This is a genomic window from [Flexibacter] sp. ATCC 35103, from assembly GCF_001975985.1.
Taxonomy (GTDB): domain Bacteria; phylum Bacteroidota; class Bacteroidia; order Flavobacteriales; family Flavobacteriaceae; genus Flavobacterium.
This window is the reverse complement of sequence record NZ_MTQF01000006.1, coordinates 115,343-159,469: the sequence shown is the minus strand read 5'-3', so window position 1 is coordinate 159,469 and position 44,127 is coordinate 115,343. Positions and strand designations below refer to the sequence as shown.

Annotated in this window: 24 protein-coding genes (1 of these 24 running past the window's edge); 22 read left to right on the top strand and 2 right to left on the bottom strand. The window is 35.1% G+C overall.

Annotated elements, in window-relative coordinates; all coding sequences use genetic code 11:
* Window positions 1-134 precede the first annotated feature (134 nt).
* The gene (locus tag BXU01_RS14000; RefSeq protein WP_083693776.1) at window positions 135-1,823 is read right to left on the bottom strand and encodes a glycoside hydrolase family 28 protein; all 1,689 of its coding nucleotides are present in this window, start codon (window positions 1,821-1,823) and stop codon (window positions 135-137) included.
* Between the two features lie 392 nt (window positions 1,824-2,215).
* Between BXU01_RS14000 and BXU01_RS13995 the strand changes: the two genes are divergently transcribed.
* The 5 genes from BXU01_RS13995 (at window position 2,216) to BXU01_RS13975 (ending at window position 8,605) form a co-directional block, all read left to right on the top strand.
* Window positions 2,216-4,732 carry a right-handed parallel beta-helix repeat-containing protein gene (locus BXU01_RS13995; protein WP_083693775.1) on the top strand — a complete coding sequence of 839 codons (2,517 nt, stop codon included), beginning with the start codon at window positions 2,216-2,218 and terminating at the stop codon, window positions 4,730-4,732.
* Between the two features lie 122 nt (window positions 4,733-4,854).
* A complete protein-coding gene (locus BXU01_RS13990) occupies window positions 4,855-5,919 on the top strand; it encodes a Gfo/Idh/MocA family protein (RefSeq protein ID WP_083693774.1) in 1,065 nt (354 codons plus the stop codon).
* The gene (locus BXU01_RS13985) at window positions 5,916-7,496 is read left to right on the top strand and encodes a sodium:solute symporter (protein ID WP_083693773.1); all 1,581 of its coding nucleotides are present in this window, start codon (window positions 5,916-5,918) and stop codon (window positions 7,494-7,496) included. Before BXU01_RS13990 ends, BXU01_RS13985 begins: the two co-directional genes overlap by 4 nt.
* A 207-nt stretch (window positions 7,497-7,703) precedes the next feature.
* Window positions 7,704-8,045, top strand: coding sequence for a type II toxin-antitoxin system HigB family toxin (locus BXU01_RS13980; protein ID WP_083693772.1), 342 nt, complete (start codon window positions 7,704-7,706; stop codon window positions 8,043-8,045).
* Window positions 8,045-8,605: a helix-turn-helix domain-containing protein gene (locus BXU01_RS13975; protein WP_083693978.1), complete on the top strand. Its 561-nt coding sequence runs from the start codon at window positions 8,045-8,047 to the stop codon at window positions 8,603-8,605. The genes BXU01_RS13980 and BXU01_RS13975 overlap by 1 nt, the downstream gene beginning before the upstream one ends.
* 202 nt (window positions 8,606-8,807) lie before the next feature.
* Here BXU01_RS13975 and BXU01_RS13970 read toward each other — a convergent pair whose 3' ends face one another.
* The gene (locus BXU01_RS13970; RefSeq protein ID WP_083693771.1) at window positions 8,808-9,020 is read right to left on the bottom strand and encodes a helix-turn-helix transcriptional regulator; all 213 of its coding nucleotides are present in this window, start codon (window positions 9,018-9,020) and stop codon (window positions 8,808-8,810) included.
* Window positions 9,021-9,135: 115 nt separating this feature from the next.
* On the opposite strand from BXU01_RS13970, the gene BXU01_RS23985 reads away from it, so the two are divergent.
* The 17 genes from BXU01_RS23985 to BXU01_RS13885 form a co-directional block, all read left to right on the top strand.
* Window positions 9,136-9,414 carry a SymE family type I addiction module toxin gene (locus tag BXU01_RS23985; RefSeq protein WP_369819552.1) on the top strand — a complete coding sequence of 93 codons (279 nt, stop codon included), beginning with the start codon at window positions 9,136-9,138 and terminating at the stop codon, window positions 9,412-9,414.
* A gap of 225 nt (window positions 9,415-9,639) precedes the next feature.
* Window positions 9,640-11,826: a family 78 glycoside hydrolase catalytic domain gene (locus BXU01_RS13960; protein ID WP_083693769.1), complete on the top strand. Its 2,187-nt coding sequence runs from the start codon at window positions 9,640-9,642 to the stop codon at window positions 11,824-11,826.
* A 135-nt stretch (window positions 11,827-11,961) separates the two neighbouring features.
* Window positions 11,962-13,638 (top strand): hypothetical protein, encoded by a 1,677-nt coding sequence (locus tag BXU01_RS13955; protein WP_083693977.1) that lies wholly within the window; start codon window positions 11,962-11,964, stop codon window positions 13,636-13,638.
* Window positions 13,639-13,780: 142 nt separating this feature from the next.
* Complete coding sequence (locus tag BXU01_RS13950) at window positions 13,781-14,902, top strand: glycosylase (protein WP_083693768.1); 1,122 nt, start codon at window positions 13,781-13,783, stop codon at window positions 14,900-14,902.
* Window positions 14,903-15,117: 215 nt separating this feature from the next.
* Window positions 15,118-18,453 carry a glycoside hydrolase family 2 TIM barrel-domain containing protein gene (locus BXU01_RS13945; RefSeq protein WP_083693767.1) on the top strand — a complete coding sequence of 1,112 codons (3,336 nt, stop codon included), beginning with the start codon at window positions 15,118-15,120 and terminating at the stop codon, window positions 18,451-18,453.
* A 71-nt stretch (window positions 18,454-18,524) separates the two neighbouring features.
* Window positions 18,525-21,992: a glycosyl hydrolase gene (locus BXU01_RS13940; protein WP_083693766.1), complete on the top strand. Its 3,468-nt coding sequence runs from the start codon at window positions 18,525-18,527 to the stop codon at window positions 21,990-21,992.
* A 107-nt stretch (window positions 21,993-22,099) separates the two neighbouring features.
* The gene (locus BXU01_RS13935; RefSeq protein WP_255373771.1) at window positions 22,100-23,533 is read left to right on the top strand and encodes a sialate O-acetylesterase; all 1,434 of its coding nucleotides are present in this window, start codon (window positions 22,100-22,102) and stop codon (window positions 23,531-23,533) included.
* A 281-nt stretch (window positions 23,534-23,814) separates the two neighbouring features.
* Window positions 23,815-26,145 (top strand): DUF5703 domain-containing protein, encoded by a 2,331-nt coding sequence (locus tag BXU01_RS13930; RefSeq protein WP_083693765.1) that lies wholly within the window; start codon window positions 23,815-23,817, stop codon window positions 26,143-26,145.
* Window positions 26,146-26,152: 7 nt separating this feature from the next.
* Window positions 26,153-28,606 (top strand): polysaccharide lyase family 1 protein, encoded by a 2,454-nt coding sequence (locus BXU01_RS13925; RefSeq protein WP_083693764.1) that lies wholly within the window; start codon window positions 26,153-26,155, stop codon window positions 28,604-28,606.
* A gap of 227 nt (window positions 28,607-28,833) precedes the next feature.
* Window positions 28,834-30,855: a glycoside hydrolase family 127 protein gene (locus BXU01_RS13920; RefSeq protein ID WP_083693975.1), complete on the top strand. Its 2,022-nt coding sequence runs from the start codon at window positions 28,834-28,836 to the stop codon at window positions 30,853-30,855.
* Window positions 30,856-31,027: 172 nt separating this feature from the next.
* Window positions 31,028-32,014, top strand: a complete 987-nt coding sequence (locus tag BXU01_RS13915; protein ID WP_083693763.1) for a pectinesterase family protein — start codon at window positions 31,028-31,030, stop codon at window positions 32,012-32,014.
* Window positions 32,015-32,679: 665 nt separating this feature from the next.
* Window positions 32,680-36,066: a SusC/RagA family TonB-linked outer membrane protein gene (locus tag BXU01_RS13910; protein ID WP_083693762.1), complete on the top strand. Its 3,387-nt coding sequence runs from the start codon at window positions 32,680-32,682 to the stop codon at window positions 36,064-36,066.
* Window positions 36,067-36,085: 19 nt separating this feature from the next.
* Entirely contained in the window at window positions 36,086-38,059 is a 1,974-nt protein-coding gene (locus BXU01_RS13905) for a RagB/SusD family nutrient uptake outer membrane protein (RefSeq protein ID WP_083693974.1), read from the top strand.
* Window positions 38,060-38,162: 103 nt separating this feature from the next.
* On the top strand, window positions 38,163-39,866 hold the full coding sequence (locus BXU01_RS13900; RefSeq protein ID WP_083693761.1) for a polysaccharide lyase: 1,704 nt from the start codon (window positions 38,163-38,165) through the stop codon (window positions 39,864-39,866).
* A gap of 126 nt (window positions 39,867-39,992) precedes the next feature.
* Window positions 39,993-40,664: a DUF3826 domain-containing protein gene (locus BXU01_RS13895; RefSeq protein ID WP_083693760.1), complete on the top strand. Its 672-nt coding sequence runs from the start codon at window positions 39,993-39,995 to the stop codon at window positions 40,662-40,664.
* Between the two features lie 121 nt (window positions 40,665-40,785).
* A complete protein-coding gene (locus BXU01_RS13890) occupies window positions 40,786-42,495 on the top strand; it encodes a polysaccharide lyase (RefSeq protein WP_083693759.1) in 1,710 nt (569 codons plus the stop codon).
* 124 nt (window positions 42,496-42,619) lie between these two features.
* On the top strand, window positions 42,620-44,127 hold the 5' end (the start) of the coding sequence (locus tag BXU01_RS13885; RefSeq protein WP_255373770.1) for a DUF6298 domain-containing protein. It continues 1,651 nt past the right edge of the window; 1,508 of the gene's 3,159 nt are visible here — the first part of the coding sequence; it begins with the start codon at window positions 42,620-42,622; its stop codon lies off the right edge, out of view.

Sequence of the window (44,127 nt, the reverse complement as noted above, 5' to 3'; positions counted from 1 at the left end):
GACAGCCTGTTTTTTTATTATCTAATTATCTAATTATCTAATTATCTAATTATCTAATTATCTAATTATCTAATTATCTAATTATCTAATTATCTAATTATCTAATTATCTAATTATCTAATTATCTAAGTTATCTAAAACTTCACAGCACCTTTAGGAACCGTTTCGCCAACAGTTGTTCTCTTAGAAAAATCTACTCCTGTAGAAGAAACAAATTCGATATTTTGAGAAGCTTCTCCGTTTACAGAAACTGCTTTTGCAGAAGTAGAATTAAATACTACATTTTTTAAAGAAAGATTTTTGGCATTATAAATTTCGAATACATTACTTGCTTCAATATCCAGTTTTGCATTGCTTATTTTGATTCCGTTAGCATCAATGATTGAGAATCCTTTATCGGCTTTAACCGTTAAGTTGGAGATTTCGATATTCTCTAAATTCATTTCAGGCAAACCTTGTAAAAATACCGCTTGTTGTGCGCCATTAATAGTAATATTTTTGATCGAAATGTTTTTAAACTGTGGCGTTTCTACCGTTACAGGCATTGCTTTATTGATGATTTTATCTCCGCCTTCTTCCAGGGTTTCGGCGATAGATTTTCCTCCGTAATACAAATTAAAAGATATTGCCTGAGAAGGAATGTCGGTCATAAAAATATCAGAGATATAAATGTTCTCTACCACACCGCCACGTCCGCGGTTACTTTTAAAACGAAGACCAACATCAGTTCCCATAAAAGTACAGTTCGATACATGTAGGTTTTTTACTCCGCCTGACATCTCACTTCCAACCGTAACACCGCCATGTCCGTGATAAACGATATTGTTTTTTACGATAATATTTTCGCAGGGAACACCTCTTTCGCGACCGTCTTTATCTTTTCCTGATTTAATACAGATAGCATCGTCTCCAACATCAAAACTGGAGTTTTCGATGATTACATTTTTACAGGATTCTACATCAAGTCCATCGCCATTTTGGGAATACCAGGGATTACGAACCGTAACATTGCGAACAATTAAATCCTCAACCATTAACGGATGTATGTTCCACGCTGGTGAATTCTGAAAAACAGGCCCGTCAAACAATACTCTTTTACTGTTTTGAATACTCACTAATACAGGACGTAAAAAGTCATGAATTTTTTCGAATTCTTCTTTCGTTTTTAAATCCGGACGCACGTTTTGGTCTGCACCTTTAGAAGCATTCATAAAAGTTTCTGATGGATACCAACTGTCTTTTTTATCGTTTAAAACACCTCCGGAAGAAACGAATTTTTTCCATTGGCTATCTGTCAATTTACTCTTTTTTACTTGTCTCCAAACTTCGCCTGAACCGTCCCAGACACCATTTCCTGTAAAAGCGATATTCTCAAGGTTTTTACCATAAATAGGAGAGATGCAACGCCAGGTATTCAAGCCCTCAAAACTCGTTTCTATGATTGGATGCAAACTTTTGTCTGGTGAAAATTTGATTAAAGCTCCGGTTTCAGCATGAAGTTCAAGATTGCTTTTTAGAATAATTGGTCCCGTAAGCCAGATTCCGGGCGGGATAATTACTTTTCCACCGCCTTTTTTCGAAACCGCATCTATAGCATCGGCGAAAGCCTTTGTATTTAAAACGTATCCGCCATTTACGGCACCAAAATCTTTAATGTTTACACTATTTTTTGGAATTACCGGCTCTTTGACTTTTGCCATTTTAAATTCAATGTTTTTATAAGTGTCATAAGACTTTGAATTTTGGGCCATACTATTTTGCGAACAACTTGCAATTAGGATTGCCACAGCAAAGCGTAAAAGGTGAATAGGATTCGTTTTCATTCTTGTTGAATTATGGTTAATAGTTTAGTAGTAATAGAAAACTTTATTTGTCAAATTTATTTATTGATGCTTGTTTTTTTATTGATAAAGAAAAAAAGAAAGCAGTTAAACAAATAAATATAAATGTAATCGATTACACAAATCTATAAAAAAATATTATAAAAACTTAATTAAGTTGATTGTTTGCAACAAAAGAAACGTTAAAAGTTATGAATCTGTATTTTTTCATCCACATTTCTTGAATTGCAGGAGGGTACAGGATGCTTTTATTTTTGGGTTCTTTTAAATTGTGCCATATATTTAAGATAAATGTTAAAATGGTTTAGTATGTAATTTTTTTATTACTTTAAATTACATCTTAGATAATTTTACTACCAAAAAAGTTAAAAATAATGCGTTTAAATTCTTTTACTAAATTACTGACCGTTTTTGTGCTCATTTGTACCATTTTTTCTGCAAATGCAGCTGAAATTTGGGTTTCTCCAAATGGAAATGACACTAATATTGGGACAAAATCAAATCCTCTGGCTACGATACAAATGGCAATGCGAAAAGCCAGAGAATTGCGCAGGCTAAAAGATCCTTCTATAAAAGACGGAATTCAGATTATAGTAATGAATGGAACATACTATCTAAACGAACCTTTATTTGTAAGACCGGAAGATTCAGGAACTCCTGAAAGTCCCACTACAATACAGTCAGATATAAATGCAAAACCAATAATTAGCGCAGGAATCGAAATAAAAAACTGGAAAAAATCGACCATTGTAAACGGAATCAAAAGGTCTAACATGTGGGTTGCTGATGCTCCAAAAATAGCCGGTGAACTTATTAATTACAGACAATTATGGGTCAATGATAAAAAAGCTGTTCGTGCAAAAAGTACTGCCGGAAACACTATGGATCGAATTTTATCCTGGGATGCTGCGACAGAAACCTGTTGGATTCCGTTCAAGGATAAATCGATTAAGTACGAACCCGGAATGGAAATGTTTATCGTACAATGGTGGTCGATTGCCAATCTTCGTATCAAAAATATCGAAATAAAAAAAGACAGCGCCAGACTTTCGTTCGAGCAGCCTGAAAGCCGTATTCAAAGCGAACATCCCTGGCCAGCGCCTTGGATTTCTAAAAACAACGGAAACTCAGCCTTTTATTTAAACAACGGAATTTCGATGCTCAATGAACCCGGAGAATGGTATTTGGATAAAAAAAATGCTAAAATCTATTATATTCCAAGAGCTGGTGAAGACATGAATTCGGCAAAAGTAACAGTTCCGGTTTTAGAAAATTTACTGGAAATTAAAGGAACTATAGATTCTCCTGTTCACGATTTTAGATTTAAAGGAATTTCGTTTCAATACAGCAATTGGCTTCGTCCTTCACAGCAAGGTCACGTTCCGCTGCAATCAGGATTATATCTATTAGATGCTTATAAACTAAAAGTTCCGGGAACTCCAAATCAGGCCAGTTTAGAAAATCAGGCTTGGGTAGGAAGACCTCGCGCAGCCGTTGAAGTAAATTATTCGAATAATCTTCAGTTCGAATCTTGTCGTTTTGAGCATTTATCTTCTACAGGATTAGATTTAAATAAAGGAACACATCACAATATCATCAAAGGGAATTTATTTAAGGACATTGGCGGAAGCGCTATAAATGTTGGTGTTTTCTCTGAAGAAGCTTTTGAAGCCCATTTACCATTAGTCGTAAAAGATGAAAGAGAAGTTTGTTCGAATGAAACAATCTCAGATAATTTAATTACCAATGTAACCAATGAAGATTGGGGAACATTGGGAATCAGCGCTGGTTTTGTAAAAAACATTACGATAGAACATAACGAAATCTCAGATGTTTCATATTCCGGAATTGCGATGGGCTGGGGTTGGACACACACTAAAAATGTGATGGAAAACAACAAAATCCTGGCAAATAAAATTCATCATTATGCAAAGCATTTACACGATGTTTCCGGGATTTACACCCTTTCATCTCAGCCAAATAGTCAGATAGAAGAAAATTATATCGATAAAGTATATAATAGTCCGTATGCGCACGATCCGTTTTTATGGTTGTATTTGTATACGGATGAAGGAAGTCAGGGCTTTACGATAAAAAATAACTGGATTGCAACGGAGAAAATCCTAAAAAACAATAACGGTCCGGAAGGAAATATTTGGCAGAATAATGATCCTTATGTGAGTACTAAAATTAAAGATGCTGCGGGAATCAGAGCGCCGTATCTTGATTTAGTAAAAGAAGTTGTAATCGAAGAATCATGGGGATTACAAGAATTGCCAAAACCTGTTGCGATCGAATTAATAGGTGCTGATTTTGATATCGAAAAAATCAAATCGACAATAAAAGGATTCAGAATTGTGGGTGAATCATTGTACCAATGGAAAAATCATTTGGTGATTTACGGCAAAATGAATCAGCCGGAAAGAACGAAACGAAAGTTGGCTTTGGCTTTTCCGTCGATCCAAATTAAGATTTATGAAAACCCAATTTATGATTTCCAGAATTTTGAAAGATGTAAGGATTCAAAACCGGCATCAGAATGGGAAAATGTTGTTTTGACAGCGAATCTGATCGATGATCTTAAACTGCAAAAAGAATATGTAGATTATCATACGACACAATTCGAAAAATGGCCGGAAATAGCAAAAGGTTTCTGCAATGCCGATTTCCAGCAACTACAAGTTTTTAAAAACGAGAAACAATTGATGCTGATTATCAGTATTCCAAAAGGAGAAAATCTGGATAAATTAAACCCAAAAACAACACAAAATAATCCGCGTGTAGACGAGTGGAACGCTTTAATGAAAAAATACCAAACCGGAATTGAAGGCACAAAACCAGACGAAACCTGGATTTTCTTAAATAAAGTGAGTGTAGAGGAGAAAAAATAGAAGAAAGAGCCAAGAAGAAAGAATATCTGCTCGATCTGCCTAATCTGCGTGAAAAATAAAACTAATCTCAAAGAAGATTTCGGAAATAATCTAAAATCAACAATCTAAAATAACCACACCTCATGTTAAAAATAGCCATTTTAGGACTCGGAGAAGGACGAAGTACGATGTCTGCTGCTATCGAAAGTTCAAAATTAGAACTTGTAAAAGTATGCGACCGCAATGAAGAATTGTGTAAACAAAGAGCAAAAGAGTTTGATTTTCATTCGTATACTACAAATTACGATGATTTATTAAATGATAAAAATATAGATATCATAGCAATTTATACACCGGACCATCTTCACGCAGAACATATAAAGCAAGCTTTACTGCACGGAAAACATGTAGTTTGCACCAAACCATTTATTGATAATCTTTCTGATGCTGCTGAACTTTTAGAACTCAGCAAAAAGACAGGAAAGAAAGTTTTTATAGGTCAGAGTTCCCGATTTTTTGAACCTGCAAAAAGACAAAGGGCTGATTTTGAAGAAGGATTGATAGGAGATTTAATTACAATTGAAGCACAATATCATGCAGATCACAGATGGTTTTTAAAGAAAGAATGGTCATTGTTGCAATCTTTTAAATGGTTATACGGAGGATTAAGTCATCCTGTCGATTTTATCAGATGGTATTTGCCCAATATTCAGGAAGTAATGGGTTACGGAATGATTAGCAGTAACGGAAGTGCAGCAGGGTTAAAAAATGAAGATACGATGCATTTTATTTTTAAAGCCACTGACGGACGAATCGCCAGAGTAAGCGGCGTTTATACTTCGCCAACGCAACCTGCACAACGTGACAGCGGAATGAGTACAATTTTGCGTGCAACCGAAGGCGCAAGTCAGGCAGATTATCACGAATTGCGTTATGCTATTACAGACAAAACAGGCGAAGAAAAAGTAATAACGTGGGGAGATTCTACCTTGAAACACTATTTCCGTTTTGAAGGGCAAAGCCATCACGCTGGAGAATATCAAAACTATTTAGAATATTTTGTAGACAGTATCGAGCTGAATTTTGAAGCGTATCCCAACATGGAAGAAGGAATTGGATCCGTTGCTTTATTGCAGGCAATGGATAAATCATTGCAAACCGGAATGCCAGTAAAAATTGCTGATATTCTTAACGAATATGGGCTATGAACAGCATTTATGATAAATTAACGACACTTGATTTTATAATTGTTGCCGTTTATTTGGTGGCTTTATTAATCATTGGTTGGGTAGTAAGTGTCAAGCAAAGCAAGAAAAACGAAACACTTTTTCTAGCTGGAAATTCACTAAACTGGTATAGTATTGGGTTTAATATGTGGGGAACAAATGTTGGTCCGTCATCGTTATTGGCGTTTGCGAGTATTGGTTACGCAACCGGAATTGTAGCCGGAAATTTCGAGTGGTACGCTTTTGTTTTCTTATTGCTTTTGGCGATGGTTTTTGCTCCGCGTTATATTGCAAGCAAAGTAAGCACGATGCCAGAATATATGGGAAAACGCTACGGAGACAGCACACAAAATATTCTGGCTTGGTATGCTTTAGTCAAAATTTTGGTAAGCTGGTTATCTTTAGGATTGTTTAGTGGAGGCGTTTTAGTACGTCAGATTCTGGGAATCCCAATGTGGCAAAGTGTTACGGTTTTAGTGATTTTTTCGGGAATTTTTACTTTCGCCGGAGGATTAAAAGCGATTGCTAAAGTCAATGTTTTTCAGATGATTTTACTAATTGTGGTTTCACTTACATTGTCTTATTTAGGTTTACAAAAATTAGGCGGAATTGATGTTTTAATCGCAAAAACACCTTCTAACTTCTGGAATTTAGTGCAGCCTGCAAACGATGCACATTATCCGTGGCCGGCTATTTTGTTAGGATATCCCGTTGCTGCGGTTGCTTTTTTCTGTACAGATCAATCGATGGTTCAGAGTGTTTTGGGTGCAAAGAATTTAGAACAAGGACAATTGGGCGTAAACTTTATTGGCTGGCTAAAAGTCATGGCTTTACCTTTGTTTATTTTACCCGGAATTTTGTGTTATGCATTATATCCTGAATTAGGCAAAAACTCTGATTTGGCTTATATGACAATGGTTACGAATTTATTCCCAAGCGGAATGAACGGTTTGGTTATTTGTGTGATGATTGCGGTTTTGGTAGGAACTATTGGTTCGTCGCTAAATGCATTAAGTACTGTTTTTACGAATGATATTTATGTAAAAAAAATTAATCCGACGGCAACGATTAAAGAGCAAATCAAAATTGGAAGAATCACAATTGCAGCCGGATGTTTGTTTGCAATTCTTATTGCAGTTGCGATTGATAATATTAAGGGACAAAATTTATTCAATATTTTTCAGGCAGTTTTGGGTTTCCTTGCGCCTTCATTATCGGTTGTTTTTCTTTTAAGTATTTTCTGGAAACGTACGACAAAAAAAGCAGTAAATGCAACTTTGTCTTGGGGTTCAGGATTTAGTTTATTTGTTGGGGTTTTGTATTTATGGATATTTCCTGCAGATAAATATCCGGTTTGGCCTCACTTTTTATTAATCTCATTTTACATTTTTGCTACATTATTAGTGTCAGCAATTATTATTTCTTTAGTAGATAAAAATCCTGAGATTAATTTTTCTGATGAAGCTGATATTCCTAAAACTAGTAAGAAAGTGAAGATTTTATTCGCTTTATTGGGATTGGTGATTTTGAGTTTGTATTTGTTTTTTAATGGGAATTAGAAGTTTTTCTAAATAATATAATGACAAACGCTTTCTTTTTTAGGGAAGCGTTTTTTATTTGATATTAAATTATAAAAATAAATGACTTAAAAAATGTAAGTAAAATTTTATAAATTTGACAGATTAACTTTTGGGTTGACCAGAAACGTTAATAATAAAGTTCGGTTTATATCAGAACTTTTTTTTACATTTGCAAAGTCATCATTTATGAGAATTATAGGGAAAAGGACAATTTTAAAGATTCAAAAGAAAAATATAGGTAATAAAAAGCTATGTATTGAAATAGATAAGTTAATATCAGATTTAGAAAAGTTTAATCCTGACAAAGAAAGTATTATCGATATGAGAAATGATGCAGATTGTGTTCATAATAATGGATTTTATTTTTTTAATATTAATATTCATCGAACACTTATAATGATCGAATTTGATGATGATGGTGAAGCGACAATTGTATGGGCAGGAACTCATCAGGAATATGAATCTACATTTAAAAATAATAAACTGACTATTGAAAAATGGTTAAGAAAAAACGGTTATATAGAATAATGAAAACACATTTCGACATAGATAAAATTGTAGAAAAAGGGATAATCACAAATGAATTAGACTATGAAAGAGCTCTTATTTCTGATAGGAAACTAAGACTTCTTGCAAAGGAAGATCTTCATTTTAAAAGTTTAAGATCCAAACTACGCGATATAATTGAAAAATATGAAAATTCTGAATGGAGTAATATTGACAAAATTGATGATAATAAACTTTTAGAAAGTGACAAGGCTGAACGTATTGCTGAATTAGAAAGATTATTTCTGGAAAACAGAAAACAAGCGATTAGAAAAAAACTCAAAGAATTTGAATTAACTCAGGAAAATTTGGCCTTAATTTTAGGTCATAAAAGTAAAACTCATATGTCAGAACTTATGAATGGTATTAAACCATTTACTTTAAAAAATTTAATTATTATACATAGGTTACTAAAAATAGAAATAGCAGTATTGATACCTGTATTTCTTTCTAAAGAAGATCAAATTAAGGTTAAAGAAGCTGTGAAAAAATTGGATAAACCCAAAATAAAACTAACAAGTGATGATTTGGTCTTATATTAATTGAATAATTATGAAAGCTAAAAAACAGATTTAGAAATTGATACTATTGGAGGATTGAGTTCTCTAACATTAGCTGAAGAAAAAGCTTTGAGTGATTTTTTTCAAAAGAAAAAAGCATCAAAAAAGAATACTGAAAAAAAAGAAGCTAAATGCTTAAAAATATATAAATTATTAAAACGCTTTCTTATAGAGAAAGCGTTTTTTATTTGTTTCCAGTAGAAACCAACAACTCCCTAATATCAACTTTCAGATATTTAGAAATTTCATAAAGCGTTTCAATAGAAGGTTGAATTTCATTAGTAGACCAGCGAGAAACAGTTGTTTCTGTTTTTCCTAAATGGCTTGCTAAATCTTTACCATTTCTATTTTTTTCTGCCAAAACAGCTTTTATTCTATTCAAGTTTACTTTAGACACATTTTTAGTTTATGAATTCCTGCAAATATCGCAAAATTTTAAAGACTTGAGAATCAAAGTGTAATAAATTAAAATCAACATAATTTGTTGATTTATTTTCTTTTTAATATAATTTATGGTATTTTTGTGTAAATTAATGATAATCATGAAGCAAGAAAATATAATTCAACGAGTAGGAAAACGACAGTTAAAAATACATCGAAAGTCTTTTGCAAGGTCAACCAGAAAGAATGTTGTGTTCCCTGAAATCCGACTTTGTGGGAAATGGCTCAAAAATATTGGTTTCGAATGCGGAGGATTTGTAACAGTTCGACACGAGAAAAATATAATTATAATCACAGTCAATAAAGAAATTGAAAAGGTAATAAATAAAACAAAAAAAGCCTCCAAATAAGGAGGCTTCAATTTATACTGTAATTTATCTTTCAATGAATGATAAATCCCACAACCCATTTATCTATTTCAGAAATATTAAAACAAAATTTAATGAATTAGATAAAAATATATGCTTAAAATTACAGCCAATGTATTTTATAAGTTAAATAATCCAAACAAACAGGACACTACAGGTTGTGAAATGTAAAAATAACACTTATCTTTAGCTCCAAAAAAAAGATATATGCATAACCGATTTTCCATTTTAAGATTCCTGTTTATTTGTATGGTTTTATATCCTTCTGTTTTTTTGTTTGCACAAGAAAAACCAAAAGAAGCGACATGGATCTGGTACCCAGGTGATTTTGAAGTTTGGTTAAGCAATAAAATGCAAGTCCGACGCACAGAACGCGAAGCAGTATTCCCTCCGCTTTGGCAATATTACAGTCCTTATTCCTTAGTAACTTTTCAAACAGAAGTAGATATTCCCGAACCGGACGAGATAAAAATATACTCAGAAGGCTCTTTTCAATTGCTTTTAGATGGCGTTCAGGTTTACGGTCAGCCAAAATCATTAAAAATTACTGTCGGGAAACACAAAATTTCCTTTAAAGTCTATAATCAGGAAGTGTTGCCAGCTATTTATATTGATGGTAAGTATGTTAAATCGGATCCATCCTGGAAGGTGACCAATGAAGATAAGCTTTGGATAGATGAAGCAGGAAAAGCACAACAATCAGGCACACCATGGGTTCCTGTTGGTTCCTGGAATTTTTATTCCCCAGAGAATAAGCCTTCTGGATTTAAACTAACAACCAAACCTTTGCGTGCAAAGAAAACCGAAAAAATTGGAGCTGGTGAGTTAGTAGATTTTGGTAAAGAAACGTTTGGTTATATTAAAATTCACGGTTTAAAAGGAAAAGGTAAAGTAGCACTTTATTATGGTGAATCTCGTGAGGAAGCGCTGGATTCTGCCAAATGCGAAACTTTAGATCACTTATCTTTTGATGGAAAACAGCCTCAAACTTATACACATAACGGATCCAAAGCATTCCGTTATGTTCAGGTACAAGCAGATGCATCGGTAAAATATGATTCTATTTCGATGCTTTATGAATATTTGCCATTAGACTATCGTGGAGCATTCAAATCTTCGGATGAACAATTGAATAAAATTTGGGATGTGTCGGCTTACACGATGCATTTAACAACTCGCGAATTTTTTATAGACGGCATTAAACGCGACCGTTGGGTTTGGTCTGGCGACGCTTATCAAAGTTATTTAATGAATTATTATTTATTCTTTGATTCGGCTTCTGTAGAACGAACGCTGTTGGCTCTTCGTGGTAAAGAACCCGTGACGGCTCATATTAACATCATAATGGATTATTCGTTGTATTGGTTTGTAGGTGTTTATGATTACTATTTACACACGGGCGATACAAAATTTATCAAAACTTTTTATCCAAGAATGAAATCACTTATGGAATTCTGCTTAAAAAGAAGAAACACAAACGGATTCCTTGAACCATTAGAAGGCGATTGGGTTTTTATTGATTGGGCAAACGGATTACCAAAAACCGGTGAGGTTAGTTTTGAGCAAATGCTTTTAGCAAGAAGTTTAGAAGCCATGGCAGTTAGTGCTAAAATTGCAGGTGAAAATGAAGACCAAAAACAGTATCAAAAATTAGCGGATGATTTAAAAATAAAATTATTTGATGTGTTTTGGGATAAAAAAGAAAACGTCATGAAGCACCAGCGTATCGACGGTAAAATGCAGGATATTGTAACCAGATACCCTAATATGTTCGGTATTTTTTTCAATTATTTTAATGAAGAACAAAAGCAAAGTATAAAAAAGAAGGTGTTGCTCAATGATAATATCCTTAAAATCACAACACCATACATGCGTTTTTACGAGTTAGAAGCATTGTGTGCTATGGGCGAACAGAATTATGTTCTTAAAGAAATGAAAAATTATTGGGGCGGAATGCTGAATGAGGGCGCGACTTCTTTCTGGGAAGAGTACAATCCAACCAAAAAAGGAACCGAACATTTAGCGATGTATGGACGCCCTTACGGGAAAAGTCTTTGCCATGCTTGGGGCTCAAGTCCGATTTACTTATTGGGAAAATATTATTTAGGCGTAAAACCAACTGCTCCGGGATATTCAGAATATGAAATTAAGCCAAATCTTGGCGGTTTACAATGGATGCAGGGAAAAGTTCCAACACCAAATGGTGAAGTTGAATTGTATTGTAGCACCAAAGAAATCAAAATAAAAGCCGCTGAAGGTGAAGGAAAATTGATTTTCGAAAGTTCAAGCAAACCAAAAACTAATTCAGGAACGATTACAACATTAGCCAAAAATAAATATCAATTAATCGTTCAGCCGAATGTGGAATATAAAGTAAGTTATAAAGCGATATAGATTATTCATCCAGCATGTCATTGCGAGGAACGAAGCAACCTCACTAACAATTACACAAAACTTGACTTTGCAAATGTGATTGCTTCGTTCCTCGCAATGACAAAATTGAACTTAAGTTTTAAAAATAAAAAAATAATGTTTTCAAAAAAATCAAAATACAATTTCAAATTAATATTAGCTTTCCTAATGCTATTTGCAATCAGCAGTCAAGTCTCAGCGCAAAATACTACATGGAAATCCGTTTCTTTTGAAACTCTCAATAACTACAAAACCTTCAAAACAACACAATACGCTCATGTATTTTCAGGAAGCAAACATAATATTGTTCGATTAGCTCCAGAATTAGAAGGATTATCAGGCATAGGACTTCCTTTAGATCAATATAAAAACGGAACAAATTCTCCTTTAAAATTAAAATTTAAAGAGAATGTTCAGGTATTAATTGGAGTTTTTCAGGAAAAAGAAAATCCAGAATATTTTCAATTTAATACTTCGGCGAAAGCTAAATTAATTCTCGAAAATGGATTGACTATAACAGGTTTGCCGCCGGTAAATGTATATGCAATTTCATATTCAAAAGGAACACAAATTATTAATCCCGATGGCAAAGGTCTATTTGCCATTTTGGGAGTTGTAAAAGATAATCAGCAATTGGCATTTAGAAACGCAGAATTTCCGGATGGAAAACTTTGGAATCCAACTTTTATTGTTGAAGGATTTTCAGATGAGAAACCACTATTCGAAATTATCGGTGGAGAAAATAAAGCCGTTGTAGATGAAGGAATGTCTGGAACAGAAGGAATTCAGGGAGGTTTTGAAGGCGGACGTGTAGTGAAAGTTGGCGATACATATCACATGTTTCCAACCGAAAGAGCCGGCGAAAAAGGAGTTGATTATTATTATGATCGTGTAAAAACCAGAATTGGGCATTGGACAAGTAAAGATGCGATTCACTGGAAAAGAGAATCCACAATTTACCAGGCAAGCGGAACATATGCCATAACCGAAGACGATAACCCAATGAATGATCGCCGTGCCGCAATTTGGTCGTATATGCCGGTTTTTAACGAAAAGGCAAACAAATGGTACGGCTATTATTTGGCTTACACAGTGAGTAAAACTATAGAACCAAATCATTCTTTTGGAAGAATCTGGCGTTGCGAATCAACTGTTGACGGAATTGAGGGAATTGGTGGTCCGTATAAAGATATAGGAATTATTATGGAACCGGGATTAGACTCAGAACCGTGGGAAGGACGCCAAGGAGTTGCATCATTTTTCCCGTATAAAGTAGGCGATAAATATTTTGGATTTTACAGTGGCGCATATCCGTTTAATTCATGGGCAGATTATCCAAAGAAAACAGGAAAAGGCTGGTTTGTTGGCTTAGCCGAATCAAAAAGTTTAGAAGGCCCGTGGAGTAGAATTAAAGATGGAAGTAATCCGATAAAAACAATGCATCCGTTTTTTGTGGAAAATCCAATTGTGAGCCAGCTTCCAAACGGTTTATATATTGCTGTTTTTGATGGAGGTCCGGATGGTTGGGGACATCATTTACCAAATATGATGGCGTATTCATTATCTAAAGATGGAAAAAACTGGGGTGAAGCAAGATATCTTCCAATAGAAACAAAAGTCGATAAATGGTGGGATATTATGCGAACGCCACTTTGTTTAATCCCGGAAGGAAATGATGTTTACACAATAGTCTACGCTGCCATAGATTTGAAAAAAAGATTTCATCCAATGGGAATGGTAAAAGTAAAACTGAATAAAGACGTAATGGAATCTAGATTGAAAGAGTTAAAATAGAGTCAAGAAGAAAGAACCAAGATTATAGAGAATAGATATAGATAAAACTTTGCGACTCTGCGACTCTGCGAGATTATTTTACTAGTATAGTTTTGCAAAGAAAATAAAAAACTTAGCGCCTTTGTGGCTAAAACGAAAAGAAATGAAAGTTAAATATCTAATTATTGCAATTACAGCTTTATTTATTACAAGTTGCGCGACAACAAAATACAAGAAAAGAGAAATCAACGAAACCGTAATGCAAGAGATTTACAACGAAATCAAAACCCCTTATAAATACGGTCTGGTAATGGTTCCCACAGACAATTCATACAAAATGGATTGTCCAAGCGTGTTTAGAAAAGACGGAAAATGGTTCATGACGTATTTAATTTATGGCGGAAGAGGTTACGAAACGTGGCTTGCCGAAAGTGACGATTTATTGCATTGGAAACATTTAGGAAAAGTAATGTCTTTCTCAGAAAATGAACAACATTGGGATGTCAACCAAAAAGCAGGATATATTTCACTGCAAGATCCAACCTGGGGTGGAAGCTACGAATGGCAAAAATACGATGAAAAATATTGGATGAGTTATTTTGGAGGAGACAGCAAAGGTTACGAAGCGGGAATTTTATCAATCGGAATGGCATATACCAAAGAATCTCCAACAAAAGCACATGAATTTGAGCGTTTAGAAAAACCGGTTTTATCTCCAAAAGACAAAGACGCCAGATGGTGGGATAATAGTACAATGTATAAAAATAGTGTTATTCGCGATAAGGACAAAGTTACAGGACACAATTTTATCATGTATTATAATGCGCGAGGTGATAGTTTAAATCCTGCTAAAGGCGCAGAGCGTATCGCTATGGCAGTATCAGATGATATGAAACAATGGAAACGTTATGGCAATAAACCCTTAATCAATCATCATAAAGGAATCTCAGGAGATGCCTATATTCAGCGTATTAATGATACTTGGGTAATGTTCTATTTTGGAGCTTTTTGGACGGGTTGGAATCAAGGTGCATTTAACCGTTTCGCCGTTTCGAACGATTTAATTCACTGGAACGACTGGAAAGGCGAAGATCTTATCAAATCATCTGAACCTTATGACGATATGTTTGCACATAAATCGTTTGTTGTGAAACATAACGGAGTAGTGTATCACTTTTATTGTGCCGTAAATAAAGCAGAACAAAGAGGAATTGCAATTGCAACGTCTAAAGATTTGGGCAAAAGTGAAATGAATTTTGTGGCGCCGCCGGAGAAGAAGAAATAGTTTTCAGTTTTCAGTGACAGTGATCAGTGTCAAAAACATAGTTTCTACGGGACATTAGAACACCTGACAGGTTTTTAAAACCTGTCAGGTATAAACAACAAGATAATTAAAGCACAGTTTGTCATTTTGACAAAGGAAAGCCGAGCAATAGCGAACATACGAAGTAAATCGTCGTTGCTAAATCGACAAAAACAAAGAATAAAAAAATAAAATCAATGTTTAAATCAAGTCATATTAATTGCTTTTTCAGGTTTCGATTTTCGATTGCTAAATCGGTATTCACAACTTACATTTTACTTTTAACAATTAGCAGCCACGCACAATCCGTTACCGGAGAACCTGCGGGAATTCCTGAAATACCAAAAAAATACGAATTTGCGCCGTGGGAAGATCCAACGGTAACAAGCATTAACAGACAACCATCACGAGCAACGGCATATTCGTATGCAAATATTGAAGATGCACTAAAAGGCGACAGAACAAAAAGCCGACTAAAAATGCTTACCGGCGATTGGGATTTTAAATACGCATCTAATCTAAAAGAAGCTTCAAAAGATTTCTATAAAGGAAAAGTTACGGGTTGGGATAAAATCGAAGTGCCTTCAAACTGGGAATTAAAAGGCTATGATATTCCAATTTATAAAAGTGCCGTTTATCCTTTCAGACCCATAAATCCGCCTTTTATTCCTAAAGATTATAACGGAGTTGGCTCTTACCAACGCACTTTTACCGTTCCCGAAAATTGGAAAGACATGACTGTAACGTTGCATTTTGGTGCCGTAAGTTCAGGATTTCAGGTTTGGCTTAACGGAGAATTTCTGGGTTATGGCGAAGACAGTTTTCTACCGTCGGAATTTGATATTACACCATATTTAAAAGAAGGCGAAAATGTGGTTTCGGTTCAGGTAATTCGCTGGACAGATGGTTCGTATCTTGAAGATCAGGATCATTGGCGCGTAAGCGGAATTCAGCGGGAAGTTTTTATTATGGCCGAGCCAAAATTGCGCATTCAGGATTTCTTTTATCAAACCAAATTAGATAAGGAATACAAAGATGCTTCTTTTCAATTAAGACCGAAAGTTGAAAATTTAACAGGCGAAAAAATCAAAGATTATACATTTCAGGCACAATTATACGATGCTAATAATGTGGCATTATTCAAAGAACCGCTTCAAAAACCCGTTATCGATATGATTAACGAAAGTTATCCCCGTTTGGATAATGTGCGTTTTGGAATGTTCAAAGAAAACATCACTAATCCAAAGAAATGGAGTTCAGAAGATCCGAATTTGTACACTTTAGTGATGTCAATAAAAGACGCCAACGGAAATATTACAGAAGCGAAAAGCTGTAAAGTTGGTTTCCGTTCGATCGAATTCTCCAAGGAGAATGGTAAAATGCTTATCAACGGAAAAGAAACCTATGTCTATGGTGTAAATCGCCACGATCAGCATCCTACAAAAGGGAAAGCCGTAAATCGAGATGACATCAAACAAGATATTACCACGATTAAAAAGTTCAATTTCAATTTTATCAGAACCAGTCATTATCCAAACGATCCTTATTTTTATGATTTATGTGATCAATACGGAATCATGGTTATGGATGAAGCCAATCAGGAAACTCACGGAATTGGCGGTAAATTAAGCAACGATCCAAAATGGACAAATGCATATTTAGAGCGTATGACGAGAATGGTTGAACGAGATAAAAATCATCCATCGGTAGTATTTTGGAGTTTAGGAAACGAAGGGGGAAAAGGACCAAATCACGCAGCAATGGCGGGTTGGGTTCACGATTTTGATATTACGCGTCCTGTACATTACGAACCGGCACAGGGAAATCCGAGATTAGACGGATATATTGATCCGCTTGATCCCAGATATCCTAAAACAATCGATCACGCTTACAGATTCGAAAACCCGCAGGATGAACCATATGTAGATATGGTAAGCCGTTTTTATCCGGGCGTTTTTACACCTAAATTTTTGGTAGATCAAAAGAAAGATACACGACCAATTATTTTTGTTGAATATTCTCATGCGATGGGAAATTCAGTTGGAAATCTTAAAGAATTATGGGATGAATTCCGTTCGCTTCCAAGAGTTATTGGCGGTTGTATTTGGGAATTTAAAGATCAGGGATTATTGAAAAAAGATCCTGCAACGGGTCAGGAATTTTTTGCTCATGGCGGAGATTTCGGAGAAAAATACCATGATGGAAATTTCAATACAAAAGGAATTGTAGATTCTAACGGAAAACCAAAAGGTTCGATTTATGAAAACAAATGGATATATCAGCCAGCAACAAGTACTTTAAAAGATGGTTTTCAATTAGAAATTAAAAATCGTCAGGCAGTAAAATCTTTGGCAGATTATATTCCGGTTTTGAAAATATTAGAAAACGGAAATGTGATAAAAACTCAAATTCTAAAACCTTTCAATTTAGAAGCCGGAAATTCTACGGTTTTAGATGTAAAACAGTATTTGCCTAAACTGAAAAAAGAGGCAGAATATTTTCTGAATATCGAATTCCAGCTTTCAGAAGATAAACCTTGGGCTTCTAAAGGTTACGCTGTCGCGGAAGATCAATTCTTGCTAAAAAAATCGGAAGCTGTTTTAGATTTTGGAAAAGAAAGTAATCTTCAAATGAAAGGAACTGAGACAGATTCAGATTTTATAATAAAAGGAAAAACTTTTCAGGTTAGAATCAATCAGCAAAATGGCGCTTTAAGTTCCTATATATTTAATGGAGAACAACAAGTTTTTGCTCCGTTACTTCCTAATTTTGTAAGACCGTTAACCGATAATGATAAAAGAGGTTGGAAATCACATAAGGTTTTGAAACCGTGGTATCAGGCAAAACCAAAATTGGTAAATACTAAAATGGCAACTGCAATTGACGGAATATTTGTAACGAGTAATTATGAAGTTATAAAAGACAGCGCACAAGTAGAAGTTGTTTACAAAATCAATCCAAACGGAGTAATCAAAGTCGATTACAGTCTGAAAGCCACAAACAAATTACCAAACATTCCAAAAATCGGAATGCAAATGGGAGTTCAAAGAAAATTCGATCAGATTTCATGGTACGGAAAAGGAGAATTAGAAAATTATAGCGACAGAAGTTTTGGTTCTTTCGTAGGAAAGTATTCTTTACCAATTAATGATTTTATCGAACATTATGTTAAACCTCAGGAAAACGGAAACAGAACAGAAGTAAGATGGATGGCTTTTACATCGCCTCAAAAAAATAAAGGTTTATTGGTTGTTGACGATGCAAAAGTTTTAAGCATGAGCGCGTGGCCATATACTCAGGAAAATTTAAGTGCCGCCAAACATACTTTTGATTTAAAAGATCCGGGATTTTTAACTGTAAATATCGATTTGATTCAAATGGGAGTGGGAGGAAATGACAGCTGGACAGCAGTCGCTCAGCCTTTAGAAAAATATCAAATTCCTTCGGGAAATTATCAATATAGTTTTTATCTAATGCCTTTTTCAGAAACGAAAAATGGATTGGAGGAAAGTTTGAAGAAATTTAAATATTAGTTACGCTTACTAAACCCGACAGGCTTTTAAAACCTGTCGGGTTTGACAAACAATGACAAAAAACAAGAATAATGTCTAACAAAACACCTTTTCTTTTTTCAATTGACTTTCGACTTTTGACCTTCAAACTTTCGACTGTCTTTTTGTTACTCTTTGTGGGAATAACTTCTGCACAGGAAATTTATAAAAAAGAAAATATAACATTTCAGCCTACAATAGAATCTTCCAGACCTTGGGTTTATTGGTATTGGATGCAAAGCGCATATTCTAAAGAAGGTATCACTGCTGATCTCGAAGCGATGAAACAAGCCGGAATTGGCGGTGCGTATTTAATGACGATCAAAGGACCTGCAAATCCGCCATTGATGAATCCACCGGTTTTGCAATTGAGTCCGGAATTTTGGAGTTTGGTAAAATGGGCTTTGACAGAAGCGGATCGATTGGACGTAAAAATTGCATTTCATCCTGCAGATGGTTTTGCCGTTGCCGGAGGACCATGGATAACGCCCGAAATGTCGATGCAAAAAGTAGTCTGGGCAGATACTACAGCGAACGGAAATAATTTTAAAAACCTGCAATTACCAACCCCAAATCATTATAAAGAGTATTATAAAGATATTGCCACTTTTGCTATTCCGGTAAAAGAAACTTATATAACATCAAACCAAAATCGTCCTAAAATTACCTCGACAATTACTGATTTTGATGCTTCATTTTTAAGTGACACAAGTAAAGACGATCAGTTTAGGTTAAAAGAAAAAGGCTGGATTCAGTACGAATTTGATCAGCCATTTTTATGCAAATCGATTCAGATAGAAACGAAAGGAAATAATTTTCAGGCACATCGTTTGCTTATTGAAGTGAGCGATGATGGAAAGAATTTTAAAAGTCTTGGCAGATTAACTACGCCACGCCATGGATGGCAGGATGTTGACGCTTTTTATACGCACAGTATTATTCCTGTAAAAGCCAAATATTTTAGATTTGTTTATGATCCGGAAGGCACAGAACCGGGAGCAGAAGATCTGGATCCTGCAAAATGGAATCAAGGACTAAAAGTGGCTAAAATTCTATTATCAAACGAACCTTTAATCGATAATTATCAGGGAAAATCAGGTGCAATATGGCGTTTGAGCCCGCAAATAACCGAGAAAGAAATCAGTAAAGCTGATTGTATTGATCCATCAAAAATGATTAATATTTCGAAGTTTGTAGATGAAAAAGGAGTTTTAAACTGGAAAGCTGCTTCAAAAACAAAATGGTGTATTATTCGTTTTGGATATACTTCTACAGGTCATGAAAATGCCACTGCAGGCGCAGGAAGAGGATTAGAGGTTGATAAATTTAATCCCGAAGCAGTTCGTTTTCAATTAGACCACTGGTTTGGTGAGATGTGGAGAGTTGCAGGACCGGAACTGGCTTCAAAAGTGGTAAAAATACTTCATATAGATAGTTGGGAATGTGGAAGTCAAAACTGGTCGCCTGTTTTTAGAAATGAGTTTAAAACACGCCGAGGATATGATATTGTAGACTATTTGCCAGTTATGGCAGGGATTCCTGTAAACGACATTCAAACTTCAGAGAAAGTACTTTATGATATAAGAAAAACTATTGCAGAGTTAGTTTGTGATAATTTTTTCGCAGCTATAGCAGATGAAGCTAAAAAGGTAAATGTAAAATTTAGTTCAGAGAATGTGGCACCAACCATGATGAGCGACGGACTTTTACATTTTAAACATATCGATTATCCAAGTGGCGAATTTTGGCTCAAAAGCCCCACGCACGACAAACCTAATGATATGCTCGACGCTATTTCAGGCGGACATATTTACGGAAAAGATATTATTCAGGCCGAAGCTTTTACAGCACTAAAAATGGACTGGGATGAACATCCGGGAAATCTAAAAACTTTGGCAGACAGAAATTATGCACTTGGAATCAACCGTTTTTTTTATCATGTTTTTGTACACAATCCCTGGACAGATCGCAAACCCGGAATGACATTAGACGGTGTTGGATCTTATTTTCAGAGAGATCAAACCTGGTGGAAACCCGGAAAAGCCTGGGTTGATTATTGCCAGCGAGTGCAGTTTCAATTGCAAAAAGGGAAACCTGTAATTGATCTGGCGGTTTTTATTGGAGAAGATTTACCCTCGCGTTCTGTTCTTCCGGATCGATTGGTGCCTTTTATCCCAAATGTTTTTGGAAAAGAAAGAGTTGAAAGTGAAGCAATCCGATTAAAAAATGAAGGACAGCCAAGTATTAAAATTCCAAAAGAAGTAAGTTCTACTAAAAATTCGACTGATTTATCACAATGGATAAATGCGATGAATGGTTATCAATACGATTCTTTTAATGCAGATGTTTTATTACATAATGCGAAAGTCGAAAACGGAAAAGTAATTTTTAGCAATAGTATCGAATATGGTGCATTATTGTTTCCGGGAAGTCATAAAATGGCACCAAATAAAATGATTTCTTTGGCTGTAGCCGAAAAAATATTGCAACTGATAAAAGATGGAGCAACTGTTTTTATTGATGAAAAACCAGATTTGCAACCCGGAATTCAATCAGAAGAGGATCATAAAAAATGGAAAAATATTCTCGATGAAATCTGGAATAATAAAGCGAATGCATCTTCATGGAAAATAGGGAAAGGAACAGTAGTGAAATTGCCGTATTCAGGAAATGATTTCGCTTCAATTGGAATTGAACAAGATGTTTATTTTCCAAAATTAAACAGAGCCGATTCAGAAACAATTGCGTGGACACACAGGAAATCCAAAGAAGAAGAAATATATTTTCTTTCGAATCAAAAAGGTGAAAAAAGAAGTTTTGAGGTTTCTTTTCGCTTAAGCGGAAAAATACCGGAACTGTATAATGCTGTAAACGATGAAACTACTGTTTTGTCTGATTGGAAAATAGAAAACGGAAGAACTATTATTCCGATTACACTAGACGCAAATGAATCTTGTTTTGTAATTTTTAAAGAAGAAACTAAAAAAATACTTTCAAATAATAAGCAAAATTACGCCGATTTAGAAACGGTTCAAACCTTAGATGAAAATTGGGAATTACAATTTGATCCTGAATTTTACGGGCCAAAAGAGGTTGTAAAAACAAACAAATTGTTTGACTGGGGTACTTCATCTGATGAAAAAATTAAATATTATTCAGGAACCGTTATCTATAAAAAAGATTTTATTTGGAAAGGAGAAACGAACGATAAATTCTGGCTTGATTTAGGCGTAATTGCCAATATTGCAGAAGTGAGTATTAACGGAAAAAACTGCGGAACAATTTGGACATTTCCATATAAAACAGCTATTTCTGAAGCTTTGCAAAAAGGGAAAAACACTATAGAAATCAAAGTGACAAATACATGGGCAAACCGATTAATTGGCGATGAAAAATTACCAAAAGAACAAAGATTAACCTGGACAACAGCACCGTTTAGATTGCAGGAAGGAATATTATTAAAAGCCGGATTATTGGGACCGGTTACGATTGTGAAAGAAATGAAGAAGAAGCAAGATTAAAGAAGCAAGAGAAAAAAAATAAAAAAAGATAGCCACGAATTCACGAATGATTGTGGAAAAAGATTTAAAAAAATTCGTGAATTCTTGGCGGAAAAAAGATATCGAAAATGAAGAATATTAAACACACCTTTATAGTAATTGTAATGTTTTTTTGCACTTTCCAAATCAATGCAAAAATCAAATTGCCTGCTTTGTTTACCGACAATATGATGCTGCAGCAAAAATCAAATGCACCAATGTGGGGCTGGGCAGAAAAAAACGGAAATCTGACAATTAAAACTTCGTGGAATTCTAAAGTCTATAAAATAAAAGCGGATAATTCCGGTATGTGGAAAACACAATTACAAACACCATCATTTGGCGGGCCATTTACAATTGAAGTTACAGAGGGAACAGAAAAAGTAATTGTAAAAAATGTTTTGATAGGCGAAGTCTGGCTGTGTTCAGGACAATCAAATATGGAAATGCCATTAAAAGGTTTTCAGGGACAGCCTGTAACAAACGGAAACGAAATTATCGTAAGATCAACCAATAAAAACATTCGATTGATTACGATTCCAAGAGCGACGGTTTTAGAACCTTTGGATGATTTTGAAGGAAAATGGGAAGTTTCTTCACCAAAATCGACTTCAAATTTTAGTGCAACAGCCTGGTATTTTGGATCGCTTTTGCAGGAAGTTTTAGATGTTCCCGTGGGATTAATTCATGTTTCATACGGCGGTTCAAGCATGGAAGCGTGGATGAATCAGGAAATGCTGAAAGATTTTGCAAGCGCCAAAATTCCAACGACGAAAGAAGAATTGGTAAAAGATCCAAATCGTGTACCGACGACTCTATTTAACGGAATGCTTTCGCCTGTAATTGGTTACGGAATCAAAGGTTGTATTTGGTATCAGGGCGAATCAAATTACGAAAGAGCTTCTGAATACAAAGATTTAATGAAAAAAATGGTAAGCAGTTGGAGAACACTTTGGAAACAAGGCGATTTTCCCTTCTATTATGCTCAAATTGCTCCTTTTAATTATGCCTCTTTTCATCCAAAAGATTATGTAGAAAAGTATAATTCGGCTTATTTGAGAGAAGCACAATTGAAAGCTTCTAAAGAAATTCCGAACTCAGGAATGGCAGTTTTAATGGATGTTGGCGAAGAAAATAACATTCATCCAATGGATAAGGAAAAAGGAGGAAATAGACTGGCTTTTCAGGCTTTGGCTAAAACATACGGAATCGAAGGCTTCGAATTTGAAAGCCCAAAATACAAATCGATGGAAATAAAAGAGGGTTCGGTAACGGTTTCTTTTGATGATGTTGCCAACGGAATTACTTCTTATGATAAGGAAGTTACAGGATTTGAAATTGCCGGAGAAGATAAAGTGTTTTATCCTGCTAAAACTGTAGTGAGAAGAAAATCTGTGGTTTTAAGTTCTGATAAAGTGAAAAATCCAGTTGCTGTACGGTATTTATTTAAAGATTTTGCCAAAGCAGAATTGTTTAGCGCAGGTGGTTTACCAATCTCTTCGTTTAGAACTGATGAATGGTAAATAATAATTGTTAATTGTGAGTTGTTAATTATAAATTGTGAATTTGACGCATAGTTTGTCATTTCGACGGAGGAGAAATCGAACGCGAAACTCCGTTACTAAAAGCAACAATCTTTGTCGAATTTCTAATGTGATTTCTCCTCCGTCGAAATGACAAAAAAACAAAAAACAACAAACCAACAAAGAAGAAAAATAAATCTGCTCAATCTGCAAAATCTGCGAGAGGGATTTTTTATTAAAAAAACCTGTAAGGTTTTAAAAACCAGAAGGAAAATAAAAAAATGAAAAACATAATAATCATATTTTTTCTCTTTTCAATGCTTTATACCAAAGCGCAAATTCCTGTGCTCGAAAACTACAATCAGATCTGGAATACGCAAAGCAATAATGCATCAGAATCGATGCCTTTGGGCGGTGGCGATATTGGTTTGAATGTATGGGTAGAAAAAGGAGATTTATATTTTTATTTTTCCCGCAGCGGAACTTTCGATGAACATAATACTTTATTGAAATTGGGGCGTATAAAAGTTACTTTAACGCCAAATCCGTTTAAGGATATCGAAGGCTTTAAGCAGAAATTAGTTTTGAAAGACGGCTATGTTTTAGTAACTCAAAATGATACTAAAATCAAGCTTTGGGTTGATGTTTTTAAACCTATAATTCATTTGGATTTAGAAAGTAAAACGGCGCTGCAAATGACGGCTTCTTATGAAAACTGGCGTTATAAAAACAGAGAATCAAAAGGAAAAGCAAACAATGCAAATTCATATAAATGGGCACCTCAGGGCGAAATTATCACTTACAAAGATTCTGTTTCGTTTGAAAATAACGGTGTAAAATTCTACCATAGAAATAGAGAAAATACTGTTTTTGATGTTACGGTAAAACAACAAAAATTGGAATCGGTAAAGGATCAAATGATGAATCCTTTGGCAAATCTTACTTTTGGTGGATTCATGACGGGAAACAATCTAAAATCTAATGGAACTTACACAGGAACGTATCAAAATACAGATTTTAAAGGTTTTAATCTTTCGAGTATAAAACCGTCTAAAAAACATGATTTGGTGCTTTATTTAAATACGAGTCAATCTGATTTTGAAACATGGAATAACGGATTGAAAAATCAAATTTCGGCAAACAAAAACATTTCAAAACAGGCAGAAAAAAAGACCATAAAATGGTGGAATGATTTCTGGAACCGCAGTTTTATTTTTACTCAGAAAAATCAATCGATTGAGAAAGATTCGGTATATCAAATAGGTCAAAATTATCAGTTATTTCGATATATGTTGGGTTGTAATGCTTACGGAAAATATCCAACAAAATTCAACGGCGGACTTTTTACTGTTGATCCTGTTTTTACGAATTCGGATTTGAATTTTACACCGGATTTCAGGAATTGGGGCGGAGGAACAATGACAGCTCAAAATCAGCGATTGGTTTATTTTCCAATGGTAAAAAGCGGTGATTTTGATATGATGAAATCACAATTGGATTATTATCTGTCTTTACAAAAAAATGCCGAATTAAGGAGCAAAGTATATTGGAATCACAATGGAGCATCTTTTACGGAACAATTGGAGAATTTTGGTTTACCAAATCCTGCTGAATACGACTGGAAACGTCCCGCAGATTACGATCCGGGAATGGAATATAATGCTTGGCTGGAATATGAATGGGATACTGTTTTTGAGTTTTGCCAAATGATGCTGCAGCAGAAAGAATATGCCGGAGAGGATATTCAAAAATACCATTCGTTTATTATAAGCTGTCTTCGGTTTTTTGATGAACATTATCAATATCTCGCTAAACAAAGAGGCAGAAAAGCTTTGGATGGAAACGGAAAATTAGTTTTATATCCGGGTTCTGGTGCCGAAACCTACAAAATGACCTATAATGCTAATAGTACAATTTCGGCTTTACAGGTAATTACAGATAATCTTTTAAGTCTTTCATCGGCACAATTATCGAAAGAAGAAGTGGAGTATTTAAAAGGTTTTCAAACCAGAATTCCACCTTTAAATTTTGGTACAATTGAAAATCATAAAGTTTTAGTTCCTGCAAAATCGTGGGAAAGAATTAATAATTCTGAGGTTCCGCAATTGTATCCGGTTTTTCCGTGGGGAATTTATGGCGTTGGAAAACCTGATTTGCAAACCGCTTTGAATACCTGGAAATACGATACGGATGCCATAAAATTCAGAAGTCATATAGGTTGGAAACAAGATAATATTTTTGCTGCAAGATTGGGTTTGACTGAAGAAGCGGCAAAATACAATTTATTAAAAATGTCGAATTCTGACCGAAGATTTCCGGCATTTTGGGGTCCGGGTTTCGATTGGGTTCCCGATCATAATTGGGGAGGATCAGGAATGATTGGTATGCAGGAAATGCTTTTGCAAGAAGCGAATGGAAAAATCTATCTTTTTCCGGCTTGGCCAAAAGAATGGAATGTTCATTTTAAATTACATGCCAAACAAAATACAACCGTTGAAGCGGAACTTGTAAATGGCGAATTGAAAGTTTTGAAAGTGATTCCGGAAAATAGAAAAAAAGACATAATCAATCTTCTGAATACATCAGAAGAAGAAAAAATAAAACAAAATTAAAAAAAACATGACCAAAAAATTATTCAGTTCATTTGCCCTGGCATTACTTTTTGCCGCAAACGGACAAGCACAATCAGCTGAAAAGCAAATCGTAAAAGTCGATTTTGACTTTTTTCAACGAAGATTAGAAGAAGTTCATGACCCAGGTTATGATTCCTGGGTGATTAACGACGCAAAAGAAGCCGAGAAATCATTCAATAATCTAACCTTTAAACTAAAAGGAAACTTTACTTCAAAATGGTATAAAGTAGGAATGAGCGCACCATATTATAATCGATTAGGAAGCGACGGATTGGTAACGGCTGAAAATCTGGAATTAAAAATAAGCGGATTAAAAACAGGAAAACATACACTTTTAACCTTTCACAATGCTTTTGATGTGATTACAGGAAAAACATTTTCGCCAATAAAAATTTACGTAAACGGAAAACTGCAGGAAACGGTACAGGCGAGTCAAAGAGCAAATGCCAAAATAGAGGCAACAATGGCTTATATTACTTTTAATGCCGTAAAAGCCAAAGATGTAATCATTCGTTTTGAAATTGACCCAACAACAAATCCGGATGTTGTCAAACAAATTGTAATCAATGGTTTTGAGATCGATACGCCCAACTTAATGAATCAGGCACGTTCACCTGAGCCAAAAAACAGAGATGAACATGTTGTCGTGGCAGATAAAACTACAATACTAAAATGGAACGCTTCAAAAAAGGCTGTAGCACATAAATTGTATTTTGGAGAAGATTCAACTGCGGTCACAAATGCAACTGATGCTTCAAAAGAATTTAAAGGCAAATTAACCAATAATACTTTTCCTGTTGCAGATTTATACAGTGGTTCAACTTATTACTGGCGCATCGATGAAGTCGACGCAAAAGGTGAGATAACTTTAGGAAACGTCTGGTCGTTTAAACCGGCACAATTGGCTTTTCCGGGAGCTGAAGGTTACGGCCGTTTTGCAGTGGGAGGAAGAGGCGGAAAAGTTCTGGAAGTAACAAATTTAAATGATGATGGTCCGGGAAGTTTGCGTGACGCTGTAAATCAGCAAATTGGTCCAAGAACAATCGTTTTTAATATATCTGGAAATATTAAACTGGCTTCAAGATTAGTAGTAAACCAACCTTATATTACAATAGCAGGTCAAACTGCACCGGGAGAAGGAATTACGATTAGCAGAGCGCCAATTGGACTTACGGGAAATGATGGTGTTGTTCGTTTTTTGAAAGTTAGAATTGGTGGCGGAACTACTTATGACGGAATGGGATTAACGGGAGCAAATTACAGTATAATCGATCATTGCTCGATTAGCTGGACGATCGACGAATCATTTAGTTCTCGTGGTGCACATCATATCACATTACAGCGAACTTTAATTTCTGAGGCCTTAAATGTGGCTGGACATGATAAATACGAAGCAGGAAAAATGCATGGTTATGCAGCAACAATTGGCGGTGATATTGGTAGTTTTCATCATAATCTACTGGCTCATAATTACGGACGAAACTGGAGTATTGGAGGAGGATTAAATGGAGATGGTTATTATTCAGGTAAAGTAGATATAACAAATAATGTGGTTTATAACTGGGGACACCGCACAACTGATGGTGGTGCAAATGAAGTGAATTTTGTAAATAATTTTTATAAACCGGGCGCTTCAACAGGAATTTTTGTTGCCTTAAATGCACAACATGAAGGAGTTGGAAAAGGAATGCAGCGTTATTATTTTAACGGAAATGTAATGCCGGGCTATTTTGATGAGAAATCTCAGGAAAAAGGCAGAAAAATGACGGTAACAAATAAAGAAATAGTGGAGTATGAAACGTTTGTCGATAAGCCATTTTTTGAATCATTCGTAGAAACACAATCGGCGAAAGCGGCTTATAAAAATGTACTTTCTGATGTTGGTGCCAATCAGCCTTTTTTTGATAAACATGATAATCGAATTGTTGATGAAACCCTAAAAGGAACCTATACGTATAAAGGAAGCAAAAGCGGTTTAGGCGGAATGATCGATAACGAACAAGATGCGGGAGGATGGCCAAATTTTGTTTCAGAAACGCGTCCGGCAGATTGGGATACAGATCATGACGGATTGCCAAACTGGTGGGAAAAAGCTCTTGGTTTAAACGAAAACTCTAAAATTGGAGATTTCTCTGATGCTAATTCAGATATGGATAAAGACGGATTTACGCAGTTAGATAATTATTTAGACTGGATGTTAACGCCTCATTATTTTGTGAATTCCGGTGAAAAGAAAGTGCTTTCGGCTGAAGATTATTTTAAAGGATATGAGAATAAACCGGTCTATACTTTCTCTGATCTTAAAAATGGAAAAGTAATTCTAAAAGGAAAAGATATTGAGTTTACATCCATAGAACCAGGATTCGCTTCTTTTATATTGACCGTAAAAGATGCTGATGGAGATTCTATGAGCAGAACGATAAATTTCTTTGTGAAATAAAAAAGGTTTCACACAGATTTAAAAGGATTTAAGCAGATAATTACAGATTTTAATTTAATCCAAAGCAAATGAAAAAAATCTGCCAAATCTGCTAAATCTGCGAGCTATTTTTTTCTCACGCAGATTTAGCAGATCTAGCAGATAAAAAATCCGTTTTTATCCGCGTTTTGCCAAGGGCAATCCGTTTTATCAGCGTTACAAATCATTACAATACAAAATATTCAAAAATGAAAAATAACATCATCATATTATCAGCTTTGCTTTTTTCAAGTACTTTTATGGCGCAGAATAAAGGTTTGGTTGCCAATTCGAATAGTCCATACTCTAAATTACAAAGTGTGAGTTTAGAGGATGTAAAATGGACAAATGGTTTCTGGAAAGAACAATTTGATGTAGAAACTAAAAACACTTTGCCCTATATGTGGAATTTGTATCATAATGATTCTGTTTCGCATGCTTATAAAAACTTCGAAATTGCAGCTGGTTTAATGAAAGGAAAATTTAGCGGACCTTCATTTCATGATGGTGATTTTTATAAAATTTTTGAAGGAATGGCAGCTACTTATGCCGTTACAAAAGATAAAAAACTAGATGCAGAAATGGATAAAGCCATTGCACTTTTTGCTAAAGTACAACGCAAGGACGGTTATATTCATACTCCGGTTTTAATTGATGAGCGCTGGGCAACTTTAGGTCCTGAAGAAGTAAAAAAACAATTAGGATTCGAAAAATACAATATGGGACATTTGATGACTGCTGCCTGCATTCATTATCGTGCCACAGGAAAAACTAATTTCCTGAATATTGCAAAAGGTGTTGCGGATTATTTATATGATTTCTACAAAAAAGCCTCACCGGAATTGGCTCGAAATGCTATTTGTCCATCTCATTATATGGGAATTGTCGAGATGTACCGAACAACTAAAAATCCAAAATATCTGGAATTGGCGAATAATCTGATTGATATTAGAGGAACAACCAATGACGGAACCGATGATAATCAGGACAGAATTCCGTTTAGGCAACAAACCACGGCAATGGGTCATGCGGTAAGAGCCAATTACTTGTATGCCGGAGTTGCTGATTTATATGCAGAAACCGGAGAAAAGAAATTATTGGATAATCTCGAATCGATTTGGGATGATGTCGCGTATCGAAAAATGTACATTACCGGAGCTTGCGGAGCTTTGTATGATGGAGTTTCTCCGGACGGAACTTCATATGATCCTACGGTAGTTCAGAAAATTCATCAGGCATACGGGCGTCCGTTTCAATTGCCCAACGCTACAGCGCATACAGAAACATGCGCCAATATTGGAAATGTATTGTGGAATTGGAGAATGCTGCAAATTACCGGAGAAGCAAAATATGCAGATATTGTCGAGTTAACTTTGTATAATAGTGTACTTTCCGGAGTAGATTTAGAAGGAGAAAAATTCTGTTACAACAATCCTTTGAATGTCTCTGATGATTTACCTTTTCAGCAACGATGGGGAAATGAGCGCGAAGGATATATTAAGTTATCAAATTGCTGTGCTCCAAACGTAACCAGAACAGTTGCCGAAGTTGGAAATTATGCTTACAATCTTTCAAAAGAAGGTTTGTTTGTGAATTTATACGGAAGTAATCATTTGAATACTAAGACTATAAGCGGAGAATTGCTTGAAGTAGAACAGCAAACTAATTATCCTTGGGACGGAAAAATTGTTCTAAAGATATTAAAAGCGCCAAAAGAAACTCATGCTTTCTTTTTAAGAATTCCGGGTTGGAGTAGCGGTGCCGAAGTTTCTGTTAATAATTCTAAAGTTGAAGGTAAAATCTTTTCAGGAACCTATTTTAAACTGGAACAAAAATGGAAAAAAGGAGACGTTATCGAATTGAATATTCCGATGCCGGTAGAATTGATGCAAGCGAATCCTTTAGTAGAAGAAATTAAAAATCAGGTTGCAGTAAAAAGAGGTCCGTTGGTTTATTGTCTAGAATCAGATCAACTTGCTGCAAATTCGAGTGTAAACGATGTCATCTTAAACCTAAATTCAAAATTCAAAACAGATTTTATAGAATTAAGAAATAGAAAATTATTAACCATTGAAGCAAGTGCTACAATTGCAGCTAATAATTCATGGAACCAAATACTTTACAACCCTATTTCGGCTAAAGAAGAAAAAGAGATTACTGTAAAATTGATTCCGTATTTTGCGTGGGGAAATAAAGGCAAAGGTGAAATGACTGTTTGGATGTCGCATTAAGAGTAAAATTATTTATTGTAAAAAACATTCCTATTTTCTGTAGAGACACACAGCAGTGCGTCTTACGTATTTTAACCAAACTGTTATTGTAATTTTTTGAATAAAATGAGATATACACGACGTAGACGCACCGCAGTGCGTCTCTACAATACTGAAACCTTAAACTAAAACTATGAAATACATTTTAACATCATTTTTATTAATAACTACTTTTTTATCAGCACAAACTATCGATAATAAGTTGGCATTAATCGTTGCTCAAGATGATTCTGGAGATTTTAGAACCATTCAGGAAGCCATAAATAATGTTAGGGATAATTCTGTTAAACGTGTTATTATAACTATCAAACCCGGAATTTATACAGAGAAATTGGTTATTCCGTCTACTAAAACATTTATTACCTTAAAAGGGTCAGATAGAAATAAAAGCGTTATTTCTTTTAATGATTATTCAGGAAAACCCCTTAGAGAAACAGATGCTTCGGGCAAGACAGCATTTGGGACTTCTACATCCTATTCTTTTTTGATTCAGGCAAATGATTGCACGCTCGAAAATCTTACTGTCGAAAATACGGCTGGAAGAGTAGGACAGGCCGTTGCCTTGCATATCAAAAGTGATCGCGTAATCGTGAAAAATTGTAACATACTGGGAAATCAGGATACACTTTATTTATCTGAAGGAAGTGTTCGTACTTATTTTGAAGATTGTTTTATAAATGGCACAACCGATTTTATTTTTGGAGCTGCGACAGCTTATTTTTATAAATGCACGATCGAAAGTTTGATCAATTCTTATATCACAGCAGCTTCAACGCCTAAAGATCAGATCTATGGTTTTGTTTTTACAGATTGCAAACTTACTGCCAAAGACAATACAGTCGATAAAGTTTTTTTGGGAAGACCCTGGAGGCCGTATGCTCAAACGGTTTTTATAAATACTGATATAGGTTCGCATATTGTACCCGAAGGCTGGAATGAGTGGATTGATACCCGATTTCCGAATAAGGATAAAACTGCTTATTATGCTGAATATGCCAGTACAGGAAAAAGTGCAAAAAACATATCCAAAAGAGTTTCTTGGTCGCATCAGCTTAAAAAATCAGATCTTAAAAAATACAACAGAGATTTGGTTTTGAATGGATGGAATCCGAATAAATAAGTAGGAAGAAATTGTAGTTTTTATCAAATTATTCTTGTTCAAGAACTACCTGTTCTTTAAAGGTTAAACAAAATTTTGTTTTTTTTATGTAATAAAATGTCCATTGAAATTTATTGGTCAGAAATTACGTTTAAAAAACATTTTTTTTTTCTACGACCAGGACTAAGTTTATGTCAATGTTTTAAGGAATGTTGTAGGTTTTTTATACAATTTTAAAGGAGATTTTGCCAAAAATCCGTAAGTATATATTTGCGAAATATATTCTTTAATCATTTCGTTATCAAGCTTCAACTAAATCAATTTTACGAATTAAATAACGTATAATTGTTTTTACTGTTTTTTTTTCTTCTTTTTAGATAAAAGTACTTTTTGTATTGGATAATAGTCAAACTTATTCTTCATTTTTTCTGATACATACATTTTTTCTTTATTTTTTTTATTAATATTGTTTTTTTAAGTGTAATTTTTTGGCATAATAGTATTGAAGCAGGATACTACAGGACGGTTGTAATACGCAATCGTTATATTTTTGGTTCAAAATTAATAAATGTGTTTTTAACATTTAATAAATACTTTAAGATTACTTTACATTTTGTTTATTAGATTGAAAGCATATTAAACATGACTAACACTAACAATTACTAACCTAACCAAAAAAAACATTTATGAAACAAGCACTTATAAAGAGATGTAGTTTTCTTTTGTTTACAATGATGACGGTGATGAGTTATGCTCAAAACACAGTCACTTACACTATTGTAACTGTAACAGGAACTGTTACTGACAATCTAGGAGGTCAATTACCTGGAGTTAACGTAACTGAAAAATCTACAAAAAACACAGTCACGACAGATTTTAATGGACAGTATACAATTAAAGTAAAAAGTGGGGCAACTTTAGTTTTTTCTTTCATTGGAATGAAAAAATCAGAAGTACCATTAAATGGACGTACAGTTTTGAGTACAAAATTAGTAGAAGATTCTAATCAACTTGAAAATATAGTTGTTGTAGGATATGGTACGCAAAGGAAAAAGGAGCTTACCGGAGCAATTGCTACTATTAAACCAGATGATTTGATGGATTTGCCTGTAACTAATTTATCTGATGCTTTAAAAGGATTAGTTCCAGGACTTGCAGTAACTGGAGGTTCAGGACGTCCTGGAGATGCTGCTAGTATTCAAATTCGTCAAACTTTTGGATTCTCTAAAGATGGAAACTCCACTATACCATTAATAGTAATTGATGATATGGTTCAGGTTGATCCAGCTACTGGTAAGGCTACATTAGATGCTTTTAACAGATTAGATCCGTCGGAAATTGAAAGTATCACTGTTCTAAAGGATGCATCTGCAGCTATTTATGGTTCTCGTGCTTCACAAGGTGCAGTGGTTGTTAAGACCAAAAGAGGTAAAGCAGGTAAAGCTAAGTTTAGTTATAATAGTCAATTTGTTGTTAATGATGCTGTTAGTCATACTAAAACGATGAGTGCCTATGAGTTCGGAGTTTTTAATAATAGATTTTTAACGGGGCAAAATCCAACTATTGCTCCAGCGAGTTTGTTTTCTGATGCTGAATTAGAACAAATGAAAGGTTTAAATTACGATTGGTTAAAAGAAGCATGGAAACCTGCTATTCAACAAAAACACTCCTTTAATATAAGTGGAGGAAGCGAAGATATTACGTATTTTGCAGGAGCTACCTACTTAACGCAAGATGCAAACCTTGGTTATCAAAAATATGACAAATGGAACTATCGTACTGGAATTAATGCTAAAATTGCAAAAAACTTAGATTTCTCTGCTTCTATTTCTGGAACTTCTGCATTTATTGATAAATCATTTACTAAGGCATCAGCAAATATCAGTGATGGCGGTTATGGAACTGCAGCTGGTGGGGAACAAGCTGATTATGGCTACTTGGTGCACATGCCTAAGTTTATTCCTTGGGAAACAACAGTGGATGGTAAACATTATTATATGTCTCCATTTCCTAATACGAATAAAAATTTTGGAAGTGCAAATGCAAATAATAATATTGCAGGATGGAATTATTTTGCCAATCTGAATAATGGTTCACACCAAACTACTGATGATTCATCTTTTAATGTGAATGCATCGCTGAATTACAAAGTAGCTGCAGTTAAAGGTTTATCTTTTAAAGCGACTTTTGCAAGAACTAAAAATTCTACCTATTCTGAGCAAATTCAATTACCATACGACCTGGCAAGAATTACAAATTATCAATTACAGGATAATCATCTTGCTAGTGCAGCCTATCCTAGTGCTACTATTAAAAATCCAGAGGTAGGTGGTATTATTGACTATGCTATAGAAACCAACGTTAGAAATGCAAGGGTATATTATAATAGTAATTTTTCTAAAAGTACTCAGGCAGACTTTTTTGCCAATTATAACAGAACTTTTGGAAGCCATCAAATTAGCGGAATGTTTGGTATTGAAAGATCAGAATCTGATTGGTCAAGCACTCGTTTAGCCTATACAAATACTCCTAAAGATTATCTTGGCGATTGGCGTACTGCAGGTATAGTTGATACAGGTAACTCTACAGCATTAAAAGGAAATAATGCAACACTATCGTATTTTGGAACTTTAAATTATAATTATCAATCAAAATATTTAGTGCAATTTCTTATACGTAGTGATGCTTCAACCAAGTTTGCACCAGAAAACTACTGGGGAACTTTCCCTTCTCTTCAATTAGGTTGGGTAGCATCTAAAGAAGCTTGGTTCGAAAGAAACCTGCCAGAAGTAAATTTCTTTAAATTAAGATATTCTATTGGTAAAACAGGAAAAGACAACCTACAGCCGTGGAAATGGTATCAATTCTATGACCTTACTGTAAATAAAGGTTGGCAATTTGGACCAAATGGAGGCCAATTAGGATCAGGATTGACTCCTAAAGTAAATCCAAACAGAGATGCAAAATGGGATTCAACTTTAAAACATAACCTTGGTTTAGATTTGGCTTTTTTAAAAAACAGATTACAGTTTACAGCAGATTTTTATTATGATATAACAAAGGATATGTTGACCGATATGGGTAGTGCTACAGGTGTACCAATTTCTATTGGAGGTGCATTTGCAGAACAAAATTATGCACATGTTGATGCTTGGGGATCAGAGCTTAGTATTAATTGGAGTGATAAAATAAAAGGTAAATTAAGTTATGATGTGGGTATAAATTTTAGTTATGCAGATAATAAAGTAGTAAGATATCCGGATCAGGGAAATTTACTTCCATCAAATAACACGCGAAGAGAAGGGTATTCAGAAGGATTTAATCCAGTATGGGGATTTAAAACCTGGAAAGAAACTTCTACTGGAGACGGTATTTTACGTACAGATCAGGATATTACAAATTACTGGAATTACTTAACTCAAAATGCAGCTGCAGTTGGTGGTACGCCAAGCTATTTAGGCTTAACTGATCCTACTAAAATTCAGAAAGGTTCATTGGCTTATCAGGATGTTGCAGGAGTATTAAATCCTGATGGAACATTAACCGGACCAAATGGTCAGATTCTTGCAGGAAATGATTATGCTAAATTAGCAAAGAGCAGCAGAACATATGGATTTAATACTAATTTGGGTATGAAATACAGCAACTTGTCTGTAAGAACTCAAATATCAACCTCCTGGGGTGGAGCAAATTTTGTTGACTTAGTGAGTCAGTCAACTGCGAGTGCTAGCAATATGTGGGCACGTGAGCCTTTCTGGAATGATATGTACGGAGCTGATAATCCAAATGGAAAATATCCTAATTTGGCACAATCAGGTGTATTAAATCCTTCTGATTTTTGGCAACTGAGTACTTTTCGTTGTTTTATTAGAAATTTAACAGTAGCATATGAAATTCCTAAGCAGGCTCTGGCTCAAACTAAAGTGCAAAATATTTCAGTAGGTATAACCGGTAATAATCTTTGGGATCTTTATAATCCTTATCCAGGGCATTATCGCAATATGTACGACAATTCTTCTGCAGGTTATCCTACTCTTAGATCATGGTCGTTTAATTTAAACGTTTCATTTTAATTTAAATTCGATGTCAATTATGAAAACAAAATTTAATATATATATAACTTTAGCATTTGTGCTTGTTTTAGGTGTTTCTTGCAGCGACAATTTTCTGGAAGATGTAAAGCCTATCGGGCAGTATGATGATTCCTTTTATCAAAGTCAGGAACGTGTACAAGCGTATGTGGATAATCAGTATTTTGAGTTTTTTGCATCTTTTAAATCACCAACATCAAGTGTGATTGGAGTTTATACAGATGCAAATACCAAATTGACTGAAGAAATAGGAGGAGTTCAGGATTATACAAATCCAAGTAAAACACTTAATACTCCGGATGTTGCTAAAGACTATTTTGGTGCAAAGATTGGTGCCGGTATTGTTAATAATGCCTATACCAGAATTAGAGAATGTAATAATTTACTGGAAGATATTGATGTAAAAGGAGCTGCTTTAGATAAGACATTCCGTGATCAGGCAAAAGGGCAAATGTATTATATGCGTGCTATACAATATTTTGATTTAATGCGTACTTATGGTGGTGTTCCTATTGTTACAACAGTTCAAAATCCATCTGTTGATGATGAAAGTATTAAACTCCCAAGAGCAAAAGTATCTGAGGTAGTGGCGCAAATAATAAAAGATTTAGACATGGCTGCCAGCTTATTGCCGGGAGATTGGAATTCTGCAAATTATGGACGTTTTACAAAAGGGGCAGCTTTGGCTCAAAAATCCCGAGTATTGTTGACCTATGCAAGTCCTTTATTTAATAAAAACTGGGATGGTTCAAATGAACGTTGGCAAGCTGCTTTAGATGCTGGACTGGCAGCAGAAAATCAACTAACACAAAATGGGTACGGATTATACGGAGGTAATATTAAAGATTGGGAAGCTATGTTTTTGATTGACAATCTTAAATGTAGAGAAGCAATAACCGTTCAGCTTTTAGGAAATGCAAATGCTGACATAACTTTTAACGTAAACAATAACTGGGAAAAATCAATACGTTTACCAAGCCAGGGAGGAACAGGAGGAGTTTCGGCTCCTAAAGAAATGATTGATTTATTCCCACTGGCAGATGGCAAGAGACCTACTGCAGCTAATGGTTATAATGATTTTACTTTCTTTCTTAATCGTGATCCAAGATTTTACAGAACATTTGCTTTCTCTGGTGAAAAATGGGGATATAAAGAGAATGCAAACGCAGTTCTTTGGTCTTATCGTTGGCTGGATAACACCGGTAAAGCTTATTTCAATGATCTTAATACCACATCGACAAGTCCTGCATTTGTTAGAAAAATGACCAATACCACAGCTACTAATACAGTAAATTATGCTTATTCGCCAACGGATATTATGGAATACCGTTATGCAGAATTGCTATTGAATATTGCTGAATGTTATGCAGCTTTGGGACAAACAGGAAATACTTTAGCTTATCTAGGAAAAATTAGAGCTCGTGTTGGAATTCCGTCTGCAAATAATTACGGAATTGGTACATTAGGGGACAAATATGCTGCTATTGAAGCCGTATTATATGAGCGTAGAGTTGAGCTTGCTTATGAAGGGAAACGTTTTTGGGATGTACAGCGTTGGATGCTTTATGATAATGAAGGTCTTCCGGGAGTTAATGCCGGTACTGTAAGTAAATTAGGTTTAGCACCTATTAATGGTACACAACGAACAGGGAATTATTTGCAATTCAAAACAACAGCAACATCTGCTGATCCTTTGGCCACTTTGCGCGCAAGTATTGTTGTTGATCCGGATGCAGCTAATTTTCAAACCCAATTAACAACTTTAGCGACATTTTATAACAATAACTTTGTACGTGCAAATTTAGTTACACCTATGGATAACGTTAGTGGAGCAGCTGTTAAAATTAAATTCAATCCTAATTATTATATAAGTGGTCTTAATACAACTGCTTTAACTTCTAATCCATGGTTATTGCAAACTATCGGTTGGAGTGATACTACTGGAGGTATCGGAACTTTTAATTACCAAGAATAGTTTTGGCCACTAAATGATTTATTAAAACATAAAAAACGATCACCTGTATTTCTAAAAATACAGGTGATTTGTTTAAAAAGAATTACCATAATTAAAAATTAACATGAAAAATTCCGTATTATTTATTCTATTTCTGGTTGTCGTGGGAAATTTCGAGTGTTTCGCTCAATATCCAAAGCTAAGTGCTGAAGTTCAGGCACAAGAAAAGGCAATTAAAGAAGAAGCTTCAAGACTTTCTGACGAAGCTTGGGAAAAAGCACTTGTAATTATAGAAGAAGAAGCCAGACATGGTAAACCATATATTCCGTGGGCATCAAGACCAAATGATTTACCTCAGGCAGAAATTCCTGCATTTCCAGGAGCTGAGGGTGGAGGAATGTTTACTTACGGAGGACGTGGCGGAAACGTTTACACAGTTACAAGTCTGGAAGACAGAGGACCGGGAACTTTACGTGAAGCCTGCGAAAAAGGAGGAGCCAGAATAATAGTATTTAATGTTGCCGGAATTATCAGAATAAAAAGTCCGCTAATTATTCGTGCACCTTACATTACCATTGCCGGACAAACAGCTCCGGGAGACGGGATTTGTATTGCAGGAGAATCCGTATGGATTGATACTCACGATGTAATTATCAGACATATGCGTTTTCGTCGTGGAGAAACTTTCGTAGGCCGTCGTGATGACGCTATTGGAGGAAATCCTGTTGGAAATATCATGATCGACCACGTTTCTGCAACTTGGGGATTAGATGAAAACATGTCTATTTACAGACATATGTACAGCCCTGGAGCAGGATATCCGGATGAGAAAAAACCAACCGTAAATATCACCATTCAAAACAGTTTATTTGGGGAAGCTTTAGATACATACAACCACGCATTCGGGAGTACTTTAGGAGGAGAAAATTGTGCTTTTGTTAGAAATATGTGGGCTAATAATGCCGGTAGAAATCCTTCGATTGGATGGAACGGAATTTTCAATTTTGTGAATAATGTCGTTTTTAACTGGTACAACAGATCAACAGATGGTGGTGATTATACCGCCAACTACAACATTATCAATAATTTTTATAAACCAGGACCCGTTACAGATTTAACACAGCCTATAAGTTACAGAATCTTAAAACCGGAATCAGGAAGAAGCAAATTGCCTTATATGGTTTTTGGACGAGCTTACGTAAACGGAAATGTGGTAAACAATAATGATAAAGTAACGAAAGACAATTGGGATGGCGGAATTCAGATAGAGAATAAAAAAGGGGAGCTAATGACATATGACGATGCCAAGGATTATTTTGCCAAAATGAAAAGCGACAGACCATTTCCAATGCCTTGGTTTAATAAATTCATGACTGCAGAGGAATCGTATGATTTTGTACTTAAAAACGTAGGAGCCACTTTACCAATCAGAGATAAAGTAGACGAAAGAATCGTAAGAACCGTTAAAACCGGAGTTCCTGAATATGCAAAAGGATTAGAGAAAAAAACATTTTACCAATTCGAACACAGACGTTTACCTATGGATTCTTATAAACAAGGAATTATTACAGATATTTCTCAAGTTGGCGGATATCCAGAATACAAAGGAAAACCTTATGTAGACACAGACAAAGATGGAATGCCGGATAAATGGGAGAAAAAACACGGATTAAATCCAAATGACCCTTCAGATGCTAAAACCGACTCAGATAATGACGGATATTCTAATATCGAAGAATACCTGAACGGTACAGATCCAAACCAAAAAACAGACTGGAAAGATCTAAATAACAATCACGAAACCCTAACTAAGTCTTTACAAGAATAGTTTAGAAATAATTCAGAAAAAAAATCTACCAAATCTACTAAATCTGTCAGAGAAAATTAGCAAACAGGTTTTGTAGATCTGGTAGATTTTAAAAAAAATAGCATTGTAATTCATAATTTTATTAAAATGAAGTCAATAAAAAAAATAAGTGTTTTGATAATGCTTTTGGTATTTTTTACCAGCATCGCACAACAGCATTTAGATCCGGAATATATCAAAGTAACTAACGAAAGAGCGACTAAAATTGTCGATAAATTAGGATTGAAAAATCCCGAGAAAGAAAAAGCTGTTATAGATATCGTTGCACAGCAATTTAGGGATCTAAGCGAAATTCAGGATGGGAGAGATGCCGAAATCAAAAAGATAAAAGAAGACACCGGTTTAACAAAAGAAAAGCAAAACGAAAGCATCGATAAACTAAAATCAAAAGCAGATCAATCTATTGATAAACTGCATAAAGCCTACCTTAAAAAGTTGGGAAAACAACTCACCGAAGATAAAATTACCGAAGTGAAAGACGGAATGACCTACGGCGTTTTGCCAATTACGGTTGCAGGTTACAACGACATGCTGCCTAATTTGACCGCTGCACAAAAAGATTATATTTATAAAGCCTTAGTAGAAGCCAGAGAACATGCTATGGATGGCGGATCATCTAAAGAGAAACACGGTTGGTTTGGAAAATACAAAGGAAGAATCAATAATTATTTATCAAAAGAAGGTTACGATCTAAACAAAGAAAGTGCCGATTGGCATAAACGCCTTGAAGAAAGAGAAAAGAATAAAACGAAAGAATAAATTCTAATTTTAGGACTAATGGGTTTTAAAAATCTGTTAGGGAGTTTTCAGTCGCAGTCTCAGTTTTCAATGTATACGGAGACTGCGACTGAAAACCATAAAACTTTACATATCAACCCTCATGCAAAATAATTCTACACACAGCATTCTGAAACGAACATTAATTGCATTTTCATTCTGTTCCGTTTTTTCATCAGTGTATGCCCAATATCCTCAGATTCCAAAACCACTTCAGGAAAAAGCCGATGCATTATTGGCAGATGAAGAGAAAAGGTTAAACGAAATCTGGACTTCCAATTATAGTATTATTCAGGCCGAAGCAAAACTTGGGAAACCTTATTTACCATGGGCATCTTATCCAAAAGATTTTGTTTGGGCAGATATTCCTGCATTTCCCGGTGCCGAAGGCGGAGGAGCATTTACGCAGGGAGGAAGAGGCGGAAAAATATTTGTAGTTACCAGTTTAGAAGACAGCGGTAAAGGTACCTTTCGTGAAGCTTGTGAAGCCGTTGGAGCAAGAACAATTGTGTTTAATGTTTCCGGAATTATTCAGCTAAAAAAGAGAATTAGCATGCGTGCGCCTTACGTTACCATTGCCGGACAAACAGCTCCTGGTGACGGAATTTGTATTGCAGGAGAAACTTTAGAAATCGACACACACGATGTCATTATCAGGCACATGCGTTTTCGAAGAGGTGCTACAGAAGTTACCCGCAGAGATGATGCGCTGGGCGGAAACCCAATTGGGAATATTATTGTAGATCATTGCTCTGTAAGCTGGGGATTAGACGAAAATATCTCTTTATACAGACATCAGTTTCAAGCCAATGACAAATCAAAATTAGAGAAATTGCCTGCTTGTAATATTACCATTCAAAATACGATTTCGTCTGAAGGTTTAGATACTTACAATCACGCTTTTGGTAGTACTATTGGCGGATTAAACAGTACTTTCATGAGAAATCTATGGGCTGATAATATCTCCAGAAATGCTTCTATCGGGATGTATGGCGACTTTAATTTCGTAAATAATGTCATCTTCAATTGGTGGAATCGTTCCCTTGACGGAGGAGATTATCGTTCGATGTTTAATATCATCAATAATTATTTTAAACCCGGACCAATCACACCTTCAGATCAGCCTATTCGATACAGGATTTTAAAACCTGAATCAGGATATATGACACCTAAAACATATGGAAGAGCTTATGTTGACGGGAATTATATAGTAGGTTCACCAGAAGTTACAGCAGATAACTGGAATGGTGGCGTACAATTAGAAGATCAATCAGAAGCTGAAACTAAAGAGTATTTAGAATTTATCAAACAGCCGAAAGCATTCCCGATGCCACATATCACCATTATGAAAGCAGAAGAAGCGTATGAATTTGTACTGAATAATGTTGGCGCAACTTTGCCAAAAAGAGATGCAGTAGATGAAAGAATCATCAAACAAGTCCGTACCGGAAAAATTGAAACTAAAGACGGATTGGAAAATGCTATTGGCAAAGAATTCATTAAAAGAAGATTACCCGCAGATTCCTATAAAAAAGGAATTATAACCCATCCAGATCAGGTTGGCGGTTATCCTGTTTACAAAGGAAAAGCCTATAAAGATTCTGATAATGACGGAATACCGGATGCCTGGGAGAAAAAATTCGGATTAAATCCAAATGATGCTTCAGATGCCAATAAAGATTCAAACGGAGACGGATATACCAACATCGAAAAATATTTTAACGGTATAGATCCAAAATCTAAAACAGACTGGACAAAAACGGAAAATAATACAGATACATTATCGAAATTATCAAAGGGATTATTGCAGTAAAAATTAGAGAATAGAATAAAGAATATAGAAAATAGACAGTAGAAAAAAATAGATTAGCTTTGGAAAGATCTATATTCTTTACTCTATTTCCTATATTCTAAAATTTGAAAAAGCTAAAAGTAAAATGAATTTTACCCAACTAAAAAATATAATTCCTCTTCAAAAAGATAAAATGATTTTGTCTGCTTTTACTTTGCTTTTTTGCATTAGTAATATCACAGCACAAAACTCATTTCCTGATATTGTAAAAACCAAAGAAGGTAAACTTTCTTTTACAGCAGACGCAAAAGGAAATCAGGTTCCTGACTTTTCTTATGCCGGATATATGGCTTCAGAAAAAGCGATTCCGAATGTAGAGAATAAAATTTTTGTTCCGAAACAAGAAGAAGATGCAACCCAAAAAATTCAGGCAGCGATTGATTATGTTAGTAATCTAAAACCCAATAAATCAGGTTTTCGAGGTGCAGTACTTTTAGACAAAGGAACTTTTAAAATTAGCGGAACATTATTCATTAAAAAATCAGGAGTTGTTTTACGCGGAAGCGGAAACAATGAAACCGGAACCATTCTTTTAGGAACCGGATTAAAAAGAGAAGCTGTCATTAGAGTTTTAGGAATTGATGATAAAAAATTAGGCGAAACTTTTGAATTCAATACAACTTATTCACCACTCGGAACAAAAACAATTCAGTTAAAAAATGTCTCAAAATTAAAACCATTTGATGAAATTATCATTACAAAACTTTTAGCCGATAATTGGATTAAAGAGTTAAAAATGGATGATTTTGGTGCAGAAACCGGTTGGGTTGGCTGGAAAAAAAATGATTGGGATATTACCTGGAATAGAATCGTAACCAAAATTAATGGCAATGAAGTAACACTAAATGCGCCATTAACAATGACTTTGGATGACGTTTACGGAACTGCAAAAGTTACAACATATACTTGGCCGGGAAGAATCGAGCAAATCGGAATTGAAAATATTCTGCTAAAATCAACTTATGATACTTCAAAACCAAAAGACGAAGAACACAGATGGTTAGGAATTAGCATTGAAAACACAAAAAATGCATGGATCAAACAAGTTAATTTCAAACATTTTGCCGGAGGAGCAGTTGCGTTATTAAAATCGGCACAACAAATTACAGTTGAAGATTGTATCGCAACAGAACCAGTTTCTGAAATCGCCGGTTTTAGGCGACATACTTTTTATACCGAAGGGCAGCAAACCTTGTTTCAGCGTTGCTATTCAGAATACGGTTATCACGATTTTGCAGTAGGCGGATTTGGAACAACAGGTCCAAATGCATTTATTCAATGCCAATCTTATTTACCTTTTAATAATAGCGGCGCCATTGGCAGTTGGGCAACCGGAGTTTTATTTGATGTTTCGTATGTAGACGGACACGCTTTAAGTTATAATAACAGAGAACAAAACGGAAGAGGCGCAGGCTGGACGGCTGCAAATAGCGTTATTTGGGAAACTTCGGCTTCTAAAATAGAATGTTATAGTCCGCCAACAGCGCAAAACTGGGCTTTTGGAGTTTGGGGCGGAATCATGGCTGGCGATGGACATTGGAAAGATGTCAACGGTCATATCAGTCCGAGAAGTTTGTTTTATGCACAGTTAGA

Excerpts from the sequence above, each read along its gene's own strand:
- BXU01_RS14000 (WP_083693776.1), bottom strand. The coding sequence starts at position 1,823 with ATGAAAACGAATCCTATTCACCTTTTACGCTTTGCTGTGGCAATCCTA.
- BXU01_RS13995 (WP_083693775.1), top strand. The coding sequence starts at position 2,216 with ATGCGTTTAAATTCTTTTACTAAATTACTGACCGTTTTTGTGCTCATT.
- BXU01_RS13990 (WP_083693774.1), top strand. The coding sequence starts at position 4,855 with ATGTTAAAAATAGCCATTTTAGGACTCGGAGAAGGACGAAGTACGATG.
- BXU01_RS13985 (WP_083693773.1), top strand. The coding sequence starts at position 5,916 with ATGAACAGCATTTATGATAAATTAACGACACTTGATTTTATAATTGTT.
- BXU01_RS13980 (WP_083693772.1), top strand. The coding sequence starts at position 7,704 with ATGAGAATTATAGGGAAAAGGACAATTTTAAAGATTCAAAAGAAAAAT.
- BXU01_RS13975 (WP_083693978.1), top strand. The coding sequence starts at position 8,045 with ATGAAAACACATTTCGACATAGATAAAATTGTAGAAAAAGGGATAATC.
- BXU01_RS23985 (WP_369819552.1), top strand. The coding sequence starts at position 9,136 with ATGGTATTTTTGTGTAAATTAATGATAATCATGAAGCAAGAAAATATA.
- BXU01_RS13960 (WP_083693769.1), top strand. The coding sequence starts at position 9,640 with ATGCATAACCGATTTTCCATTTTAAGATTCCTGTTTATTTGTATGGTT.
- BXU01_RS13955 (WP_083693977.1), top strand. The coding sequence starts at position 11,962 with ATGTTTTCAAAAAAATCAAAATACAATTTCAAATTAATATTAGCTTTC.
- BXU01_RS13950 (WP_083693768.1), top strand. The coding sequence starts at position 13,781 with ATGAAAGTTAAATATCTAATTATTGCAATTACAGCTTTATTTATTACA.
- BXU01_RS13945 (WP_083693767.1), top strand. The coding sequence starts at position 15,118 with ATGTTTAAATCAAGTCATATTAATTGCTTTTTCAGGTTTCGATTTTCG.
- BXU01_RS13940 (WP_083693766.1), top strand. The coding sequence starts at position 18,525 with ATGTCTAACAAAACACCTTTTCTTTTTTCAATTGACTTTCGACTTTTG.
- BXU01_RS13935 (WP_255373771.1), top strand. The coding sequence starts at position 22,100 with ATGAAGAATATTAAACACACCTTTATAGTAATTGTAATGTTTTTTTGC.
- BXU01_RS13930 (WP_083693765.1), top strand. The coding sequence starts at position 23,815 with ATGAAAAACATAATAATCATATTTTTTCTCTTTTCAATGCTTTATACC.
- BXU01_RS13925 (WP_083693764.1), top strand. The coding sequence starts at position 26,153 with ATGACCAAAAAATTATTCAGTTCATTTGCCCTGGCATTACTTTTTGCC.
- BXU01_RS13920 (WP_083693975.1), top strand. The coding sequence starts at position 28,834 with ATGAAAAATAACATCATCATATTATCAGCTTTGCTTTTTTCAAGTACT.
- BXU01_RS13915 (WP_083693763.1), top strand. The coding sequence starts at position 31,028 with ATGAAATACATTTTAACATCATTTTTATTAATAACTACTTTTTTATCA.
- BXU01_RS13910 (WP_083693762.1), top strand. The coding sequence starts at position 32,680 with ATGAAACAAGCACTTATAAAGAGATGTAGTTTTCTTTTGTTTACAATG.
- BXU01_RS13905 (WP_083693974.1), top strand. The coding sequence starts at position 36,086 with ATGAAAACAAAATTTAATATATATATAACTTTAGCATTTGTGCTTGTT.
- BXU01_RS13900 (WP_083693761.1), top strand. The coding sequence starts at position 38,163 with ATGAAAAATTCCGTATTATTTATTCTATTTCTGGTTGTCGTGGGAAAT.
- BXU01_RS13895 (WP_083693760.1), top strand. The coding sequence starts at position 39,993 with ATGAAGTCAATAAAAAAAATAAGTGTTTTGATAATGCTTTTGGTATTT.
- BXU01_RS13890 (WP_083693759.1), top strand. The coding sequence starts at position 40,786 with ATGCAAAATAATTCTACACACAGCATTCTGAAACGAACATTAATTGCA.